Genomic DNA, 57,671 nt, shown 5'->3' on the forward strand with positions numbered 1-57,671 from the left:
GAACGTGTGGTTACCCTTGGCCAGGGTTCCACCGAGACTACTCTTGCACTCGGCGTGGTCCCGGTCGCCGTTGAATCCTATGAATGGGGTGCCGATGAGTCGGGCTACTTGCCATGGGTCAACGAAGAGCTCGAAGAAATGGGCGTCAAAGACGACGAGAAGCCAGAGCTGATTACAGGTGCCGAAGAACTTAGCGCGGAAGAGATTGCGGCGCTGGAACCTGACCTGATCTTGGCCCCTTGGTCTGGCCTTACGCAAGAGCAGTACGACCAGATCAGCGAGATTGCGCCAACCGTCGCGTACGAAGAAGAGCCATGGGTCATTACTTGGGAAGAACAGATCAATACTGTTGCTGAAGCCCTGGGTAAAGGCGACCAAGCGCAGGACTTGATCGACGGTATCAACCAGCAGTTTGACGATGCCAAGGAAGAATCTTACGGCGAGCACACCTTCAGCTTCATCTATAACTCTGGAGTGGGAAACTACGGCATCTTCCTGCCAACGGAACAGCGTGTTCAATTCGTGACCAAATTGGGCCTCCAGGTAGACCCTGCGGTTGAAGAGTTCCGGGATAGTGTCGTTGCGGGAACTGACTCTGCGACCGTCAGTGCAGAAAACCTGGATAAATTGAATGATTCAGATTTGATCTTCACCTTCTACTCTGACGAAGCCTCGCGTAAAGAACTGCACGCAGACCCTGCGTACTCCAGTATCGCTGCTATCGCACAGGGTGCTGAGGTTGCTCCGACCGACCAGTCCTTTGTTACGGGGTCATCGATGATTAACCCACTGACTGTTCCATGGACAATTGAACGGTACAAAGAGCAGATTGACGACGCGCTGGCAAAAGCCCAGCAATAGATTGACGCTGTTCTCTGAATCGTGTGAGCAATTTCGATTTCAGAGACGCTAAAAACCGCCGTGGGTGGCCAACGTACATGGCTTTCCATGGCGGTTAACTATTGGAAAAATCAGTGAAATCAGAGCCAGGCCGGCGTGCTGACGTCGGTGTGCGATCCCTGCACCACACTGGCCAGAAAAGCTCAAGGGCCTGGCCCCGATGTTTTATCGGAGTCAGGCCCTTTCGGCAGTACGACAAGCAGAACTAGCAGAACTAACTAGCAGAACTAGCCCGGCGAAGTGCTACTTCTTGTCAGCCGCGTCGGCGGAATCTTCTGCCTCAGCAACCGCATCTTCGTCCGGCTGCGCGTCGGCAAGATCTTCTACCTCGACACCCTCAACGTCGGATTTTTGGTGGTCTGGCTGCTCATCGAGCGGCTTCGCCTTTCCAGAAGTATCGGAATCCTCGGAACCGTCAGCCTCGTCAGCGTCGTCCTTTTCCTTCGGCACCAGGCCCAACATATCCAGCAAGTCGGCCTGAACTTCGCGGCGGCGCAGCTTACCGATCTGGTCAGTGGCGAGCTCTTCGAAGTGATAGAAGGTGCGCGGTACCTTGTAGGCAGTCAGACGCTCGCGGCAATAGTCCTTCAGGCCATCCGGATCCAGTGCAGCACCGGCACGCAGCACGACGCAGGCCACGACGTCTTCCGAGCCGTCCTTGCGCGGACGCCCCACGACGGCGCACTCTTCCACATCAGGGTGCTGACCCAAGCAGTCCTCGACCTCGCCAGGGTAGACGTTGAATCCACCGGTGATGATCATTTCCTTAATGCGGGACACGATGCGCACGAAGCCATCTTCTTCCATCACGGCCATATCACCGGTGCGGAACCAGCCATCATGGAAGGCGTTTTCCGTGGCTTCCTCATTGTGCAGGTAGCCCTTGAAAACCTGCGGGCCGCGGCCAAGCAGCTCGCCTTCCTCGCCATCCGGCATGGTCTCTTCCAAATTATCCGGGTTGGCGATGCGTACCTCAGTATCCGGGAATGGGATACCGATATAACCCGGGCGACGGTTTTCCGAGTGCGGGTTACAACACAACACCGGCGAGGTCTCGGTCAAGCCGTAGCCTTCCACCAGCAGGCCGCCGGTGCGCTGTTCCCACTTCTCGACGGTGGCCTCTGGCAACGGGGCGGCACCCGAAATGGAATTGGCGATGCCTTTCAGGTCGATGTCTTGTTTCTCGGCTGCCTCCATAACCTTGGAGTACAGCGTCGGCACGCCAGGCATCCAGGATGGCTTGCGGTTTTTGATGACGTCCATGAGCAACGGGATTTCCGGCTTCGGTACCAGCACCATCTCGCCACCCAGCGATACCGCAAGGCCGGCGATCAGCGTGAGGCCGTACACGTGGAACATTGGCAGGGCACCCAGCACGCGCTCGTCCGGGTTGCGGCCCAGGGTAGGGAAGAACGCCAAGATCTGGGCGATATTCGCGGAAATATTGCCCTGGGTGAGCTCTGCACCCTTTGGTGCGCCGGTAGTGCCCGAGGTGTAGAGGATCAGCGCGGTCGTGTCACTAGTGACACAATCAGGGGTACGGATTTCTCGCCCGTCGCCACCGAAAGCCTCACTGGCCAGGGACTCAAAAGAGATGGTGTTGGGTGCAAACTGGGATAGCTGCTTGCGTTTTTCGCGGATCGACGGCAGTGGCAGGTAGCGCAGGGCCAGCTGCTTGGTGCGCGGCATTGCGTTGATCATGTTGACCGAAATGATGGTCTCCAGTGGAGTCTTGCTGCGCACCTGCTCCAACATTGGGGCGGCTTTGTCCCAGCAAATCGCGATGCGTGCGCCGTGGTCCTGGAACAGACCTTCCAACTCGTGGGCGGTATAGAGCGGGTTGTGTTCGACGACAGTCGCACCAATTTTCTGGATGGCATAAAACGCAATAACGTGCTGTGGACAGTTCGGCAACAGCACTGCCACGCGGTCTCCCGGGCCTACGCCGAAGGCCTTCAGGCCGGCGGCGACAGCGCGTACGTTCTTGTCGAGTTCGCTATAAGTCATCGACTCGCCAAAAAAGTATGTCGCCTGCCGGTGGTGGTTATTGGTCAGGTTGTTGTCGTACAAGCTCAGCAGAGTCTTGTGCTCGTATTCCGGCTTTTCCGGAATATCGCCGTAGTGCTGTAGCCACGCCTTGGTATCCGAAGCGGTCATTGCTACCTCCTTGAGTAGGGGTGTTGTGCATCACACGATTTGAGATAACCCCACCCTACCAATTGGTGAGTAGTTTCACGTAACCAACGCGGATTTCGTGCGAAGCCGAGAATACTCCCAGCATACAGGGGTGTGTAATGCGAAAAGGGCGTGCCGACGCTTGCGGTGGTGCGTCGACACGCCTTATTTTGCGTCGTTTTTGCGAATCTCGATTCGCTAGTTTTCGGACTCTCCCAAGCGCTCCATTAGATCGGCTTGTACCTCACGTCGGCGGATTTTGCCCAGTTGGTCGCGGGCCAATTCTTCAAAGTGGTAGAAGGTGCGTGGAACTTTGTAACGGGTTAAGCGCTGACGGCAGAACTCGCGCAAACCTTCCGGATCTAACTCGGCGCCGTCGTTGAGAATCACACAGGCGACCACATCTTCCGAACCATCCTTGCGCGGGCGCCCCACCACGGCGACATCGGCGACGTCGCGGTGTGAACTCACGGTTTCTTCCACCTCCGCCGGGTGCACGTTGAAACCACCGGTGATGATGATTTCTTTCAGGCGCGAGACCAGCCGCAAAAAACCGTCTTTTTCCATGATTCCGACATCGCCGGTGCGGAACCAGCCATCGTGGAAAGCCTCCTCGGTGGCTTCCGGCTTATTCAAGTAGCCCTGGAACACCTGTGGCCCTTTGACTAGGACCTCGCCTTCTTCACCATTTGGCATGGTCTCGTCGAGGTTGTTCTGGTTGGCGATGCGGATCAAGGTATTGGGCATAGGGACGCCGATAAAGCCCGGACGGCGATTTTCGTTGACTGGATTAGCAACGATCACCGGTGAGGTTTCGGTCAGGCCGTAGCCTTCCACCAACAGGCCGCCGGACAGTTTTTCCCACTCGTTGACGGTGGCAGCAGGCACTGGGGCGGCACCGGCAAACGAGTACCGGATGCCCCGTAAGTCGAGGTCTTTGTTTTGCGCTTCCTCGGCGATCTTGTCGTAGAGCGTCGGCACGCCTGGCAGCCAGGTTGGCTTCCGCTTTTTGATGGCATCCAGCATCAACGGGATTTCCGGCTTCGGCAGCAGAATGATTTCGCCACCGATGTAGACAGAAAGCGCTCCGATAAGCGTGAGGCCATAAACGTGAAACATCGGCAGCGCGCCCATCAACGTTTCTGGCTTTTCGCCAATGCCCGGTAGCCAGTATTTGGCCATTTGCACATTGGAGCAGATATTACGGTGGCTGAGCATCGCGCCCTTCGGTGCGCCGGTGGTTCCCGAAGTGTAGAGGATGAATGCGATGTCATCCGGGGTAATCGTCGGCTCGGGTTCTAGGTGCTCGCCGGTGCCGCCGATCGCGCCGTCGAGAAGCATGCCGTAAGGAATCGCGTTGTCGGCTTGTGCTGTGAGCATGTCGCGTTTTTCGCGTACCGACGGCAGCGGTAGGTAGCGCAAGGCCAGCTGCTTGGTGCGCGGCATCGCCGCGACCATATTGACCGCGATCAGGTTTTGCAGCGCAGTGCTGTGGCGGAGTGGTTCCAGAGATTCGGCGATTTTGTCCCAGACGATCGCGGTGCGCGCCTCGTGGTCTTTGAACAGGCCTTCCAGCTCATACGGGGTGTACAGCGGGTTGTGCTCGACGACGGTGGCGCCCAGGCGGTGGATCGCGTGGATCGCAACGACGTGCTGCGGACAATTGGGAAGGATCACAGCTACTCGGTCACCCTTGCCGACGTCCAGTGATTTCAAACTCGCAGCTACCGCCCGGACCTGCTTGTCGATCTGCGCGAAGGTTGTGGTCTGGCCGAAAAACCAGGTTGCGTTGCGGTCCGGATGCTTTTTGAGGTTATCGATGTAGTTGTCGACGAGCGTGATTTCAGCGAGTTCGATTTCCGGTGGGCAGGCGTCGTTGTAGTGCTGGAGCCAGGCGCGGCTTTCGAATGCTGTGGCTGCGCCGGTGGCGTTGGACCCAACTGATGATGCACTCTCGGTGGTGTCCTTGAGGGCGTGCTTCGGTGAGGAGTTCTCGGAGTTCGAGGAGCTTTCGGCGTTCGGGGAGTTTTCAGTGTTTGAGGAGCTCTCAGTGCTTGAGGAGTCTTCAGATGGAGACATGGGAAACAATCCTCCTGTGGTTGTCCTGTGGCGTTGATGGCCACACCGGGGCATGTGCTGTGAACCACGTGCATACGAACTAACAACCGGTAGCTAACGACCGCTAGCATCCTGTGACGTAAGTATGTGATCTAGATTGCAGTTTTGGTTCTGTAACCACAGTAGGTGATAAAAGTCTGGCTGGCTAGTATTTTTGTTTTCACTCACGAAATAGGCAGGTTTTGCGTGTTTCTGCCTGTTTATGCGTGTGCGCCGCTGCGGGCTAGCTATCTAGCCTAGCTCTCATCCTCTAAGCGCTTTAGCAGGTCAGCCTGCACCTCGCGACGGCGGATTTTGCCCAGTTGGTCTTTCGCCAGATCCTCGAAGTGATAGAAGGTGCGCGGTACCTTGTATGGAGTCAGCCGTTCTTTGGCAAAAGCGCGCAGTCCCTCTGGGTTGAGCTCAGCACCGTCGCGAAGCACCACGCAGGCCACGACATCCTCGGCACCGTCGGAACGCGGACGCCCAACCACGGCGCACTCGACGACGTCGGCATGACTCAGCATGGTCTCTTCTACCTCGCCCGGATACACGTTGAATCCACCCGTGATGATGATTTCCTTGATGCGCGAAACCAGCCGGATAAAACCGTCTTTTTCCATGATTCCGACATCGCCGGTGCGGAACCAGCCATCATGAAACGCTGCCTCTGTGGCTTCCGGGTTGTCATAATAACCGTGGAAAACCTGTGGGCCGCGGGCAAGTAACTCGCCTTCCTGCCCGTCGGGAAGCGTCTCATCTAGGTTGTCCGGGTTGGCGATGCGCACCTGCGTGTCTGGAAACGGCACGCCAATATAACCCGGGCGGCGGTCCTTGCTCATCGGGTTGCCCACCAGAATGGGGGAGCATTCAGTGAGGCCGTAGCCTTCCACCAGCAATCCGGAGGTGGCGCGCTCCCAGTTTTCCACGGTGTGCACCGGCAGGGTTGAGGCCCCGGAAAAAGCATTGCGGATCTTGGACAGGTCGATGCCTTTGTCCTTGGCTGCCTCGATGATTTTCTCGTACAGCGGTGGCACGCCCGGGATCCATGTCGGCGGGTGTGTTTTCATGATGTCCATCAGCAGTGGAATCTGCGGCGACGGCAGCAGTACCATCTCCGCACCCAAAAAGGGGCCCAACGTGCCGAAGAATGTCAGACCATACGCGTGGAACATGGGCAGCGCGCCCAACAGGCGTTCGTGCTGGTCGCCCAGGCCGGGCACCCAGTGCTTGCCCTGCAGGATATTGGCATACAGATTGCCGTGGGTCAGCTGCGCGCCTTTCGGGCTACCAGTGGTGCCGGATGTGTACAGAAGCAGCGCTGGGGTGTTCTTGTCGACGCCGTCGGCTGGGGTGAAATCGTGTGCGGAACCGCCCATGGAGCCGTCGGCAAGCATGGAAAACGGCACGGTATTCGGAGCCGGGGCGGTCAACTGCTTACGGGTTTCGCGGATTTTCGGCAGCGGAATGCGCAGAGCCAGCTGCTTCAATTTCGGCATCGCTTCGATCATGTTCACTGAAACGATTGTTTCCAGCGCCAGGTCGCGATCCTGGCGTAGCTTCTCCACCGTTTCCGCGGCCTTATCCCAGACAATCGCCACACGGGCGCCATGGTTGACGAACGGATCGTGCAACTCGTGTGCCGTGTAGAGCGGGTTGTGCTCGACGACGATCGCTCCCAGCTTGAGCACAGCATAAAACGCAGCCACGTGCTGCGGGCAGTTCGGCAAAATGAGCGCGACACGATCGCCCGGCTCGACGCCAAGCGAGCGTAGGCCAGCGGCAATGCCGCGGACCTGCTCATCGAGCTCGCCGTAGGACATGCTGCGGCCGAAAAACCACGTCGCTGGCTTATTCCGGTTGATTGCCAAGTTGTTGTCATAAACGTCCAGCAAGGTCACGTTGCCGTAATCGAGCGTGTGTGGGGTGGATGGTGCGTAATGCTGCAGCCATGCCTGTGATTCAAAAGCCGACATAGAAACTACCGTGCTTCCTTCGTGCTGGGGGTCTACTGGGACTGGTTTTATAGAGCGGTTTGTTTTGTAGCGTGGTCTGTTTTGTAGTGCGGTCTGTTTTGTCCGGATTGGAGAACTCTTTCCAGTGTACTCCCGGCAACGTGGGGTGTTTCTGGGGGCTTGCGTGAATATTTATTTGAGAGTGTTCCGAATTATGAGATATATTCTCAATCCTTGGGACGATTGCCAACTTGTGGCTCGTTTAGTTGGCGGCCAGTTCACTGTGCCTGCTGGTTCGGTGTGCCTGCTGGTTCGGTGGCGGCCAGTTCGGTGCCGCCTGGTTTGGTTGCGACTGGTGCGCTGTGCTGTTTAGTCCACCGCACCGCCTAGTGAAAGCCACCTAGTGAAAGCCGCACCGCCTAGTGAAAATCGAAAACGGAGGAAACCAATGACCTCGGATACACCTATCAACTCCGAAGCATCGTCGAGATCGGCTAACCCGACCCAACCAGCGGCGAATAGTGAGTCAGGAACCAGTGGGGGACCAGCAACGACCGGCGGGCAAATTCCACGCGTCGTCGACAAGACCACCCGCCGTCGAATCATTGTGGCCTCCACGGTGGGTACCACCATTGAGTTCTACGATTTCTACGCTTATGCCACTGCCGCGGTCGCGGTATTTCCGTTCCTGTTCTTCCCAAAGAACGAAGACCCCACGGTCAGTCTGCTGGCGTCGTTTGCCACGTTCGGGCTGGCGTTTATCGCACGCCCACTCGGTTCCGTGCTATTCGGACACTTTGGAGATCGCGCCGGGCGAAAGGTGACACTCGTGGCATCCCTGCTGACGATGGGCATTGCCACCTTCATCATTGGTCTCTTGCCGACGTATGCCGCTATCGGTATTGCCGCACCTGCGCTGTTGGCGATCATGCGTTTCTGCCAGGGCCTCGGACTGGGTGGTGAATGGTCCGGCGCAGCTTTGTTGGCCACCGAAAATGCCGAACCGGGTGCGCGCGCTCGCGCAGCCATGTGGCCCCAATTAGGCGCACCACTCGGTTTTATCCTGGCCAATGGCCTTTTCCTGATCTTGGTGCTCACCATGGGGCACGAAAATGGTCAGACCGATGGAGCGTTTATGGAGTGGGGCTGGCGCATCCCATTCTTGCTTTCTGCGGTTATGGTGATCGTCGGGTTGTATGTGCGCATCAAACTAGAAGAAACCCCGGTATTCCAAGCTGCTGTCGACGGCGGTAAGAAAGCTAATTCGCCGCTGCGTGAGGCTTTCAAGACCGCATGGCGTCCAATGATCATGGGCACCGGTGTGATGCTGTCGACGTACACCTTGTTTTACCTGGTGACTACCTGGGTGTTGTCCTACGGCATTGCTGATCCCGAAAAATCCGCTGGTCTGGGGATCCCATATGTGACATTCCTGAAGATGCAGCTGCTTACCATCTTGTTCTTCGTCGTCGGTGTCCCTTTGGCCGGACGTTGGGCGGACCAAATCGGGCGCAAGCGGTTCCTCACCATTGTGTCTGTGTTGATGCTGCTGTTCGCTACGACGTTCGGTCTGCTGCTGACGCAAGGTACGGCGACGATTACCACCGTGACCTTGTGGTTGGCAGTGGGGATGTTCCTGATGGGCCTGATTTTTGGGCCCATGTCTGCAGTGTTGCCGGAGATGTTTCCGACGAATGTTCGCTACACCGGCTCTGGAATTTCCTACAACGTCAGCTCCATTTTGGGTGCTGCTATCGCGCCATTTATCGCGACCGCATTGGTCAATTCTTATGGTGTGGCCAGTGTTGGCATCTATCTCGCGGTGATTACCGGCATCACCCTGATCGCGGTGTCTTGCATGAAAGAAACCAGGGATATTGATATGCGCGAGGTCTAGCGGTCACGCTGGGGTAATAGTTCTAGGTCGCGACCTATACAAGCTCCGGTTCTGCTGTAGCACCCCAGTATCTTTAGGATGCAAGTATGCGCATCGCCATGATCTCTATGCACACCTCACCCATCGAGCAGCCGGGAATCGGCGATGCCGGGGGCATGAACGTCTACGTCTTAAATATTGCCCGCCAGCTCGCGAAACAGGGAATTGGCGTCGATATCTTCACCCGCGCCACCCGATCCTCCCAGCCGGAGGTCATGCAACTTGCCGAAAACCTCCGCGTTATCAACATCATCGCGGGCCCTTATGTCGGGTTAGAAAAAGAATCCTTGCCGACGCAGCTCGTTGCTTTCACCGGGGGCATCGTGCAGTTCGTCAACAAAGAATCCCAGTCGGCGCCCAAGCAGGAATCCCGTACGGGCTACGCCCCCTGCCACGCGCCGTACGATGCGATCCACTCCCATTATTGGCTCTCCGGCCAGGTCGGCTGGTTGCTGCGCGACCTGTGGGGCATCAGCCTCGTCCACACCGCCCACACGCTTGCGGCGGTGAAAAACGCTTACCGCTCGGCTGACGATACCGCCGAATCTGAGGCCCGGCGCATCTGCGAACAGCAACTCGTCGACAACGCCGATGCTCTCGTCGTCAACACCGACGAAGAAGCCCGCGACCTCATCGGACATTACGATGCCGAACCGTCCAAGATCGTGGTGGTCCCGCCAGGTGCCGACCTAGAACTGTTTACCCCGGGCACAGACCGCAACACCGAGCGCTCCCGACGCGAACTCGGCATCCCACTACACACGAAAGTGGTCGCTTTCGTCGGCCGACTACAGAAATTCAAAGGCCCTGAGGTGCTGATCCGCGCCACCGCCGAAATGTTCCGCCGCGAGCCGGACCGGTGCCTGCGAGTGGTGATCTGCGGTGGGCCGTCGGGAAGCGCAGCCAGCCCGGATTATTACCACAATCTTGCCTGCGAACTGGGCGTCGGCAAGTGTATCCGGTTTATCGATACCCGTCCGCCGGAGGAACTGGTGGCGGTGTATCAAGCTGCCGACCTGATTGCGGTGCCGAGTTACAACGAATCCTTTGGGCTCGTTCCCATGGAGGCGCAGGCTTGTGGCACCCCGGTGGTGGCCGCACGGGTCGGCGGCCTGCCGATTGCCGTTGCAGACGGACAGACGGGTGTGCTTGTCGACGGGCACGAGCCTGCTGATTGGGCCGATGCGCTGGCAGATTTGCTGGACGACGACGAACGCCGCGTCCAGATGGGGCAGGCAGCGGTCGGTCATGCTGCGCAGTTTTCGTGGGCGACGGCTGCCGACCGGCTAGTGGAGGTATTCCAGGATGCGATTGCAAGTGCTGACGGTGCAGCTAGGTTGCACAACCGGCAAGCCAGTGGGAATTAAAAGGGGCACTAACTGGTAACTAATGGGGAACTAAAGGGCTGAGGAGTCTGGTGAGCTCGCCGTGGCTCCGGCACTGATCCCGCCGACCGTGGCATGCTAGAAGCTATGACTGGACCTAATTCTGAAGTAAATTCTGCACCGAGTGCACCAAACGGAGTGAACGCGTCGGCACGCGGCAAGGACGCTGGCAAGAAGACCGACAACGCCAAGGGCAACAACTCTGCCTACGGCAAGCTTATCTTGCTGCGCCACGGCCAATCCACCTGGAACGAATCCAATCAGTTCACCGGCTGGGTGGATGTGGATCTGACTGCCCGCGGTGAAAACGAGGCGCGCCGGGCCGGTGAGTTGATTGCCACCGCCGGGCTGAAACCAGAAATCGTGTACACCTCGCTGCTTCGCCGCGCGATCCGTTCGGCAAATATCGCCCTGTCAGCGGCAAATCGCCACTGGATCCCGGTTGTGCGGAACTGGCGCATCAACGAACGCCACTACGGTGCCCTGCAGGGCTTGAACAAGGCGGAAACCCGCGACAAATACGGTGAGGACCAATTCATGTCGTGGCGTCGTTCCTACGACACCCCGCCACCGGAGCTTGCCGACGACTCCCAGTACTCCCAAGCTGGCGATCCGCGCTATGCGGATGTGGAAAACCCGCCCCGCACCGAGTGCTTGAAAGACGTCGTGGCCCGTGCCGTCCCGTACTTCGAATCGGAGATCCTGCCACGGCTGCGGGATGGTCAGACCGTGTTGTTGGCGGCGCACGGAAATTCGCTGCGCGCGTTGGTCAAGCACTTGGATCAGATTTCTGATGAAGATATCGCCGGGCTCAACATTCCGACCGGGATGCCACTGGTGTACGAATTTGCCGCCGACGGCAGCATCGTGAACCCGGGTGGCGATTATCTGGACCCAGAGGCCGCCCAGGCTGGTGCTGCTGCTGTGGCTAACCAGGGACAAGCACAAGCGGGCCAGGAACAGGCCAAGTAATCTCGCGTGACTACTGCGCACATTGTTCTGCTCACCGTCGCTGTGACGGTGCTAGTTATCGCCGTGATCCTGTTGCTTGGGGTTGCGGCTTTCTGGCGTGCACAAAAGTCCAACTACCTTGGTGCTCGCCTCGTCGAACGCGTGCAGCAGTACCTGCACCAGTACCATCAGCAGTCTTCCCAGGGGATGGACAACGTGGCTGCTACTGCGGCGGCTAGTGCGCATACGGAGACGGCGGCGCATGCGGATGTGACGGAGCATGCGGATGTGGCGAGTGCGGAGGCGACACAAGCGCCAATGCTGGAATCCAACCAGGTCGTGACCGTCGGCCAGATGCTGCATCTGGTGATCCAAAGTTCACCGACCGGCATTGTTGTCCTTGATCGTGATGGGGATGTCATGTTGTCGAACGCGCGGGCGCACGATATGGCGCTGGTGCATGCTCGGACCGTCGACAAGCAGGTCTGGCAGGTGGCTGCGAGCGTTTTTGACGACGAGGAAAAAGAAAACCGGTTGCTCGAGCTCGCGATACCGAAGCGTCGCACCGGCAATCGGATTTCGAACGTGCGCGCACTGGTCAAACCACTCACGCTTGTCGACGACAGGTTTGTGATCGTCTACGGCACGGATGAATCGGAAAACGTGCGTATGGAATCCGCGCGGCGAGATTTCGTCGCCAATGTCTCGCATGAACTGAAAACGCCGGTCGGTGGCATGGCGTTGTTGGCGGAGGCGTTGTTGGGATCGCCTGATGATCCAGAGCATGTGGAGTATTTTGGAAAACAATTGCAGCGCGAGGCCACGCGTATGGCCGATATGGTCAACGAGCTGATTTCTTTGTCCAAGCTGCAGGGGGCAGAAGCCCTGCCGGAGATCGAGCAGGTGTCTGTCGGCGACGTCATCAGTGCTGCGATCGTGCGTAACCAGATGGCCGCGGAGAATCACGGCATCGAATTGCACACCCCGGAGGGGGAAGCTTCTGCGGCCGGGGTTTTCGTCGCCGGAAATCGGAACTTGTTGGTCACGGCGGTATCCAATTTGGTCTCGAATGCCATTAACTATTCCCCAGATGCCACTCCAGTCACCATCAGCTGGGAGGAGGATTCCGAGGATGAAGTGTGCATTCACGTTTCTGACCAGGGTATTGGTATCGCGGCTGCGGATCAGGAACGCGTTTTTGAACGATTTTTCCGCGTAGACAAGGCGCGTTCGCGTCAGACCGGCGGCACTGGGCTGGGGTTGGCGATCGTGAAACACGTTATCGCGAACCACGGCGGCAAAATTAGTCTGCGCTCTGAGCTGGGTGAAGGCACCACATTTAGCTTGGCTTTGCCGAGGTATAAGGCTGAAACAGCAGAGACCGACCAGGATGTGGAGACCGGCCGTTCCACAAGTTCTGGACCTGATTAAGCCGTGATATAGGATGAGTAGTGTGACAAAAACCATTGTTTAAGTCACATCAGCCTGCGCAATCAGACATGACCATGCTTGTGGCTGCGTCGCTGTTTGGCTGCGTGACGGTGTGGCTGCACAATTCAGAGCGGACCAACAAGCTTAATCGACCCAAAGTACATAATCGACCCGAAGTACAAAAAGGACAAGGCCCCATGGCTACTGTTTTGATCGTTGAAGATGAAGAGTCGTTAGCCGACCCACTGGCATTTCTACTCCGCAAGGAAGGCTTTGAAACTCTGACGGCAGCTGATGGGCCGAGTGCCTTGTCGACGTTCCACTCCGAGCACGTTGACATCGTGTTGCTGGATCTGATGTTGCCGGGCATGTCGGGCACTGATGTGTGTAAGAAGATCCGGGCTACATCCCAGGTGCCGATCATCATGGTGACCGCGCGTGATTCCGAAATTGACAAGGTCCTGGGGCTGGAGCTTGGTGCCGACGATTACGTGACCAAACCGTATTCCGCCCGTGAATTAACCGCCCGCATTCGAGCGGTACTGCGCCGCGGGCCTGAAACTAGTACCAGCGAATCGGCAGCCGAGGGGGCGGTCGAAAATATCTTGGAAAGTGGATGCGTGCGCATGGATGTCGACCGCCACATCGTTTATGTTGACGGTGAAGCCGTGCCGATGCCACTGAAAGAATTCCACTTGTTGGAGTACTTGTTGGAAAACGCGGGCCGTGTGTTGACCCGCGGACAACTCATCGACCGTATCTGGGGCTCGGACTACATCGGGGACACCAAAACGATCGACGTGCATGTGAAACGTCTGCGCTCCAAGATTGAGCCGGAACCATCCCGCCCATCCCACCTGGTGACTGTGCGCGGGCTGGGCTACAAATTCGACGCCTAACTTTGTGAACCCCGATTATTCGCCGCCTCCCGGGTAGCCGGGTGCTGCGGCAGGTCCACACCTGCAGCGCGAGCCTCGTCCCGCAACTGACAATGGCTGGCCAAGATTTCGTAATTGCGCTGGCCCATCACTGCGACCAATTCCTCCCGGTGGGTTTTCCACAACGGATCCGTCGTCGTATGACACTGCGGCGCTGACGAACACCACCAATCAAACTCCTCGCCGCCATTGCCCCAGGCGCGCCGGTCGTATTCACTGATCACCGTGCGCAAAATTTCCACATCGTCGCTGCGGGTTTCATAGTCCTCATGTCGACGAATCGGCACCTGCCAGCACACCTCTGGCTTGACGACGGTCAACTCCTCACCCTCAGCTACCGCCCACTGGTGCAGCGCGCAACCTGCACCAGTTTCCCAGCCATGACGATTCGCGAAAATGCAGCCGCCGTCGACAGTGCGCGTTTTTAACGAAGGCTCCATCTCACCGTCGTCGTTTTCTTCCTCGTCCCACACCAGCCACGGCTCCAACTCGCCAGCTGGAGCTACTCCTGACAAGTGTTCCTCGGTATTGCTCGGGCGTAATTGCCAGTATTTCGCGGGCATCTCGCGGACGGCGTCGAAAAGCTGATCCTGGTCGGTCTCGTCGGCAAGAAACGCCCCATGAGTGCAACAGGCCACGTCGGTAATGCCTTCGCGGATGCCGAAACAATCCGAGGTGCCGAACTTACAGCTGTAGTGGGACTCCACCCAGGTCAGATCAATGGAAAAGACGTGCTCCGGATCGTCCGGGTTGGTGAATTCGAACCACTCCCGAGCGAAATCCGGGGCCACCTCCCGGCCAGCACGAATAGACTTGCCGGCCGGCGAGCTTGCAGGAAAACCAAGGAAAACGGAAGAAGACTGAGCGTGATTCACACTTAGACACCGTAGACCGTTTAGGCTAGACGTGTGCGATTAGGTGTAATTGACGTGGGCAGCAACACTGTCCACCTAGTAGCAGTAGATGTCCGCAATGGTGGCAGGCCCACTCCCATGAGTGATTGGAAGTCCTCCCTGAAGCTGGTGGAGCAGCTCGATGCTGACGGCAATATCCATGAACGTGGGCTGAAAAAGCTCATCTCGGCTGTCGGGGAAGCCAAAGAACTCGCCAACAAACTCGGCTGCGACGAGTTCATGCCCTTTGCGACGTCTGCGATCCGTTCCGCCACCAATTCCGCTTATGTCCTGGACGCCGTAGAAAAACACACCGGTGTGCGTTTGGAGATTTTGTCTGGTGAGGACGAAGGCAGGCTGACGTTCCTGGCGGTACGCCGGTGGTATGGCTGGTCAGCCGGGCGGATCACGAATATCGATATCGGTGGAGGCTCGCTGGAACTGTGTACGGGCACTGATGAACACCCAGATGTTGCCAGTTCGTTGGACTTGGGTGCTGGCCGGTTGACCTACAACTGGTTTGACACCGACCCGCCGGGCAAGAAAAAGATCAACACCCTGCGTGATTACATCGATGCTGAGCTCAAGGACGTCACCGCAGAGATTCGCGCGTACGGTGATCCCGGGATCGCAGTGGGAACCTCGAAGACAATCCGGTCATTGGCTCGGCTGACTGGTGCCGCGCCTTCGTCGGCAGGACCTTATGTACGGCGGAGCCTGACCGCACCGGGTCTGCGTCAGTTGATCGCTTTTATCTCCCGAATGACTGCTTCTGACCGCGCCGAACTCGAGGGCGTGAGCAGCGACCGTTCGCATCAAATTGTTGCCGGTGCTTTGGTTGCAGAGGCTAGTATGCGAGCATTAGGAATCGACGAACTCGAGATCTGCCCGTGGGCACTGCGCGAAGGCGTAATTCTGCGTCGCATTGATAAAGGACTGGAATAGGGAGAAACAGCATGTCTGACGACAAACAATTGACAGTCGCGGAATTGTTGGCTCGCGCCGGGAAAGAAGAAAGCGATGCCGACGGCACAAGCGGTGGCCGGACACGTTCTGGCAAAGAGGGCTCGGAAAAGCCCCGTCGACGTCGTCGCCGCAGTATGGAAGACGGTGGTGGTGTCTCTGTTGCGGAGCTGACCGGGTCATTCCCGAAGGTGACGGCTAAGCCCAAGGAATCGAAACATGGTTCGCCTATCGACGAGCCGGACGGGCAGGGTTCGCGGAAGGTTGAGAACGCGGCGAAGGTCGGAAACGCGGCGAAGGTCGGAAACGCGGAGAAGGCTGAGAATGCGCCGAAGGCTGAGTCGAAAGCTGCGCCGAAAACCCCGAACAAAGCCGCGGCGAATGCTCCACACAAAGCCGCTGAGCCAGCGCAAACAGCTGCCGGTCAACCGACAACAAAGCCCGGCACGCCTGGGCCGGCGTCGACATCAGCTCAAGGCAAACCAGCAACGAAGGCGACCCAGCAAGAACCAAGCGTCGACAAGAATGCTGCAACCAAGTTTGCAACTAAGCGGGTGGCACAGACCAGTCCCGCTGCAGACGAGACCGCTGAGATTTCCCGTGTCACCGATAAGAGCGACTCGAGCCAAGCGACAAGCAGTAAACAGCACGATGCTGAGTCCACAGGCGAGACTTCCAAAGTCACCGATTCACCATCGAATACGGCAAAACGAGGAGGAACGGCGTCTGCAAGCACACGTGAGCGTCGGCAAGCAGACGACGATACCTCGGAAATCCAGAGCGTTCCTGATGACGCCGTACACGATGCAGCAGCCCAACGCCATGATCAAGCCCCAGTTTATGCAGATGCTGCTGATCTCGACGACCACGATGAACCCGTCTCCGAGGGCGAAGGTATGAACCCCGTCGCGGTGATTTTGCTGGCATTGGCAGGGATTGTCGTCGGTGTGGTCGTTTTCAAGGGCTTCGAGATGCTCTGGGACGTACTCAACAATTACCTGGTTGCAGCGTTGGCTGTTGGGGTTACCGGTGTTATGGCGGGTATCGTTCATGCGCTTCGGACAGAACGAGATGGCTTGTCGATGACCCTGGCTGTCATCGTTGGCTTGTTGCTTACTTTTGGCCCGGCGGTGTTGGTACTCTAGCGCTTTTGTTAGTTCCTGCACGGGAGTTCGTGGAGAAGACGACCTCGAATAATCCGACCAGAGCGTTCGCGACGATGACCTTGAATAATGGTGAAATCCCTAGTCTGCCCCAGTGTGGTGGCTAGGGTTTTTGCTTTCTGGCATCGTAGATTGCATGACTAATATTGCAGTTTTAGGCGGAGGTCAGATCGGCGAAGCGCTAGTTTCCGGTCTTATTGCCTCTGATTACGACCCAAAATCCATTACCGTCACTAACCGTAGCGCGGATAAGTCCAAGTACTTCCAAGATAACTACGGTGTGAACACCACTTCGGACAATGATGCTGCTATCAAAGATGCAGATTATGCGTTTTTGTGCGTCAAGCCCTACCACATCATTGACCTTTTGGAAGATGTCTCTGAAACGTTGCAAGACCGGGGGGATAAGACTGTGGCAGTGTCCATGGCCGCGGGACTGACCCTCGAGGCAATGGAGAAGGCTGCTGGCAACGGCGTGCCCGTGGTGCGTGTCATGCCAAATACCCCGATGCTGGTGGGTAAAGGCACCAACGCTGCAGCACCGGGAACAAGCGTCTCCGACGAGCAGATGTCGGGTGTTTCGGAATTGCTCGAGGCAGTGGGGGAAGTTGTCATCGTCGAAGAATCCAACATGGACGCAGTTACGGCGATGTCGGGATCTTCACCAGCGTATTATTTCTTGGTTACTGAGGCACTCATTGATGCTGGTGTGCAGCTGGGGTTGAAGCGTGACGTCGCCGAGAAACTGGCTACCAATGCGGCGCACGGTGCAGGCAAGATGCTGACTGATTCAGGACGCGATCCAGCAACGCTTCGTCAGAACGTTTCATCCCCAGGTGGCACCACGGTGCATGCTCTCCGCGAACTAGAAGAATCCGGCTTGCGTGGGATGTTCTTCCGTGCTGCAGAAGCATGTGCAAACCGGTCGAAGGAACTCGGCTAATTTGGCTGAAAGTTTCACACACTAAGGCCGCAATCATTTAGGCAACGGCAAATTGGCTGCTGTGCTGTTCGTTGTAGACACAACGCCCTTGTAGACACAACGCCGTCGTACCTACCGTGCACCATAAATAACGTCGTGGTGGCGGTGTAGTACGACGGCTTTCTAATTTCTAAGAACGTAGGGGCAAGACGGGTAACGGGGCAACGGGGGAATAGACAAAAGGGGTGGGGCTAGGCCTGAATGCAGGGGCCGCGAACGACGCCAGGAGCACGCGCGGCATTAGGAATTCGAGCGAGATTCTCCACTCTATGCATTCTTGCAATCCGGTGGAATTCGCAAGGACCGGCTTTCACTTTTCAGCTAATAGTCGCAACCACTGAATCTCAGGTTTTGGCCAATAGTCGCAACCACTGGATCTCAGGTTTCAGCTGATATACGGGGGAGGTTAAGCGAAAGATGGGAATAATGTGCAGGGGTGAGTCGCAATAGTCACAAGTGACACGCTAGACTGGTTTGAGCACGTGCGTGTGAAGTCCTGCGGGAGGGGAAGCCTGCAGCGCACTACGAGCTGAAGGGTGAGATATATATGGCACATGAAGACAAGGGAACGTTTCTGACCATTGCCGAGGTCGCGGAGATGATGCGCGTCTCAAAGATGACTGTCTACCGCCTCGTGCACGCTGGTGATTTGCCGGCTGTTCGCGTGGGACGTTCTTTCCGTGTTCACGAAGAAGCCGTGAACGAGTACCTGAACTCTTCTATTTACGAGGTTGGGTAAGTTTTACACGGCTTTAGCGCGGTAGCGATTGGCGCTTTCCGCAACCGAATGTTTGGCTTTCGCGTAGTCATTTCTGATGATGACGCGGCTAGGACTCATTGGTTCGGAAAGTGCGTCGGATCTGTACGTCTGTACAGATTTGGGTAAGCTTCTTGACAATCGCTAAAGTGTTGAGCATTAGTGTCGGCAGTTTGTACACATATCAACTAAGAATTGAGGGTACTGACCATGGGTTCAGTCATTAAGAAGCGCCGTAAGCGCATGTCCAAGAAGAAGCACCGCAAGATGCTGCGTCGTACTCGCGTCCAGCGTCGTAAATTGGGTAAGTAAACTAGCCCGAATTATTCAGTTGGAGTCGGGTCGAAAACCCCTGGCTGCCAGCACGCACCCTGTGGAGCCGATGAGGATCTTGCATCTTTGTGAGATGGATGGATCCTAGTTGCCGGTTTGCCACAGGGATTTTGTGTACTTGTAGGTCTTTCTGGAGTTTAAGAGCTGAGGGAAAGCCTCGGGTCAGTAGACAAAACCTGGGTTAAACGCGAGTTAAGTAGACAAAACCTCGAGACAAGGCGCCTCAAGACAAGGCCTAGGTCTGCCTGTATCAGCTTTCGCAGCACCAATGCCATATGTGCACGCTAGCTGCGTGACATCTGCGCGTAATCTACGTCACACTTCACAAGCCTTACGAATGGCTACTAATGCCTACGCTGCTCTGTGAGAATGTGCGCCCTCCATAGGCACATTGTCTTGTGCAATTAGACGTCGAGCAGGGGCTTTACCTGCGGCAATAGTGCGGTTGATTTCGATGCTTCCCGTTTCGGGGTCGTATTTGCCGACGAGATGTCTGTCCTCTCGCCGTACCATGTGGCCCATATTCTTCTTGCCATCACGCTGGTCATTGTTCGCTCGGTGATGATAAGAGCATAGAAGCGTCAGGTTTTCGAAGTCTGTCTTTCCACCTTGGGCATAGGCAACGATATGGTGTCCTTCACAGTTCGCCGCGGGTTCTGAGCAATCTGGATGGCTACACACCAGTTGCATCGCAGTCAGAAAAGCTCGTTGGACCTGCGACATGTTTCGTACCGTCCCCGCATCGAGAAGCTGTGCCCGCCGGTTGTCTGTGATTCCGAGGTGACACTCAGAAATCCCCAGTTGCATTATTTCGGCAGGCGTCAGCGTAGCTCCTGTATCCGTATGAAATCGCGTTTTCGGGCTCATATTTAGGTAATCGTTGATAGTGCCGACGACTACTAATTGTGCAGAAACGCTTCCCGACGGCTGTGGCCGTGGTGTGGTTATAGCCGCTCCAGTGGATGAATTTGGTTGAGCATGTGGTTCTGAACTCGACTCAGGAGCCGGAATCCGGGAAGATGCGGGAGCGTGTGCCTCCGCAAGATTCGGAGTCGGACCGAAGATCGCGTCCATGAAATAATCATGGATGAACTGCGACTGAGTCCGCGTTTCGGTGATCGTGGCATCTGCCTGTCGTGCTTTCCAGACACGGGTTGCTTTTGCACGAATAGCATCAACACGAGCCGAATATGATGAATCGGTGGTAATACCGAAGTTCAACATCCCGTTGGGTAGCTCACGGGGTTGCGAGATATAGCGTTTGGAGCGTGCCGACGCACGCGAAGCGCGTTTTTTCGCTGGAGTAGAATGCGCATCTGGGTGATTATTAGCGTTTCGGATTCGTTCCCTGCACCACTGCGATAGGTCGGCGCAGTCGCGCCCTTTGAGAGCCTCCTGCATAGACTCCAGACGTACGCGATGTTTGCCCGGAACAGCCGTGTCATTCAGATGACGCAGTTCCCGATCGATGGCATCAACTTTATCCGTCGAAATTTTGCGCGTGAGCCGACGGGCCTCGGACTGCGCGTGTTTTTCCTGGCTCAACTTGTTTTTTGCCCGGCGCAGGCGTTTCGAACGTTGATTGCTCGTTTCTTGGTCGGCGGCGTCGTCGTCCGGATCGTATTCTGCGATGTGGATATGCCCATAGGCGGTCTTTGCGCGGGTTCTCATGGTATTGGCGTGAGATGTGGAATATCCCAGCTGCTTGGTATAAAAACCGCGCGAGGTTGTCGTTCCAACCAGCCTGCCTACTTCGCTACGTTCGGCGCACCAGGCGAGCGAGATCTCACTGGAACGGCGGGCGGAGACAGCTTCTGCGAGGTATTCGAGCGCCCGGGCAATCGTGGATTGATGGTCCAAATGCTTACTTTTGGACTGGGCTAGCTCGTCGGCTACATCTGCTAGCTCTGAGTCTAACTTCGCGAGGATAGATGCAATATCGGCAACTCGTCGCCAAGCATCCTCTCGTTTTTGGTTGCGCAGATGTGCGGGGCGGTTGTGTGAGTCTTGTTTTTTCGGCTTTGTTGATGTTCCAAGTAAATTTTGAAGTGGTGACATGGGAATCACGCTAACGGGGTTAAAGCGGTGCTCACAGCCACAAGCGGTAAGAATCCAAGAAAGCTGTGGATAAAATGAGTTATCCACAGCTTGGGGCAAAGCAGGGTTGCGCTAGGAGTAGTTGGCTAGGAGGAATCGGTTACGAGGATTTGGTTAGGAGGAATTAATTGGTGTGGCGCTACTTCTTCGTTGGGCCCCAGATTTTCCAACCGCCGTACGCACCATAAGAAAATAGGGCGGTGATCAGGGCAGGCAGGCCGAACGAGCGGACGGCTTTGCGCAGTGAGCGGTAGTCGTTGACTTGCCACCCACGGGATTCGGCTTCCTTGCGCAGATCGCGATCTGGATTAATAGCGACGGCTGTGCCCACCATCGTCAGCATGGGGATGTCATTAATCGAATCAGAATAGGCGGTGCAGCGCTCCAGATCGAGTTTTTCCATCGCCGCCAAAGCCGCAACCGCGTGTTTTTTACCCGGGCCGTGCAAAATATCGCCCACCAAGCGTCCGGTGAATTTGCCATCCTTCACCTCTGGAACAGTGCCCAGTGCACCCGTGAAACCGAATCGTTGGGCTAGAATCTGTGCCAGCAGCACCGGGGTTGCTGTCACGAGCCATACCTGTTGCCCAGCGGCCAGGTGCTTGTTCGCTAGCTCGCGAGTAGCCGGATAAGCCTTATCTGCCACTCGAGAGTCGACGATTTCTTGGCAAATGTCATTGAGTTCTTCAACCGTGCGGCCTCTGATAAATTCCAGCGCCAACTCACGCCCATCAGCCACGTCCGAAATGTTTTCTGAGCCGGTAACGCGGTACTTAATTTGCTTCCATGCGATGGGAACGATGTCTCGCAGGCGGAAAAACCTTTTCCGCGCTAACCCCATGGCTAAAACTACCAAAGAAGAGCCCTGGATCAGCGTGTTGTCAACATCGAAAAATGCCGCTGCGCCGGTGTCCTGTGGGATATCCGGATCCGGTTGTGTGAGCTTGAAGCTTCCTGCGGCTTCCACTGAACCCGAAACAGAAGCTACGCCCGAGTCGAATTCGGGGAGTTCAATGCCAAAGGTTTTATTGATTGCATTAGTAGCGGCCGCTTCGCCAGCTTCTTGCTGATGTGCCTCGTCCAACGGTGGCATTACCGTGTTTTCCAAAAAACGTCGTAGATTCCCGCGACTAGCAGACCATTCTGCGAGGAAATCTTCTGCCGAGTTCAGCCCGCCGCCGTCAGGATCAGACAAAAAATTCACGGTTTAAAGACTACCCGTTTATGCAAACCGTCCTACAAGAACTGCTCTACAAGAACCGCCCAACAAGAACTGCCCTACAATACGAGTAAGCCGCCATACGAGTAAGCCGCCACGGAATTGGTGGGGAAATCACTGTGAGCATTGGCCTTTGTGCGCATCGCTGCAGTGGTGGAGAAAACCAAGACACGCGAGGCGCACAATCTGGGACGATCGAAAGAGCGACGATCGAAAGACTAGAGAACCATTCACTATTAACCGAGGATTATTGACCGAGGAAGGTGGGTTGAAACATGGAATATCCCGTACGACGGACGGAGCCCGCGAATGCTGACACGAATTCAGGGACAAGGAAAGGCAGGGCAACTGAGTCTGTACCAAATTCTTCGTCAGATGCCGCCGAAGAAAGAACTTTCCGCCAGGTGTGCGATGAAGCCAATTCAGCGCATGCGGTAGAGCTTATGGTCCGTACGAATTGTGGGTCGTGTGTTCGCGTCCGTGAACAGATAGCACCAATTATTACTGCTGCTGGAGCCAGTTTAGTGGTGCGCAACGTTGACGAAGATGCTGAGCTGGCTATGGAATTCGGTGATCGTGTTCCAGTCGTAGTTCTCGACGGCGAGGAATTTTCGTGTTGGGAAGTTGATAATGAAGAATTACAGCAGGCCTTAGCTGAATAACCCGAGGGGCAGGGGTGGCCCAAAGCTTGCGGTTGATGGCTGTAGTTGATGATTACGGTTAATGACTGTGATTGATGCCCGCGGTTGATTGCAGAGACATAAAACGGCATAAAACGTCGATGAGTATCTCGCGTAATTCTTAAGCTGAGATAGAAGTAGCGAACAAAAGGGATGGGGCCGATAAAGCCGCAGTGATACATGATTCTGCTTTCGGTGGCCCCTGGGACTATCCTTTTGGTTGATATGATGGCCAGAATCGGTCGTGAAGTTCTTGAGTAGAAGCCTAATGCTGAAACCCTCAGTACAGCGTTACGCTAAACCAGGGGTGTAGCGGAACGGCAACAGCTGAATTACGAGATAGCGGAGGAAAATGTGAGCGTGCTCGTCGTGGGAATGTCCCATCGTTCGGCTCCGGTCGCTTTATTGGAGCGACTGAGCGTGGATGGCATGCAACGCGAGGAGACAGCTGCCGCGCTTGTAGCCACCCCATCGTTGACTGAGGCGATGATTATTTCGACCTGTAACCGCCTTGAGGTCTATTGCGTCACTAATTCATTCCACTCGGGCGTACAGGATGTGGTGGAGGTGCTGCATCGAGTTTCGGGGATTGATATCGATGAACTCCGCGGCTATCTCTACGTGCGATATGCGGATGCCGCCGCTGAGCACATGATGGTGGTCGCCGCGGGTCTGGATTCGATGGTGGTTGGTGAACAACAGATCATTGGCCAGGTGCGCCAGGCTTACCAACGGGCAGCAGCCGCAAACACCGCCGGGAAAACTCTTCATGCTCTTGCCCAATCTGCGTTACGCGCCGGTAAAAGGGTGCACACTGAGACCGATATCGACGAAGCCGGTGCGTCTATGGTGACGGTGGCGTTGAATGAAGCCCTGCAATACATGGACCTTTCTCCGGACAAAAAATTCGAAGTTACTACAAACCGATCCACCGCCAACCAATCCGCTGCGGCCCCTCGGACGATATCGAATGTGAATCGTGCTGACGAACCCCTGTTGATCGGCCGCACAGCTTTGGTATTAGGAGCCGGAGCCATGGCTTCGCTTGCTGCAACGCATTTGGGCCGATTGGGCGTTGACAAACTTATCGTTGCCAACCGGACACGCGAGCGTGCCGACAACCTTGTAGACCACGCGCATCAGGCCGGTGTCCGAGCAGAAGCCGTGGATTTTGCAGACCGCTATAGGGCGTACGGGGAGGTAGATATCATCGTCTCGGCAACCGGTGCCGATAATTACACCGTCGAGCGGGCATCCTTCCCTGACATACGACGCGACCACGTCGTTTTGATTGATCTGTCGTTGCCGCGGGATATCGCTGACGATACGGCAGATCTTCCAGGTGTAGACCTGGTAAATATTGAGCGGTTGCACCAGTCGTTGACGTCGCAAAGCGAAGAAGAAGACACCACAATCGGACATCAGGACGCTAAGCGGATCGTGCGCGAGGAGCTCCAGTCTTTTGCCTCAGAGCAGCGCGTGCGTGAAGTGGTGCCGGCAGTTTCGGCTCTGCGTAAACACGCCGCGGGAGTGGTTGAATGTGAAATGGCTCGGTTGCGGCAACGTCGCCCAAACATGTCAGACGATGACTTCGCGCAAGTGCAGATCGCGATTAGGCGGGCCGTCGACAAGCTGTTGCACGAGCCCACAGTACGAGCGAAAAAGCTGGCCGCGGAATCCGGCGCTGTCAGCCACGAAACTGCGCTACAAGAGATGTTTGGTCTGGAAATCGACGGTAGTCCTGTTTCGGTAGATGCAAATGAGTTGCCCTCGGTGCAGGAAGTCATCGCGATGGGCAGCAATAGCAGCAATTCAGAAGCTGAGACCTCGGCATCAACCAAATTTTCCACGTCTACCGGTTTTCACCGGCCGCCTCATCAGAGCTAGAGGGATAGACCTAGAGAGCTAGAAATAGAGAGCTAGAGCTCGAACTAGAACCAGAAAGCTAGCCTCGAACTAAAACTAGAGAGTTCTCGACACAGATAAGGAGTAGAACATGTTGCAGATCGGTACCCGTGGCTCGAAACTAGCCACCACACAGGCTGGGCATGTCCGAGACTGGATTATTGCGGCCGGTGCGCAGGCGGAGCTGAAGATTGTTAAGACTGAAGGCGATGTGAATATGGCGCCAGTCGAGCGGATTGGGGTCGGAGTCTTTACCCAAAAGCTGCGCGAGGCGTTGGCTGCCGGACAGTGTGACGTGGCAGTACACTCGTTTAAGGACTTGCCGACGGCTGCCGATGAACGATTCCACCTGGTTATCCCGAAACGCGCGGATAACCGAGAAGCACTCATTGCGCGTGATGGTATGAACCTAGATGAATTGCCAAAAGGCTCGCGTGTTGGTACCTCGGCACCTCGGAGGATTTCGCAGCTATTGGCATTGCGCCCGGATCTGGACATTCGGCCGTTGCGTGGCAATATCGAAACTCGCATGGGAAAGATCGATGATGGCGAACTCGATGCAGTGGTTTTGGCCTATGCAGGGTTAATTCGCAACGGTTACCAGGACAAAGCAACGCAGGTTTTTGCCGCGGATGAAATCATGCCGGCTCCGGCGCAGGGGGCCCTGGCTGTGGAAGTGCGTGCAGATGATGCAGAGGTAGTTGCAGTCGTCGACAAGCTCATTAGCGAGGTTGACCGGGATTGCGCATTAGCAGAACGGGTGGTTCTCAACCGTCTGGAAGCCGGGTGCACTGCGCCGGTGGCTGCCTATTCCACGTTTGCTGCAGAAACCGGGATTATTACGGCACACGGTGGGGTATTCGCATTGGATGGGAGCAAGCGATTGCGCGCCACTGCCAGTGGCACTGACCCGATTGCAATCGGTGAAGAAATTTCCCAGACGTTGCTTGCCGACGGAGCTGCGGAGCTGTTGGGTGAATCCTAAACAGCACCTGCTCGTGACCTGGACCTAACTGGTGCACGACCTATCTGGTACACGACCTAACCGGGGTACGCACGGACTGGGTTATGCCTGGACTGGGGTACGCACAGACTGGGACGTTACCGAATGAACGAACAACTCGGAGCCCGTTCGTGTTCTGCGTGAAGGCTCTCAGTCTACGTCTCGTTTGAGGTGTGGGCACAGGAATGATGTTTCGCGAGCTTGCGGCTTATTGGCAACACCCAGTGAACCCTGACTAATCCGTTTGTTTTTTAGTTTTACAGCGTCTACTTTAAGCTGGTACTACCACACGATATTGTGCTGTCATCGGTTTGGGTCCGGTTAAGGGCAAAACCACAGGTGATGGCGCCTCGTCGTGATTTATTTTTGTTTTCTGTCCGTGACCGCGCGTAGAAAAGGTCTATATGAGTAACGCCCCCTCCGTCGCACACCAAGGCAAAGTGGTGTTCGTCGGCGCCGGACCCGGCAACCCGGACCTTCTGACAGTTCGCGCTAGGGAAGTGCTCGCGTACAACGCCATTGCGGTCGCCGACTCGCAAGTGCTTGCCGGAGTACGTGAAGTTGTCGGCTCGGCACTGCCCGTGCCGCAGGAGAAACTGGATGCCGCAGAGCAAGAATATGCTCGCCTGTGTGCTGAAGCGAAAGCCCAGGGTGCGCGCAGGAAACCACCGCGTCCAGCGGCTCCCACGGCTGCAGATATTCGGGAATTTGCCGGCTCTGAACAAGTTGTAGAGCAAATGCGTTCTGCATTAACAGACGCCGACGGCAGTGACATCATCCGATTGGTCTCGGGAAATCCATTGAACCGAGAAACGATTCTGGCAGAAATTTCTGCAGTTAGTGCTGCGGGCATGGAATTCCAAGTCGTGCCCGGTATGTCACTGCCATCCACCGTGCCGTCGTTCGCGGGTTTGGCATTGGGTTCAACCTACACTGAAGCTGACATGACTGACGGCGACGTCGACTGGGATCAACTATCTGTGGCAACCCAGCCCATCGTGCTGCAAACCTTTGCCTCGGAACTCCCGACGATCGCCGAGGAACTCACAGCTCGTGGGATGAGTGTTGATACCCCCGCGTTTGTGACGGTTAACGGAACCACCCGGCTGCAACGCACTTACGAGGCCACCCTGGAAACGTTGGGCAAGTTGAATGCTGAACTTGACGGGACCTTGGTGGTGACGTTGGGGCGCAGCTTCGATGACCGGTCCAAGTATTCGTGGTGGGAAAATCGTCCGTTGTATGGGTGGCGTGTACTTGTGCCACGCACGAAGGAACAAGCAGGCCCTATGTCAGCACAGCTGGCATCCTATGGCGCTATTCCACAATTAGTGCCGACGATTTCCGTGGAACCGCCGCGAAATCCAGCCCAGATGGACCGCGCGATCAAAGGCATCGTGGAAGGCCGTTATAAGTGGGTCGTGTTCACCAGTGTGAATGCGGTCAAGGTTGTGTGGGACAAAATTGCTGACTTGGGTTTGGATGCCCGCGATTTTGCAGGTGTGCACCTGGCCGCTGTGGGAGGAAAAACCGCGGAGGCGATCCGCGAAAAAGGCATGGTGCCCGAGGCCCTGCCGAAAGCCGATTCGCAAAATGCCCATGGTCTGGTGGAATCGTTCCCACCTTATGTGGAAGATATCGACGCCGTGGGCCGTGTGCTCCTGCCACGTGCTGATATCGCTGGCGACGCTTTGGTGGAAGGCCTGGAGGCGCTGGGCTGGGAAGTCGATGACGTGGTGGCCTACCGGACTGTGCGCGCAGCCCCGCCGTCGGCGGAAACCCGCGACATGATCAAAACTGGTGGTTTCGATGCGGTGGCGTTCACGTCCGGATCAACAGTGCGCAACCTCGTAGGAATCGCTGGTAAACCACATCAGCGTACGATCATCGCTTGTATTGGGCCGATGGCGAAAGCGGCGGCAGAAGAGGTGGGGTTGCGTGTCGACGTGGTCCCTGAAGTTGCCGATGTTCCGCATCTTATCGACGCTTTGGCGGATCACGTTGCGCACTTGCGCGCGACCGGTAACTTGCCGGCTCCGAGGAAAAAACGCCGTACGCGGCGGAAGGCTGCTTCGTCGACAAGCCTGAGCTAAGGCTCGGTATTAACATTTAGCCTAGAGCCTGCCCTGTCCCATACCGATCGTGCCCTAACGTCGATTCTGCTCTAGCGCCAATTTTGACCTAGCGCTAAGCCAGCACCCCAATATGGAAATTAAGGAAGGTCCCCGAAGTGGATTACCCTCTATCCCGACGACCTCGTCGCCTACGCACCACCCCAGCACTGCGCGAGCTTACTGCGGAAACGCACCTGCGCCCTGCTGATTTCATTCTCCCGATCTTCATCGCTGATGGGTTGGAGGAACCGAACGCGATCTCGGCGATGCCTGGTGTCTACCAGCACACTTTTGATTCCCTGACCCGCGCGGCAGAACAAACCCTAGAGCAGGGGGTGCGTTGCGTTGATTTGTTTGGCGTTCCGCTCGCCGAAGACAAAGACGAGAATGGTTCCCAGGCCTGGGCAGAAAACGGCATCCTCAACCGAGCTATTGCGCACCTGCGGAAAGAATTCGGCAACGACTTATTAATCATGGCCGATACCTGTCTGGATGAATTCACCAGCCATGGACATTGTGGGCTTCTCGACGCCGACGGAGGGGTGCTCAACGACGCGACGGTCGACTGCTATGTCGATATGGCAGTAAGCCAGGCATCTGCTGGCGCACACTTGGTGTCGCCATCCGGAATGATGGATGGGCAGGTTGCAGCTATCCGCGAAGGGCTGGACGCTGCAGGCTTTAAGGACGTTGCGATTATGGCTTACTCCGCGAAATATGCCTCGGCGTATTTTGGACCGTTCCGTGAGGCAGTTGGTTCGTCCTTACAAGGCGATCGTCGTACTTATCAGCAGGATCCTGCTAACCGCCGGGAGTCCTTGCTGGAGGCACAGCTGGATATCGATGAAGGCGCGGACTTTGTCATGGTGAAGCCTGCTTTGGCGTATCTGGATATTATCAGCGAGATTGCTGAATTTTCACCGGCTCCGGTCTCCGCCTACCAGGTTTCTGGTGAGTATTCGATGATCCAGGCTGCTGGCCTCAATGGCTGGGTTGATCGCGACGCTGCCATGATGGAATCGTTGTTGAGCATTAAGCGTGCAGGGGCGAATCAAATCCTGACGTATTTCGCCACCGATGCTGCGCGGATGTTGAACCAGCAGTAACCCAGCAGTAGCTGTTAGTAGCCGGTAGTAATTGGTAGTAACCGGTAATTGTCAGCAGTAACCAGTAGCAATTAGTAGTTGCTACCAGTAGCGAGTGGCAGCTAGAAGCAGCCAATGATTGCCAGTGATTGCCAACAGTAGCGAGCAGCCGAGCAAGCTGTAGCTTGCCACCGGGTGGGTGAGCTCTGCCTGCGGTCGTGCACAAAAATCACGCAGTGTATAAGGTGCACCCTATGGTGAATATGCAGTCCCAATCTCCCGTGATCGGCCCAACGGCAAAGGATGCAGTGAGCATGCATAATGCTGGAAACACAAAGAATGTCGTAAGCACAAACGTTGATGCATCGGGGGCAGCGCGGCCGAAAGGGCACGGGCGCCAGGGGCAGGGGGTGAAAGAACACGCCCCGAAGCGCAGCTCGCAGAAATCTGATCGCCCGGACCAGCCGGATTCCGTTCGGCTGTATGTCCGGCTGTGGGCGGGCATTTTACTCGTGGAGCTTATCCATCAAATCCTGAACGTAGCTTTGGCGTTGTGGGATCCATCCGAGCTGCAGGCGCAGGCTGCCAGCAGCATTGAAGAAAGTGGCCAAACCATCAGCGAGAATCTGCTGAACTTTGGTGTCTACGGCTCGATTGTTTTGATGGGGCTTATCTCGGTGCTGTTGTTGGGGCTGCTGGCAACGATGCTGTATTTGGTTAATACACAGCATAAACGGGCCGGATTGGGGCGGCGGATGCTGTTTTTCTTTGCCCTGTATTTTACGTTTCGGCTGGTTTTGATTTTCGGATCTTCGGGCAACCCTTTGTCGGATATTCCGGAAGCGTTCTACATCATTGACGGTAATTTGCAGGTGCTGGTTGGTGTCGCTGCTGTTCTCACACTCATCTTTGGCGGACGTAATGAGACGCTTGATTATACGGGCGAATTAGAACGCATGCGGCAGATGGAACAAGAGCTTCGTGCCGAACAGGAACGTCGCCTGCAGAAGAAAAAAGAAAAGCAAGCCAAAAAGCAGTCGGAGAAGAAACTGAAAGGCGCCAATAAGGCGCCGGAGACTAAGAAACCTGAGAAACCTGAGAAACCGGGGAGTACACAAGACGCCCGGTCTAGTGAAATATCTCTGAGCCGCTGAACACCAGCATTGTCCTGACTACTCATTGTCCTGACTACTCATTGTCCTGACTGCCTCCAAGGCCCCGATTACGTCCAGGGCCCTGAACTCCATTAATTGCCCTGAATCCTATGAAGCCTTGGATTCCGGTTTCGTTCTAGGTCGCGACCTCATGGATAATGGGGGCTATGACGCGTCGGAATTTGAATAATTCGCCTTTTCTTGCTGCTGCTCACGGCCGCACCCCGAGCCGCACCCCTGTGTGGTTTATGCGCCAGGCTGGCCGGAGCCTTCCCGAGTATCGCGAGCTACGTGAAGGAACCGGCATGCTGGATGCATGTTTTAAGCCCGACATGCTTGCGGAAATTACCATGCAGCCAGTCCGCCGCCACGATGTCGATGCCGCAATTTTGTTTTCTGACATTGTCATCCCTTTGAAAGCAGCGGGCATTGACGTCGAAATTGTTCCGGGGCGCGGTCCTGTGATGGCACATGCCGTGCGCACCCCACAGGATGTGCGCAACCTGCCGGTGCTCGACGATGACATCGCGGAGGTAGCAGAGGGCATTGGACTTATTCTCGATGAGCTTACGGATTCCCAGGCGCTCATTGGTTTCGTTGGAGCTCCGTTTACTTTGGCTAGCTACCTCGTGGAAGGGGGGCCGTCGAAAAACCATGAGCGCACGAAATCGCTGATGCAATCAGACCCGGATACCTGGCATTTGCTGATGGAAAAGATCACCCCGACGGTAACCTGTTTTTTACAGACCCAGATTGCCGCGGGCATCGATGCCATGCAGTTGTTTGATTCCTGGGCTGGATATCTCACAGAACGCGATTATCGAGAATTCGTGCTGCCCTATTCGCAGCGCATCCTTGAGACTGTGGATGGTGAGATCCCGCGTATCCACTTTGGCGTCGGCACGGGAGAATTACTTGGCGCGATGAGCGAGGCTGGTTCAGAAGTTATGGGTGTGGATTGGCGTGTTCCGATGGACAGTGCGGCTGAGCGTATTCACAGTGCTGTGGGGCCGCGGGTGTTGCAGGGTAACTTGGATCCTGCGATTTTGTTCAGCGGTGAGCAGGCAATGGCACGCGAGATTACCCGTATTAAAGGCGAAGCTGCTGACGCGATTGCTGTTGGTCACGCGACTGGCCACATTTTTAACCTCGGGCATGGCGTGTTACCTAATACTGTGCCGGAAGATATTACGAAGGCCGTCGAGCTTATTCATAGTGTCGAGACCGGGGCGGTTGCTGCCCCGGAAAAGCATGAAAAATAAAAAGCCTGAACAAAATCCTGAACAAAGCCTGAAAGCACCAGTAAAGCCCACCTTGACGACTGTGCCTCCAGACATGATCGCGCTGCAAACCATGGCCTCCGGTAACAGCCGCGAACTGTCGCAGCCTTCCTCCACCTATGATGCCCATGCTCTGGCCAAACTGAGATTTGACCCATATCAACCTATATTTGACCTACTCGGAGTGATTTTCCCATGACCCGCTGTGCCATTATTGGAGCCGGACTCGCCGGCCTGACTGCTGCTTATCAGCTGCGCCAGGAACTGCCCTCGGCTCAGATTGATGTTTGGGAAGGTTCGGAGCGTATTGGTGGAAAGCTGCACACCGTGCCTTTCGATGGTGGTCCTGTTGACATGGGGGCAGAGGCGTTTTTGGCTCGGCGGGATGACGCCCATGAGTTTTTCGCGGAATTGGGCCTTGCCGACGAGATTGTTTATCCCTCGGGGCTGCGTCCGGTGTTGTATGCCCAGGGCGCACACCATGTGCTGCCTGCCGGTGGTGTGATGGGGATTCCGGCGTCGGGAGAGTCTGTGGCCGGTGTGGTTAGCCCGGAAACGGTCACGGCTATTGATGCGGAAGCTCAACGCGAGCCGATTGGTTGGGAGGTTGGCGGAGATCAAAGCCTCGGCTTGTTGGTGCGCGATCGTTACAGTGATGAGGTTGTGGACCGCTGCGTTTCGGCTTTGTTGGGCGGGGTGTATTCCTGTGGTGCGGATGATTTGGGTATTCGTGCCACTGTTCCTGCTCTGGCCAATGCCCTGGATGCTTTGGCTCGCGCGGGTGAGCCGGTGACGCTGAGTGCCGCTGTCGCGCGGGTGGTTTCTTCTGGGAACAAGGCTGGCTCTTTGTCGTATGATTCTTCGGTTACCCAGGAGCCGAATAGTCCAGCCCAGGCGCTCAATAAGTCCGACCGCGAGGTGAAACCTGAAGCAAAATCAACCCCGGAGTCGAAACCAGCCCCGGTTTTTGGCACGTTCCGCAATGGCTACGCCAGCTTGTATGAGCGTTTGGCGGAAGCCTCGGATGCTGAGATTTACCTGGAGACTTTTGTCACTGGGATCGCTGCGGTTTCTGAGTCAACAGATATGGCTCGCCCGCAGTACCGTCTGGTGGGCATGGGCGTGGATGAGACTCTTTACGACGCCGTCCTCGTTGCAACGCCGGCTCCGATGGCTTCGCGCATCTTGAAATCTCTACCTGGCGCTACTGTGAAGGCTGCGGAGGCCATGAGTTCTATCAAATTGGCTAGTTCTGCTGTCGTGGGTCTGCGTTTTGCTTCGGATGTGGACCCAGAAGGAAACGCGCTTCCAGAAAATTCTGGGATCCTCGTTGCTGCGGATCAACCGGGTGTGACAGCGAAGGCGTTCACCTTGTCGTCGCGGAAGTGGCCGCATTTGGCGCAGCGGGGAACGATTGTGCGTGCTAGCTTCGGCCGTTTCGGTGAGGATGCGATTACGCGGGCGCAGGAAGATGAGCTGGTTGATCATGCGCTCGATGATCTCGTTGCGATTACCGGGTTTGATGGTCGTGCCGCTGGGGTTGAAGAGATCTACACGCAGCGGTGGTTCGGAGGATTACCGCGCTATGATCACACGCACACAGAAACTGTGCGTCGTGCGGAAGCCGAGCTTGCCGAGGCCGACCGCATCGCTGCTACTGGTGCGTGGGCTGGTGGGGTCGGTGTGCCGGCAGTGATTGCGCATGCGCGTAAGACGGCACGGGAGCTAGCCCGACAGCTGTAGAAGGACACCACCTCTGGCAAGTTCCACCTCCGGCAGCTCGCAACCTCGGAGAGGTCACAAGTGCTGGCAGGCCGCAACCTCCGGGAGGTTGCAACCTCGGGGAGGTCCCAAGTCCTGACAGGTTCCACCTCTGGCAGGTCGCAAACGCTGGGAGGTCGCCCGTTCCGACAAGGCTCAAACTTTGATAGGTCGTGCTCTGATAGCTCGTACTATGAGAGCTCGTAAGTTTTGGCAGAAAGATGCGCAGAGACTGCGAACCTCGTCAGTGACCTTGTCAGTCACCCCGTCAGTGATCTCGTGAGTGTAGGAACCCCGTAGACTAGGGTGCATGACTCAGAACAATTCAGATGCTGCTGGTACCGGATTACCTTCTGCTCGTTCAGAGGAGTGGTTCCGCCGCGCGGTGGAGATAACCCCAGGTGGGGTGAACTCTCCAGCCCGCACATTCGACGCGGTCGGCGGTACCGCCCGGTTTATTCATCACGGCACAGGCTCCCGCTTATTCGACGTGGATGGAATTGAGTACGTCGATTTGCTGTGTTCTTACGGCCCAGGAATCCATGGCAATGCTCATCCAGAGATCGTTGCGGCTGTCACCCGGGCCGCCGAAAAAGGACTTGGTTTCGGCACCCCAACCACCGGTGAGGTGGAACTGGCAGAGCTGATTGCTCAGCGTACCGCCGTCGACAAGGTTCGCCTGGTTAATTCGGGTACCGAAGCGACGATGACCGCCGTGCGCTTGGCGCGCGGATATACCGGCAAGAGCAAGATCATCAAGTTCCAGGGCTGCTACCACGGTCATGTTGATGCCCTGCTGGCTTCTGCTGGTTCGGGCGTGCTGACGTCGTCAAGTCCGGATTCTCCAGGCGTAACCAAGGCGCAGGCGTCGGAAACCATCGTCGTCCCGTACAACGATGTGGATGCTGTGCGCCAGGCATTTGCCGAAAACCCGGGGGAGATTGCGGCGGTGATCGCCGAGGCCGCGGCCGGAAACATGGGAACCGTCGCCCCGGATGAAGGGTTTAACCAGGCGCTGAAGGAACTCGCCCACGACAATGATGCGCTGTTGATCCTCGATGAGGTTATGACTGGGTTCCGTACCTCGTACCAGGGGTGGTACGGCATTGATGGCGTGGCTGGTGACCTGGTCACTTTCGGCAAAGTTATTTCTGGTGGGTTGCCTGCCGCTGCTTTTGGTGGTCGTGCTGACATCATGGCGCACCTGGCGCCGGAAGGCCCCGTCTACCAGGCCGGAACCCTGTCGGGTAATCCGGTCGCCGTTGCGGCGGGAACGAAGTCGCTCCAGCTTGCCGACGAATCCCTGTACCAGCGTATTGGTGGGCATGCGGACAAACTCGGTGAGATGATTTCGCGTGCATTGCAGGCGGAAGGCGTTGCCCACAATATTCAGCGTGCCGGCACCATGTTGTCCGTGCGTTTCGCCGAAGGCCAGGGGCGCAACTTTGCTGATATGCAGGCTGCCGATACGTTCCGGTTTGGGCCGTTCTTCCACGCATTGCTGGATAACGGGGTGGTAGTGCCGCCTTCGGCCTTCGAGACCTGGTTCGTTCATGACGCGTTGGGTGATGCAGACTTCGAGATATTGGAAAAGGCACTGGCCCCGGCCGCGAAGGCTGCCGCTGCCGCACAGCCGGTTGACTAATACCGTTGGAGTACCGCGTGGTTGATGGTCGGATTGTCACGCGGCCCGCAAGACCAGGACCCATAAAACCCGGAATAGGAGAATTGCCCCATGTCGAACACCTCACCCAGCGATCACCGTGCAGCCCACGAAGCTAAGCAAACCGGTGGTACGGGTTCGGAGATTCCAGTGACGATCGTCCACCTGGTGCGTCACGGGGAGGTCTTTAATCCCGGCAAGATTCTGTATGGGTGTATCCCGGGCTACCATCTGTCCTCGCGTGGTCACTCCATGGCGGCACGTACCGCGAAATCGTTCGAAGGCCATGATGTGGCATATCTGGCGGCGTCGCCGTTGCTGCGTGCGCAACAAACCGCCCAACCAATCTCTCAAGTGACCGGGCTTGATATCGAGGAATGTCCCCAGGTGATTGAGTCTGGAAACGATTTTGAAGGCCTGCGCACGAAGGGGTGGCGTTCGCAGTTGTGGAACCCAAAGCGGTGGCCGCAGATGTATAACCCTCTGGAACCATCCTGGGGTGAGCCGTTCGTGGACATCGCCGATCGCATGATGGCGGCTGTGCACGATATCCGTGACAAGGCCGAAGGCCACGAGGGGATTGTGGTATCTCACCAATTGCCGATTGTTATGGTGCAACGCACGGTGCGCGGCCAGGCGTTGGCACATGCCCCATGGAATCGAGAGTGTGCCCTGGCGTCGGTGACCAGCTTGGTATTTAGCGGAAAAGACATTATTGATATCCGCTATTCCACCCCGGCCCGGGAGATTTAACACACACAGCTCAAGCCTTCAGATGCTGGCCCTAGTTCCCAACTTGGTTCAACTGCCATGTTGGGTGATACTAGGGGTACTATGATTACGACTTTTGGACCATTCCGACGTTCCCGTGCCGCAGCGTCGCTTGTCGTGGCGGGGGCGTTGTCGTTGACTTTGGTTGCGTGTGCGTCGGAAGAAGCCAATAAGAATGCGGTTTCTGATGTGGGCGGAACGTTCGAGTTTCATACCCCGGGCGGGCAAACGGAAATCTTCTATGAAGAATCCGAGCGGCAGCCGATCGCTAACTTGCGTGGCCCGTCGTTGATGGATGAGGGTGACGCCGTGGCGTTGGATGATTTCGCGGGCGAAGTCGTCGTCCTGAACTCGTGGGGCCAGTGGTGCGCGCCGTGTCGTGCGGAGGTAGATGATCTGCAACGCGCCCACGAGAAGCTGAGTGAATCCGGTGGCACCGTTTTGGGCATTAACGTCCGAGACTACAATCAAACGATCTCGCAGGATTTCGTTAAAGATAACGGCGTGGAGTACCCGTCGATTTATGATCCGCCGTTCCGTTCCGCGGCTGCGTTGGGTGGTATTCCGACTTCTGTGGTGCCAACGACGATCGTCTTGGATAAACAACACCGCCCTGCCGCGGTTTTCCTGCGGGAAGTTACCGATCAGGACATTCTTGATGCAGCATTGCCGCTTCTCGACGAAAGCTAGCCGACGGTCGTGTCTATAGCTTCTAGGGAGTTTGTAAACCTGCTGAACCTCGAAAACCTGTATCCAGTGATTACCGAACAAGCCGTTAACGCCAGCTTTCACGCCAGTGCCAGTGCTAGTGTGTCTGCGTCGTCGTTTGCGGATGCCGCCGCCAGTGGCCCGCTGATTCTGGGCTTTCTTGCCGCCGCGCTGGCCGGGCTCGTGTCTTTTGCTTCGCCATGCGTCGTCCCGCTGGTCCCTGGCTACATTTCCTACCTTGCGGGGGTCGCGGGTGGCTCGGTGGAGTTGGATGACCGTTATGGTGTTCGCGTCGCCAAGCGCCGCCAGTGGGCCGTGGTTGGTGCATCGCTGCTATTCATCGCTGGGTTCACCACGGTTTTTTTGTTGGCGACGGTTTCTGTTTTCGGTGCTTTAAGTGCTATTAATGCCAATGCGGAAACCTTGCAGCGGGTCGGCGGCGTCGTCACGATCCTGATGGGGGTCGTGTTTTTGGGTGGCGTGAAATTTCTGCAGCGTGATACTCGTGCTGAACCGAAAAAATGGAGCACCTGGGCGGGGGCGCCCCTGTTAGGAGGCGTGTTTGCTTTGGGCTGGACGCCGTGCCTGGGCCCGACTCTTGCGGCGATCATTTCGATTTCCGCTGGTACCGAAGGCAGCACCGCGGCCCGGGGTGTGATCATGATCATCGGTTATTGCCTAGGCCTGGGGCTGCCGTTTGTACTGTTCGCACTGGGCTCGGCCAAAGCGATGCGCTCTATCGATTGGTTGCGCAAGAATTCCCGCACCATTCAGACCATCGGTGGCGTGCTGATGATCCTCGTCGGTCTCGCGCTGGCGACGGGCTTGTGGGCGGAGTTCATTAGCTATATTCAGCAGTGGACTTTTGATTATGGAACGACTCTGATTTAGCCTGCCTCCCCTGTCCCATCACCCTAGCCACTCAACCCTAGCCAGCCAACCCGCTGACTATTCCCGCGATTTTCCTTAAGGAGCTCACCGTGGACACTACCGCGCGCAAATCCTGGTTGCCCTGGCGATTGTGGAAACGAGCCTGGAACTGGCTGACCAGCATGCGTACGGCGCTGGTGTTGTTGTTCCTATTGGCCATAGCCGCGGTGCCGGGCGCATTGTTGCCGCAGCGTTCGTTGAATGAGGACAACGTCAACGAGTACATCGCGAATAACGGCAAGCTCGCCGAGGTCTACGATTCGTTGCAGCTTTTCGACGTCTTCCAATCCTCGTGGTTTATCGCGATTTTCACGTTGCTGGCGGCCTCGCTGGTCGGCTGTATTATCCCGCGTAGTTGGGATCACTATAAGGCGTGGCGCGCGCGTCCGACTCGAGCCCCGCGTTTCTTGCACCGGATGCCGCATCACCACACGGGCACCTTGGACAAGTCGCTTGCCGACGCCCGCACTGAGACGTTAAGGCTGCTGCGCCGCTGGCGTATCTCGGAATTTAGTGCCGATGAGGACCGCGCCGGGAGACCGTCTATTTCTGCAGAGCGCGGTTATGGGCGTGAGCTGGCGAATTTGTTATTCCACATCGCGTTGGTTGCCATTTTGGTGACGGTGGCTGCAGGGCGCATGGTCTACTACGAGGGGCAGGTCATTATTGTTACTGAATCTGGTAGCTACGATGGTGCGGTCGAGCTGGACCAGTCCACTGAATTCTGTAATACTTCCGTCTCAAGCTATGACTCTTTCCGCGCTGGGCCGCTTTTCGACGGCACGGGCCTGAACCCGTTCTGTTTCATTGCCCATAATTTCCGCGCTGATTATCTGCCTAATGGGCAGGCGGAGATGTTCAGTTCTGATATTTCCTATGCGCAGGGCGACGAGATTTTCTCCGACCCGGAAACATGGGACGACTACCAGTTGCGGGTGAATGATCCGTTGCGTATTGACGGCGACCGTGTTTATTTGCAGGGCCATGGGTTTGCGCCGACGTTTACCGTGAAGTGGCCTAATGGGGAAACCCGGACCCAGACTTGGCAGTTCCGACCGGATGATTTGGTGAACTTCTTGTCTTCCGGTGCGATGCGTTTCGATCCTCCTGCCGGCATGTACCCAGATCTGTATGAGCGCCGGCAGAACCAGATCGCACTGCAGGGGTTGTTCGCGCCGACGGCTGATTGGCAGGGAGAGAATGGCGAGCTGCTGACTTCGGCTTTCCCAGAGATGCGTGACCCGGCGGTGGCGATTGATGTTTACCGGGGTGATGCCGGATTGGATACGGGTATCGCGCAGTCAATTTTTGACCTGGACCAGACCCTGATTCACAGTGGCCAGTTGCAGAAGTTGGAGCGTGTGAACCTGGAAGTAGGCGAGTCCATCACCCTGGACGATGGTACTGAGCTGACTTTCGACGGTGCTTCGGAGTTTGCGAACTACCAGGTCGCGAACGATCCCTTCCAGCGCTGGGTGTTGCTGTCGACGATCGTGATGTTGTTGTCGTTGGTAGGTTCGCTGGTGATTAAGCGTCGCCGTATTTGGGTGCGGTTTACTGATAATGGCGATGGCACCACCGGTATCGAGATGGCTGGACTGGCTCGTACTGACCGCGCTGGTTGGGGAGAAGAGCTGGATAGGATCTACCGGGAGCTTTTTGATCTTCCGGACCCGGATGATGTGGAAGAAGACGAATTGTATTCCCGGGACTAGCGCAAGCGTTGTCAGCCTTAGTTGGGCCCAATGGCCGGTGAATCGGCAAAATTGGGGATGCGGACATTTTTAGAGTTTGCTGTTTTGCGGCTACGCGTTCATCATCCGAAAGGATTATGTCGAACCTATCGTTAGTTGAGGTTCACGGCTGGTCTGCGGTAGCTTGAAATGCAAATGTTTCCTGCGGCATCCGCGGATGTTGGTCCGGAAACGTCGTGATCACGATAGGAAAGTGTGAATTAATGCTTGCTGATCAAACGCTGTCCAACTTCTCGGACCTGATGTTCCGGACGACGTTCGTTATTTATGCGATTGCCCTGGTTGTTGCCCTGGTGTTTTACGTCAAGGTGAAAAGCGTGATCGACGCACACCGGCAACGCGAACTCGTTGGGGCCGACGGTCGCGCTGCCGACGATAACCGCGCTGTCGATGGTCGCGCTGCCGACGATAACCGCGATGCTGATGCAGGGGCCGGTGGCAAAACAGTCGACGAACTGGAAGCTGGTGCCCGCAAGTGGTCAGGTATGGCGCAGACTCTGATCTGGCTGGGAATTATTGTTCAGTCCGGTGCTGTGCTTACTCGTGGCTTGGCGACCAGCCGGTTCCCGTTCGGCAACATGTATGAGTATTCGCTCATGCTGACTTTGCTCACCATGGTTGTGGCGGCTGTGGTTATTGGCCAGCGCCAAGAATGGCGTGTGCTGTGGCCCTGGCTGCTGCTTCCCGTCATCATCTTGATGTTCGTTGGCGGTTCACACCTATATGCAGAATCTGCCCCATTGGTTCCAGCGCTGCGTTCGTTCTGGTTGCCGATCCACGTGGGCATTGCCGTCTTAGGTGGTTCCATCGGCATGCTTTCGGGTGTCGCTTCGTTGTTGTATTTATTGCGACGTTGGCAGCCACAAGGCGAGGAGAGTAACGGCATTGTCGGCGCGATTGTGAAGCCTTTGCCGAGTGCGAAAAAGCTTGACGGGCTGGCCTATAAGTCTGCGATTGTGACCTTGCCGGTGCTTGGCCTGGGGCTCTTGCTGGGTGCGATTTGGGCAGAAGCCGCGTGGGGTAGGCCGTGGAACTGGGACCCGAAAGAAACCGTTTCTCTAATTTCCTGGATCTTATACGCGGCGTATCTGCATGCCCGTGCCACAGCCGGGTGGCGTGCCATGCGTGCCGCGTGGATCAATATTGTTGCCCTGGCCACCACGATCTTTAACTTCTTCTTTATCAACATGGTGGTGTCGGGCTTGCATTCCTACTCCGGGCTGAACTAGGAACTAGGCCGCAGCCGCTAAGTTCGTTCTACCGATCGTCGGTTTTCTCGTCGTCGCGTGGGGCGCCTAAATCCTTCGGCTGGTTGGAGTCTGATGAGCTGTCCTGGGAGGGTGTATTGCGGGAATGCTGCGCGCCGTGTGCGTTCGGATCCGCCTGATCGCCCGCGTCGGATCGTCGGTCTGACGCGCTCTGGTCTCGGCCTTGGTACTGCTGATCCTCGGCGCGCTGTCGATGCTCGTTGCGTTGTTGCCCGTCGTGGCGCTGTTGACCCTCTTGCCGCTGTTGCTCGTCGCGGCGTTGCTGTTGTTCTTGTTCTTGACGACGACGTTCTTTAAATCGGTTCTTTTCGATATTCCACAGGAACTCTTCATCATCGTCCGGCCCCTTGATTGATGGACGATCAGCAGAATTTGCCTGGCGGTTTTGATTCCACGATGCAGGGCCGAAGGCTTTCCACACCAAGACTGCGGCCAAGACTATTAGTGCTAACAAGATCAGCTTTCCCATGGGGGTTATTTTACGGCACGATCGGTGCGACTTAGGATGAATCTCGTGACTAATCAACCAGACAGCAATGGTGGGCACACCGGTATCCCGGCTCGGTCAGACGCACAAGGTGCAGAAGGCTCGGGTCTGTCCAGCAATAGCCAGCGTGCCACCGAAAGTGCTAACCCAGCTTTGCGGGATGAATCCCAGCACAGTTTTGCACCTGCTGAAGAACCCCAACTCGACCCACAAACCCGCAAACACGCAACCCGTTCGATGCTGAAATACGGGGCTGCCCGCTTGGGGCTGTTTTTGGGGCTGACCATCGTGATCCAGGCATTGGCGCTTCTCATCGGAGCTCAGGTTCCACCGGTGGTGTCTGCGCTTCTGGCACTGTTGGTGGCGCTGCCGCTGTCGATGCTGATCTTCAAAAAACTCCGCATCGAAACCACAGAGGCCGTCGCCAAGCTGGCGCAGCAGCGCAAAGCTCGCAAAGAATGGGTCAACCGGGAACTCGCTGGCCGTTAGATAGGCAGTAACCGGAAAGCGCAACCTGCAATAATTCGGCCTCAGCGTGCTACTGGCTACTATCCGGCCCCACCGGGCCACTAACCAGCGGGTCTAGGTCTTTTAACTACCGAAAATCCCGGCCACTATGGCCATGACCGGCAGGGAAGCAAACGTCGTCAAGAAAACGGTATCGCGGGTAACAGCGAGGCCTTTTTGGTAGGTGGCGGCGTAGTTGTACACGTTTTGCGCCGTCGGCAAGCAGGCCAAGATCACGGCGACGTAGAGGTGGTCGCTGCTTAGCCCCAGTGCCAGGCTGGCCAACCACGCGAATACTGGCATGAGCACGAGTTTCATGGCGGTGGCGGTGATGACGGCGGGGCGATCTGCTGGATCGTCGAGGATGTGGATTGAGGTCAGGGAAGCGCCAAAACTGATCAGAATCATCGGGATGGATGCGCCACCAATAATCGACATCGGCTCCATCGCAACCTCCGGGATTTCCCAGCCAGCCACCGCAACAATCATGCCCGCAATTCCCGCGAGCACCAGCGGCGACAAAAACCCGGAACGGATGCCATCAACAATCTTCGCGCCACGGGTGCGCCCATGTCCGTCGTTCAGCGCAGCCAGAATAAACGGTGTGAAAAACACCATCTGCAGCATCAAGATCGAAATCACCCAGGTGGCTTCGCCTACCACGTAGATGCTCACCGGCAGCCCAATGTTCACGGAGTTGAAATAAAACGATGAGGCCGCGCCCATTGTGGTCGTCGGCAAGTCTTTCGGAAAAAACAGCCGGGAGGCGATGATATAGCTTGCGCCCGTGAGCAGGCTGGAGACAACGACGGCGGCAAGTACCGGGGAAAAGAGCGTGCCCGGATTAGATTTCGCGAGCGAGGTAAACAGCAGGCAGGGCGTGGCGGCGTAAAAGGCGGTTTTGTTCAGGACCAGCCGTTGGGAATCGTTGCCGATGATGCCGTATTTGGATAGCGCAAAGCCCACGGCGATGATCGACAAGATGATGGTAAAAGCGGTGATCACACCTGCCATATACGCCCTCCTATGGGCTTGTTGGGCTTCTTGGGCTTTTTAGGCTTTACGACGGACTACTGGCTCCGGTGCCGGTCAAGACCAGAACTAATCCTGACTTACGCTCAACCTACGCCAAAGCAACGTAGACCAACACAACCTAGGCCAACGCCAGGGCGATAAACATGAGCCCGGACCACAACGCCATCGCGCGCCCGGTCAGCGCCAACACGGTGACCAGTTGTCCACCGCGTGCCCCCGAATTTACTCGGTGCAGGGCCTTCAGTGTCCAGTAACCGGAAATAAACGCGATCCAGGTCGCCGGAAATGCCAGGATTCCGACCACGAACGTCACGATATACGGGATGATCAGCAGCACGGTATATAGCTTGCGGGAGGCTGAATCGCCCAGGATGACCGCCAGGGTGCGTTTGCCTGCTGGCTTGTCGGTGGCGATATCCCGGATATTGTTGGTCAGGTTCACCGCCGAGGACATCGCGCCGACGGAAATAGCCAAACCAATACCGACTTCAGAGATGGCACCGGCTTGGGTGAACTCGGTACCCAACACGGCGATGAGGCCAAAGAAAATGAAGATCGCGACCTCGCCCAGGCCCTTATAGCCATACGGGTTCTTCCCCCCGGTATAAAACCAGGCCCCGGCCAAGCACACCGCGCCCACCAGGATCAGCCACCAGGCAGAAAGTAGCGCCAGGATCAGTCCTGCCACACCTGCGACACCGAACGAGATGAAAGCCGCCTTCTTCACGGCTGCAGGCCGGGCGAGTTTGCTGGCGGTGAGCCGGGTGGGGCCGGTGCGTTCGTCGTCGGTGCCGCGGATGCCGTCCGAATAATCGTTCGCGTAATTGACCCCGATGACCAAAGCCCAGGAGACGATCAGGGCCAATAAGAACGGGACAAATTTGCCGGAATTTTGGTACAGCGCTGCGCCTGTTCCGGCCAAAACCGGAGCGAACGCATTCGGCCACGTATGCGGTCGTGCCGCCTGGATCCAATCACGGGTAGTGGCCGAATATGTTGTAGCGCTCATGCATTCATTGTGCGCTACATTGCATGTCATTAACAAACACCAAATGACATCAGCGGGATTCAGTGCTGGGGCGGCAGCAGCGGAAACGTGATGGTCAGTAACTGGAGCCGTCGTGCTCTCCAGTTGGGGAATTGCCGCGGGTCTGGTGCGCGCAAATTCCCAAGATTTACGTGGAACAGACTAGTGCTAGATCGCGACCTAGAGTGGAAGCATGAGCGATAAACCCAACCATCACACCGACACCACAACCAGCCAGACAGAAACACAGTCTGGGCTTGGGCAGTCCGAGACCCCACAGTCTGGGCTTGGGCAGTCCGAGACCCCACAGGCTGGGCGTCTGCAGTCCGAGACCCCACAGGCTGGCCCAAAACAGTCCGGGCCCCTTGATTTATTCCCGATTGGGCTGGGGTGTACCGGCATGACCCTGCATTCCTATTCGGACTCACCCCGCCGCCAGGAAATGATCCAGGTGTTGCGCACCGCTGCCGAGCTTGGCGTGGAATTCTTCGATACTTCTGAGATTCAGGGTCCATACACCGGCGAGGAGTTGCTTGGCGACGCCTTCGCCCGCGCCCACACGCCACCTGCGGTTCCTGCTGGTTCTTCGGTGCAGACCCCAACGATTGCCACCAAGTTCGGTTGGAATATCGACAACGGCGAACCCACCGGCGAGCTGAATTCCCGCCCGGAAACCATCCGCCGTGTCGCTCAGGAATCGGCCCGTCGTTTGGGCGTCGAGCGCCTAGATTTGTTCATGCAGCACCGCGTGGACCCTGATGTGCCCATCGAAGAGGTTGCAGGCACCGTTGGTGAGCTTGTCGACGAAGGCCTCGTCGCCCACTTTGGTTTGTGTGAGGCTTCGGCCACCACCATCGCCCGCGCCCACCGTGAATTCCCGGTTGCGGCGGTCGAAAGTGAATATTCCTTGTGGTCGCGAGGAGTAGAAGAATCCGTGTTGCCAACTTGCGCGGAGCTTGGAATCGGATTTATCGCCTACAGCCCGCTGGCCAAGGGAATGCTTACTGCCCAACTCACCGAGCCGAATGCGGATTCCAACAGCCCGCGCCTGCACCCGGACAATTTCGCGCAAAACCAGCGCAACGCAGCCCGGGTCGCGGAAATTGCAAAGCATTACGATGCTACCGCCGCCCAGATTGCCTTGGCGTGGTTGTTGGATCGCGGTGCGCAGCATCCGGGCGGCATGTTGGTGCTGCCGGGCAGCATTAACCCGGCGCGCATCCAGGAGAACGTGGCGGCAGCCAACGTGACGCTTGCCGACGACGACCGTGCCGCGCTCGACAACCTCTTGGACACCCATCCTTTGGCGGGCGAGCGTTACGTCGACAAGCATCTGCGGTTTATCGACCGCGACTAGTTGGTGACTGGCCGCTGACTAGTCGGCGGCCAGTTGGCGACCAACTAGAGCTCGCGACTAGCTAGCCCCGTGGCTGGAATAGTTCGGCCACACCAGCCCGGTGGATTTTGCCCAGCGACGTCCGCGGCAGTTCGTCGACACGCAGCAGCTCTTTCGGTAGCTGCCAGCGGGGGAGCTCGTAGAGAGCGTCGAAAATCTCGCCAACTTGTGCGGTTCCTTCGTAGGCCGCCATGATGGCCTGCCCGAAACGGCGATCATCCACCCCGACGACGCAGGCGCCGCTGACCCCGGGCACGGCCAAGAGCTCTTTTTCGATGATTTCCGGGTGCACCTTCAAACCACCGGTGGTGATTACCGCGTCGAGGCGCCCGCTGACCTCCAACCGGCCGTCGACAATGCGCCCGCCGTCGGAGGTGGCGAACCAGCCCGGCCAGTCCGGGTGAGCGAAGGCTTCGTGGCCCGGCATATTGCGGTATCCGGAGGCGATGGTGGCGCCACCGAGCATGATGCGGCCGGATTCCACGGCGACGGAGCTGCACGGCAAGGGGTGGCCGTCGTAGATGCAGCCCCCGGCGGTTTCGGCGCTGCCGTAGGTGGTCACGAGGCGGATGCCCAGCTTGCGAGCCGATTCCGCCAATTGTGGGTTTAGTGCTGCCCCGCCGATCAAGATGGCATCGAAGCGTCGTAAAGCAGTAATACCCTCTAGGGTTTCTATGGCTTTGTCCAGCTGCATCGGGGTTAATGCGGTGTACATGGGTTCGCGGGCAGCTGGGGTGTTCCCGTCCCGGGCGTGGTCTAAATATTCCGCAGCGGCGGCAAACGCGGGAATGTGGAAACCGTGGGAAAGATCCAGGCATACTGGATCCACCCCGGCGACTAGGCTGCGCACCAAAACCTGGATTCCGGCGATGTGATACGCGGGTAGCGCCAACAGCCAATGCCCGGGCCCGCCGAGGACCTGGTGGGTGGCATCAGCCGAAGCCACCAGATTGGAAGCAGTTAATTGCGCCCCTTTGGGCGTGCCAGTGGAACCCGAGGTCGGCACCACTAGGGCAATAGCATCGTCGATGGGCTGGCCGACGCGTTGCGAGGAATACAGCAACTCAGTACGCGCCCGGTCGCCAGCGGGTACCGGAAGATAATGTGCTTGGCCTGCGATGGCGGCTTCCAGGTCGTCGAGGATTGCTGCGGGATCATCAAGCCGGACAGGAAGCGCGGTCAGCACCCGGGCATGGGCGGGGGCAGGAGCGGGCACGGGGCTCGGGCTCGGTTGTTCTGCTGACTCGGCCGTGCTGGGGCCCTTATCGCTGAGGTCCTTAGTAGTAATAAGGAAACTCCTCCCAATTCGGGTCGCGCTTTTCCAAAAACGCTTCCTTACCTTCCACGGCCTCGTCGGTCATGTACGCCAAGCGCGTGGCCTCGCCGGCGAAGACTTGCTGGCCGGCCAGCCCGTCGTCGGCAAGATTGAAGGCGAACTTCAGCATGCGCTGTGCTGTCGGCGATTTCGAGTTGATCTCGCGGGCGGCCTGGATGGCTTCGGCCTCAAGCTCGGCGTGCTCGGCCACGATATTGACCGCGCCCATCTTCATCATGTGGGTGGCATCGTAGGACCGGCCCAAAAAGAAGATCTCGCGCGCGTTTTTCTGCCCCACCATTTGCGCCAGGTAGGCCGATCCATAACCGGCATCGAAGCTTCCGACGTCGGCGTCGGTCTGTTTAAAACGGGCGTGTTGGCGCGAAGCGATCGTCAGGTCGCACACCACATGCAGCGAGTGCCCACCACCTGCGGCCCAACCATTGACCACCGCGATGACCACCTTCGGCATCGTGCGGATCAGCCGTTGCACCTCCAGGATGTGCAAACGCCCACCTTCGACTTTCTCGCGGGCGGTATCCACGCCGGATTCGTCGGCACTGGTGACATCCGAGTCGTGGCTTGTGGCGTATCGGTACCCGGAACGCCCGCGGATGCGCTGGTCGCCACCGGAGCAAAACGCCCAGCCGCCATCTTTCGGCGAGGGTCCATTACCGGTCAACAACACGGTGCCCACATCGGGTGTGCGGCGGGCGTGGTCGAGAGCGCGGTACAGCTCGTCGACGGTGTGCGGGCGGAAGGCGTTGCGCACCTCTGGCCGGTCGAAGGCGATGCGCACGATTCCGTCGCGCCGGGTGTTGCCTACGTGACGGTGGTAGGTGATATCGGTCAAGTCTTCGAAGCCTGCGACGGTGCGCCATTGGGTGGGATCGAAGGGGCTGTCGTCGGGGCTGACATCGGGGTTGACGTCGGGATTAGCCTTGCGTTCGGCCTTGGGGGCTGTATTGGGGTTGGCCTCGGTTTTGTGCTCAGGAGTGCTAGTCATGGCCTTTAGTCTAGCTAGGCTTGGGGCATGAATTTTCCGAATCACGACGCCCGGCCACCGCAGCCGCCGCAGGCGCCTCAACCACCCCTGCCCCCTCTCGCAGACATCCTTGAGCGCGCCCACGTTGTTTCTTTGCCCATGGCGGTGAAATTCCGTGGTCTGCACCACCGGGAAGTGGTGCTTATCGACGGCGCGGCTGGGTGGGGAGAATTCGCCCCGTTCGCTGATTACTCCGCCCGCGAGACCGCCCCCTGGCTGCGCTCTGGGTTGGAAGCTGCGTACCAGGGTTTTCCGGCCGCCCACCGCGACTATATTGAGGTCAATGCCACGGTTCCGGCGGTGGAGCCAGCCCAGGTTCCGGAGGTGCTTTCCCGCATGCCCGGCGCCCGTTGCGTCAAAGTGAAAGTAGCCGAGCCTGGTAAGGATTTCCGGGATGCGCTTGCCGACGACATCGCCCGGGTGTCCGCGGTTCGCGAGGAACTTTCCGGGATTCCGGGCACCCGCATCCGTGTGGATGCCAATGGCGCGTGGAGCGTGGAGCAGGCCGTGGAGGCGGTATCCGCGTTGGCCCCGCTGGATTATGTGGAGCAGCCATGTGCCACGCCGGAGGAGCTGGCTGAGGTTCGCACCCAGCTGATGCGCCGCGGGATCTTTGTTCGCGTCGCCGCCGATGAGAGCATCCGTCGGGTGGAGGATCCGTACCGGGTGGCGGATTTGCAGGCGGCGGATGTAGCCGTCGTCAAGGTGGCCCCGCTGGGTGGGGTACGTCGGGTGTTGCAGCTGAGTGCGGATCTGCGTGCGCGCCATATGGATGTCACGATTGCCTCGGCTTTGGACAGTGCGGTGGGTATTAATGCCGGTCTGGCGGCGGTGGCGAGTTTGCCGAAGTTCAACGACGACGAGGACATCGATGTGGCCCCGGCACCGGCGGGCTTGGCGACGGGTTCGCTGTTTTTGGAAGATGTGGCCGCGCCGCGTTCGCTTGTCGACGGCATGCTGGCGACTGCCCCGGTGGTACCCGATGCTGATCGGTTGGCTGCTTTGGCCGCGGACGGTGCGACGCGCGACTGGTGGTTGGACCGGTTGCGTGCGGCGTACACGGAATTGGAAGCCCACCGTGCCCGAGAAAATGGTGAAAGTTGGGCGCCGCGGTAAAGATCCGCCCCCGGCTAGACTGGAGGTTATGCCTTCTTCGGACTTTTCGAACCCGTCACAAACCGACGCCTCTGACCAGCAGCAACCCATGCAGGTCCCGACCTGCGTGAGCATCCATGATGCCAATCTGCACAATTTGCGCCACATTGACGTGACCATCCCGCACGGTCAGCTGGTGGCGTTTACCGGTATTAGTGGTTCGGGTAAATCCTCGTTGGCGTTCGGCACGATCCATGGGGAAGGCCAGCGTAGTTACCTGGAATCGGTGGCTCCGTTTGCGCGCCGCTTGATCAGCCAGGCGACCGATCCGCAGGTCGGTTCCATTGAGGGGCTATCGCCGACGGTGGCGCTTCAGCAGCAGACCACGGCGCCTGGGGCGCGCTCGACGGTGGGCACGATTAGTTCCACATCGAATATTGTTCGTCTGTTGTATTCCCGGTGTGGTGATTACAGCGCACTGTCTGACGGTGCACTGTCTGGCGCTGCAACGTCTGGGAGTACACCGTCTGACGGCGCCCCGTCCGAAACCCCAATCACCCGCCTGGCTTCGGATGCCTTCAGCCCGAATACGGCCGATGGCATGTGCCCGGAGTGTCGTGGAACGGGCACGAAGTTCGTCGCCACGGAAGCGTCCATGGTGCACGAACCGGAGTTGTCGATCCGCGACGGTGCGATCACCGCGTGGCCGGGCGCTTGGGCGGGCAAGAACTTCCGCGACATCCTGGAGGCGCTGGACTATGACCTTGACCGCCCGTGGCAGGAACTTTCCGAGTCCGACCGCGACTGGATCTTGTTTACCCGCGAGCGCCCCGTCGTCGAGATTGTTCCGCACCGCGGCGCCGACCAGATCCAACGCACCTACCAGGGCACTTGGCGCAGTGTGGCGGAATATTTGTATAAGACGCTGCGGGAAACGGAATCGGATTCGCTGCGGCGTCGTACGGAGTCTTTCCTGGAATCGCATACCTGCAGCAATTGCGGTGACGCGGGGCTGCGACCGCAGGCGCTGCACGTGCGCTATTTGGGTGTTCCGATTAATGAGTTGAATGCGTGGTCTTTGGACTTTCTGCACCAGGAATTGGTACACCGCCAGCAGGAACTCGGCCAGCATGCCGGCGGCAGCAACGTCGCCCGTGATGGCCAGCCCGACACTGCTGCGGCCCCGGCCAGCCGTACTGCGCAGGATGATGCCGAGGCCTTGTTGTTAACCCAGATCATCCCTCCGCTGGCTGCCGCACTGGAACTTGGCCTGGGCCATTTGAGCCTGGATCGGGCCGCAACCACCCTGTCGGCTGGTGAGCTGCAACGTCTACGCCTGGCTTCCCAGTTGCACAGTTCCTTGTTTGGCGTGACCTATATTCTCGACGAACCCACCGCGGGTCTGCATCCGCAGGAACGCACGGCGGTCCTGACAGTGATCCGGCGCCTGCTGGCCGCGGGAAATAACGTGTTCGTCGTTGAGCATGACATGGATTTCGTTGCCCAGGCTGATTACCTCATCGATATCGGACCCTATGCCGGTGATGGGGGAGGCACCGTTGTGTTCGCGGGCAAGCCCGGTGAGCTTGTCGACGCCAACGGGCAGCTAGCCGAATACCCCACAGCCCGCGCCCTGGCGAACCGACGTCTCAAGCTTGCCGACGCCCCGCGCGAGGCTAACGGCCACCTGGTGCTGCAGGGAATCAACCACCGGAACCTGCGCGAGCTTGACCTGGAGCTCGGCTTGGGCCAGTTCACCGCGGTGGCTGGGGTGTCTGGTTCGGGTAAGTCGACGTTGGTGACAGATGTCGTCGGCAAGCGCGCAACGGAGCACCCGGATATTAGCCGGGTTGTCACGATCACGCAGAAACCCATCGGCCGTACTCCGCGTTCCACCTTGGCGACGTATACCGGAATGTTTGACCGCGTCCGCAGCATTTTCGCTGCCCAGGCGCGCCGGGATGGCAAGGATGCGAAGAAGTGGAATGCCTCGAAGTTTTCCTATAACACGAAAAAGGGGCAGTGTCCGGAGTGTTCGGGGGCTGGCCATATTGAGGTCGAGTTGGTGTTCCTGCCCGGGACCTATACGTTGTGCCCGCGGTGTCAGGGCGGCCGGTTTAACGACGAGGCACTGGAGGTGCGCTGGTACGGGCGCACCGTGGCTGATGTGCTGCAGTTGCGCGTTACCGAAGCGTTGGAGGTTTTCCGTGACCTTGCCGACGGCGGTAATAGCAGCGGTAGCGGCACCGGCAGTGACGGCGGCACAAAGGATCCGGACCATTCCCAGATCACCCAGGTGGTGCGGGCTTTAGAGGTGTTGGATGAACTTGGCCTGGGTTACCTCCGCTTGGGGCAGGGTGCGCCGGAGTTGTCTGGTGGCGAGGCGCAGCGCATTAAGTTGGCGACGGAGCTGCAGCGGACGCAGAAGAAATCCAGTGTGTATCTGCTCGACGAGCCAACCATGGGGCTGCACCCGCACGATAGCGCGAAGTTGCTGGACAAGTTGGAAGCGCTTGCCGACGCCGGCGCCACCGTCGTCATGGTGGAGCACAACTTGGAGGCGCTGGCTCGTGTGGATCGCGTGATTGAGCTTGGCCCTGGGGCGGGAGCTGCTGGAGGTCGCATCCTAGCGCAGGCGAGCCCTAAGAAGCTGGCGGAAGAAGATACCGCTACGGGTCGGGAATTGGCCCGGCGGGTGGGGCCGTAAAATGTCTAGACTGGGCCCAAGCCTTGAGGAGGATTAATGACACCTAATTCTGGCAATTCCGGTCATTCTGGCAATTCCGGCCGTTCTGGAGCGAACCATGGTGGAGCAAACCATGGTGGCTCAAACCAGGGTGGCCGCCCGGGTCGCGATGATCGTACCGAGTTTTTCCGTGGTGATGACCGCACGGAATATCTTGGCTCGAATGAGCGCACACAGTATTTTGGTTCGAACGAGCAGACACAATACATAGACTGTCCGCAGCAGTATTTCCCGGACCAGGATCAGTACCAGGGGGCCCAGGGCCAGCAAGGTCAGCCGCAAACCCAGCAATACCAGGGCCAGTACGGTCAGCAGTATGGCCAGAATCAATACGGCCCACACCACTATGGACAGCCATATAACTCCGGCTATGCCCCTGCGGCGCAGCAGGCCTCGGTGCACAATGCGCACCAGCCGCAGCAAGCAGCACAGGCATCGGGTGGCTCGAGTTCTTGGCAAATGTTGCTTGGCATCATTTCGGGTCTGGCGTTACTGCTGGCCGTGGTGTTTTTCTTCTTGTGGCGTTCCGCTGATAATGAGCAGGCTACGCTGCCGACACCAACTACAGTGACCTCCACGCAGACAGAAGAGGTTAATGTCACGGTGACAGAACCAACCACCGTTATCGAAGAACCAGCAGAGCCGGGCGACGGTGGAAGTTGGCGAGACCAGATCCCAACTGAGGTGCCAGAGGAACTGTTGCCGCCAGAAGGTGAAGAGTTCGATCTGCGCAGCTGGTTGAGTAATATTTTCGGCTAGTTCTTAACTTGAATAGGGACCTTATTAGGCCTGTGATTAGGCTTGACTAGTTTAGGCCTGACTAGTCATGACCTGGCCGTATCACCGCGCACCCGATCGTAAATATTGAGCTCATAAATACTGAAACTGTAAATCCTGAGTAGGAGACCATGCCCGAATCCCCACAGCCAGAAAGCTCGCAACCGGACAACCCACAGTCCGAATCCCCACAGCCTGAAAACCAGGTGCAACCGGAGGCCGTCCAGTTGGCCCAACAGGTAGCTGCCCGGCTCGCAGAATTCGCCACCGATGTCGTGCTGTGTCCGGGTTCGCGTAATGCCCCGCTTTCGTTGGCGCTCATTGCGCACCCAGGACTGCGGGTGCATGTGCGCCTGGATGAGCGCAGCGCAGCCTTTTTGGCTTTGGGGTTGGCGCGCGTGCAGCAGCGGCATGTTGCGGTGGTAATGACTTCGGGCTCGGCGGTGTCGAATTGTTTGCCTGCCGTCGTTGAGGCTGCTCATTCTCATACGCCGTTGCTGGTGTTGAGCGCGGATCGGCCGCAGCGACTCGTCGGCACGGGGGCTTCGCAGACGATCCAGCAGCAGGGCATTTTCTCCACGTTTACCCAGACCACGCAGATCAACACCGTGGATGACCTCCCCGCGTTTTCTGAGCGCCTTAGCGCTGACCGCCTGGCACACATCAATGTGGCTTTTGATGTGCCACTGGTGGGAAGCGAACTGGCCGAGCCTGGTACAGATGGTCTTGCCGACGCCCAGCTAGGCGGAGCCCATCTTGCCGGCGCCCACCCTGCTGATGCCAACCATGCTGATGCCGATCTCGACGACGCCCACTTTGCCGACGCCCCCGCAATTGCACCGGCGGACCCCGCGCACCCTGCCCGCCGCAGGCTGCCTACCTGGTCTGATCACGGAGAGGTTGCCGTTGACCTGAGTAAACCAACCTTGGTGATTGCCGGGGATGAAGCCTGGCGTGTCGACGGGCTCGAGGACGTTCCCACGATTGCCGAGCCGAGCGCCCCAGCTCCGTATGTTCCGGTGCACCCGGGGGCTGCCGCGATTTTCACCAAACATGACGCCCAGGTTGGCGAGTACTACGTGCGCACCAAACCTGCCCAGGTGATTGTGGTCGGCCATCCGACGTTGCATCGCCGGGTGCTCTCGCTGATCACGGATCCGGATATCGAGGTTATCGTGCTGTCCCGCACCGATGATTTCTTGAGTCTGCGGGAGGGCAACGCTCAAGAAACCCGCGGCACCCGTGTGAAAACCACTGGTGAGACCACCCGGGAGTGGTTGCAAGTGTGCCAGGCCGCCTCCGATCTGGCCGCCGGCGCAGTCCGCGAGGCACTGGAAGATGAATCGCACGGATTTACTGGTCTCCACGTTGCTGCCGCTGTCACGGACACGTTGGCGGTCGGAGATACCGTGTTCGTCGGCCCGTCGAACCCGGTCCGTGATGTTGCTCTGACTGGCCTGCCGTTTGATGGCGTCGACACGTATTCCCCGCGGGGAGCTGCCGGAATTGACGGCAATATTTCCCAAGCCATGGGCGTGGCGATCGGCGCGCAGTCTTTGCGTGCCGACGAAATCCGCGCCCCGCGCACCGTTGCCCTGCTCGGCGATATCACCTTTTTGCACGATGTCGGTGGACTGCTGCGTGGAGTGGATCAGCCGGAGCCGGAAAACCTCACGATCGTGGTCGCCAACGACGACGGCGGCGGAATTTTCGAGTCCCTCGAAGTGGGCCAATCCGGCTTGCGGCGTGATTTTGAGCAGGCCTTCGGCACCCCACATGGGGTGGACATTGCCGCGATCTGTGAAGGCTACGGCCTGTCCTACCAGCGCGTGAAGAGCCCGCAGGAGCTTCTCGACGCCTTGGCCGCCCAAACTGAATTTCCGGAACCGATCCTGGTCATTGAGGCGACGACCACCCGCGCGACACGTCGGCAATTGCACCAGGCGATCGATACTGTTCTTGGGGGATAAGTCTGGTTCCCTATGACAGATTCCGTAGATCCCCAAGCCACGAGTGCGCACGAAGCAAGCCCGGATAAAACTGCACCTACCGCCGCACAGTCTTATGATCCGCACCGGCGGCGTCGGCAGTGGCGGCGCCGTTTACACCAGTTGGTCGCAACCTTGTGCATAGCCGGATTACTGGGCTCGGTTGCCATGATTGGTGGGGCAGCGGCGAATGATCACAGGATTGAATCTGACCCTGGTCGCGCCTTAGCGACGGTCACGGGTACCTCCTTGTTGCGCACCACCGTGGAATTCCGGGACGGCGAAGGTTTGTATCGGGCGCCGTCGACAGGCGTGTTGTATCCCACCGGGCTTGCCGAGGGCCAGCAGGTTTGGGTGCAGTATTCGCGCGCGGATCCGGACCTGGTGAAAGTCGCAGGTCGCGGTTGGACGTTGGCGATCATCCCGGGGCTGAGTGTCGCTGTGCTGGTTGTCGTCGTCACGCTGGTGCTGTGGCAGTTGATTAGCTTCGCGACGCGTCCTAAAGCGCATCCTCACAGGACGTCGACGAGCACACCAAGAACTCCCAAGACAAGTAATCGCGGGTGATGCCAGTTGTCGTCAGCACCTTCGGTTCGATCGCGGCTGCGGGTGGCCATCGTCGCCGAGTCTTTTTTGCCGCACGTGAACGGGGTCAGCAACTCGGTCCTCCGTATTCTGGAATATCTGAGCGCGCAAGGCCACGACGCCATCGTTATCGCGCCCGGGCCGCACGGCAGGGCCCCGGACCATCCAGAAATCTCCCACTACGCGGGTTTCCGGGTCGTGCGCGTGCCGACGATCCGCCTGCCTTTCGTTGATTCTCTGCCCATCGGCGTGCCGACGCCGACCGTCTACCGCACGCTCGCCGAATTCCACCCGGATATCGTGCACCTGGCCAGTCCCTTCGCGCTGGGGCGCGGTGGTGGTTGGGCTGCTCGGCGCTTAGGTATTCCCAGGGTGGCGGTGTTCCAGACTGATATTGCAGGTTTCGCCGGGCTGTACCAGTTGGGGGTGTTACAGCGCGCTACCTGGCGTTGGATCAGGCGGATGCATAACCATTGCCAGCTGACGTTGGCGCCGTCGACGGAAACCATTCAGCAGCTGGAATCGCACGGGGTGCGCAATCTTGCGCATTGGGGGCGCGGGGTGGATACGCAGTTGTTTCATCCGGAGAAACGTTCGGATGCGTTGCGTCGGAAGTGGTGTGCAGGCCGGCCCAAACAATCACCGCCAATCATCGTCGGTTATGTGGGACGCCTGGCCAACGAGAAGGGCGTGCACCGGCTGGCTGGATTGTCGCGCCGGGCTGATGTGCAGCTCGTCATCGTTGGCGATGGCCCGTGCCGTTCTGAGCTGGAAACCGCGATGCCGGATGCGGTGTTTTGCGGAGCACTCAGCGGCAGCGACCTGGCGGCCGCCTATGCCAGTTTCGATGTTTTCGTCCACCCCGGGGAACTGGAGACTTTTTGCCAAACCATTCAGGAAGCGCAAGCTAGCGGCGTGCCGACGATCGCCCCGCGGGTAGGCGGCCCAGTCGACCTGATCCGGGATGACAGCACCGGGAACCTTCGTGATGGCACCGGGAATCCTGCTGCCTGCAATGGGCTGCTACTGGATCCTGATAATTTCGAAGCCGAGCTTGCCGACGCAGTCAGCTGGCTGGCAGCCCCGAGCCGTCGGCAAGAATTATCCGCTGCAGCTCGCAAGCACGTGGAGGATAAGACCTGGCCGAAGATCTGTGCTCAGTTGGTGGACTATTACCGCCAGGTGCTGGCAGAGGTGAACCCAGCTGCGTGGGAATCTCCGGGTGCCAACCATTAAGCTGGTGGGGTGGACTCTTCGAATAAGGCTGAGCAAGACAAGCTGGACAAGCAAGCGCCGAAACTCACTCGTGCGACGCTGGATAAGGCGCCGGTGGATGTGGCGTCGATGTTTGATACGGTCAGCAAGAATTATGACCTGACCAATACCGTGCTCTCGCTCGGTATCGATAATTATTGGCGCAAGCGCACCCGTGAGCGTTTGGATCTGCAGCCGGGGGATAAGGTGCTGGACTTAGCGGCCGGAACCGCCGTGTCTACCGTGCAGTTGGCGCGCTCCGGAGCCTGGTGCGTGGCCTGCGATTTTTCTACCGGCATGTTGGCCGCCGGTGCCCACCGTGATGTTCCCAAGGTTGCTGGCGACGGTATGCATCTGCCGTTTGCGGACGAAAGTTTCGACGCTGTCACGATCTCGTATGGGCTCCGTAATATCCACGATTTCCGCGCCGGGCTGCGGGAAATGGCGCGGGTGACCAAACCAGGTGGCAAGCTCACAGTGGCTGAATTTTCTACCCCTGTGGTGCCAGTATTTAGCACGGTGTACAAGGAGTATTTGATGCGCGCGCTGCCGGCGATCGCGCGGGTGATTTCGTCGAATGCGCAAGCGTACGAGTACCTGGCGGAGTCGATCCGTATGTGGCCGGATCAGGAGACCTTAGCCGCTGAGATCAACGCTAATGGGTGGACTGAGTGCGGTTGGCAGAATCTGACAGGTGGGATTGTGGCGCTACATTCGGCTGTGAAGGCTTAATTGGTCTGGGCTGCCCCCGATTTTCGCGATCTCACCCAAGGTCAGGAAAAATTTACGATGCCGTTGTGGCATTTTACTGGAACTATATTCGCCGTCCGTAAGCTCAGTTCAACCATATTCGCCGTCCGTAAGCTCAGTTGGTAGCCCATAATGATAGTACTGTCTATTTTGATAATCGCGATAGCCGTAGCGGGCTTATCTGCCATCTATGAAGTTAAACATGGCAATCGGCCACGAGCCAGGATAGTGGGCTGGGCTGGAGTTCTCTTAGCATTACCCGCTGCATGGATTCTTTACCGCGCTACTGCCGGAGGCCTCCAGGAAATGCCTCTACGTGAAGTCATCGCAATTGCTGTTTATATTTTCGTGCTTCTGGTGCTTGTAGAAACAAAACTCGTGCTGTCGGAGCGTAAGAACACAGGAGTCACGAGTGGCGGAAACACTACAAAGCCCAGATAACCAGATAATCTGGCCAGATTTCTCAAAATCGGCTGTGGCTTTGTGTGGCTTTGTTTGGCCTTGTTTAGTTATGTCTCGCCATTGGCTTTGGCATCGCAGGTTCCCCATATTCCCTAAACCGTTGCATCCCACAGTGGTGTGTCGGCTCGCGCCGTCGCCGCATATTTTCCGGCCTTCTTCCACAACCGGGAAATCAGGTCCCGGTCTTCGTCGGTAACTAAGTTGCCCATTAACCGAGCAGCCGCTGGCATTAAATAGCGCGCCGCCGGGCCCCGCAACCCTAACGGGCCGAATACCGGCAAAAACTGCGGATAGGTCAAAAGCCGGGCCGCGGTGCGTGCCCACATGAACGCTTCGCCGAAATGCGCCCGCAACACTTCGGGCCACACCAAGGTGAGGTCGACACTGCTGCCCAATAGTCCCATGGCTAGCTCGGCGGTTTCCAGACCATAGTCGATGCCCTCACCGTTTAACGGATTCACGCATGCCGCCGCGTCACCGATCAGCATCCAGTTCGCCCCGGCTACGTTCGATACGGCCCCACCCATGGGCAACAACGCCGAGGCCACATCGCGCGGATCCCCTAAGCCCCAGGCTTCGCGCTGTTGGCTGGCATAAAATTCCAACAGTTTCTTGGTATTGATCGCTGCCGGACGTTTATCCGTCGACAATGCGCCGCATCCCAGGTTCACTGTGCCGTCGCCAAGCGGGAAAATCCATCCGTAACCAGGCTGGACGGTGTCGTTCTCGTCGGTCAGTTCCACGTGCGAGTGCATCCATGGTTCATCCGAGTATGGCGAGCTGCAATACGACCGCGCGGCGATCCCATAGACTTCGCTGCGGTGCCAGGTACGCCCCAGTTTTTTGCCGAACGTCGAGCGCACCCCGTCGGCCACGATCGTCCACCGCGGCCGCAGCGTCATCTCGCTTGCCGACGGCTGCTGGTCATTTGTTGGCTGTTGGCTGCCCGAG

The 57,671-nt window shown here is 57.7% G+C and carries 47 protein-coding genes (2 of these 47 running past the window's edge); 35 read left to right on the forward strand and 12 right to left on the reverse strand.

All coding sequences use genetic code 11. From position 1 onward, the window contains the following. Window positions 1–861, forward strand: partial view of an iron-siderophore ABC transporter substrate-binding protein gene (locus QP888_RS02740; protein WP_284812018.1) — the 3' portion only. Its footprint begins 213 nt before the window's first position; only the last 861 of its 1,074 coding nucleotides appear in the window; its start codon lies off the left edge, out of view; the stop codon is at window positions 859–861. A 282-nt stretch (window positions 862–1,143) separates the two neighbouring features. Here QP888_RS02740 and QP888_RS02745 read toward each other — a convergent pair whose 3' ends face one another. The 3 genes from QP888_RS02745 to QP888_RS02755 all read right to left on the reverse strand — a co-directional run bounded on the left by QP888_RS02745 (window position 1,144) and on the right by QP888_RS02755 (window position 7,148). Next, window positions 1,144–3,057 carry a long-chain-fatty-acid--CoA ligase gene (locus tag QP888_RS02745; protein ID WP_284812019.1) on the reverse strand — a complete coding sequence of 638 codons (1,914 nt, stop codon included), beginning with the start codon at window positions 3,055–3,057 and terminating at the stop codon, window positions 1,144–1,146. A gap of 216 nt (window positions 3,058–3,273) precedes the next feature. Beyond that, the gene (locus QP888_RS02750) at window positions 3,274–5,154 is read right to left on the reverse strand and encodes a long-chain-fatty-acid--CoA ligase (protein WP_284812020.1); all 1,881 of its coding nucleotides are present in this window, start codon (window positions 5,152–5,154) and stop codon (window positions 3,274–3,276) included. Between the two features lie 275 nt (window positions 5,155–5,429). Further along, on the reverse strand, window positions 5,430–7,148 hold the full coding sequence (locus QP888_RS02755) for a long-chain-fatty-acid--CoA ligase (RefSeq protein ID WP_284812021.1): 1,719 nt from the start codon (window positions 7,146–7,148) through the stop codon (window positions 5,430–5,432). A gap of 427 nt (window positions 7,149–7,575) precedes the next feature. Between QP888_RS02755 and QP888_RS02760 the strand changes: the two genes are divergently transcribed. The 5 genes from QP888_RS02760 (at window position 7,576) to QP888_RS02780 (ending at window position 13,729) form a co-directional block, all read left to right on the forward strand. Beyond that, window positions 7,576–9,024, forward strand: coding sequence for an MFS transporter (locus QP888_RS02760; RefSeq protein WP_284812022.1), 1,449 nt, complete (start codon window positions 7,576–7,578; stop codon window positions 9,022–9,024). Between the two features lie 86 nt (window positions 9,025–9,110). Continuing rightward, a complete protein-coding gene (mshA, locus tag QP888_RS02765; RefSeq protein ID WP_284812023.1) occupies window positions 9,111–10,430 on the forward strand; it encodes a D-inositol-3-phosphate glycosyltransferase in 1,320 nt (439 codons plus the stop codon). A gap of 105 nt (window positions 10,431–10,535) precedes the next feature. Continuing rightward, window positions 10,536–11,420, forward strand: coding sequence for a phosphoglyceromutase (locus QP888_RS02770; RefSeq protein WP_284812024.1), 885 nt, complete (start codon window positions 10,536–10,538; stop codon window positions 11,418–11,420). A gap of 6 nt (window positions 11,421–11,426) precedes the next feature. After that, a complete protein-coding gene (locus QP888_RS02775; protein WP_284812025.1) occupies window positions 11,427–12,830 on the forward strand; it encodes a sensor histidine kinase in 1,404 nt (467 codons plus the stop codon). A 197-nt stretch (window positions 12,831–13,027) separates the two neighbouring features. Further along, window positions 13,028–13,729 carry a response regulator gene (locus QP888_RS02780; protein ID WP_284812026.1) on the forward strand — a complete coding sequence of 234 codons (702 nt, stop codon included), beginning with the start codon at window positions 13,028–13,030 and terminating at the stop codon, window positions 13,727–13,729. Here QP888_RS02780 and QP888_RS02785 read toward each other — a convergent pair. Further along, window positions 13,726–14,643 carry a DUF3109 family protein gene (locus QP888_RS02785; protein ID WP_284812027.1) on the reverse strand — a complete coding sequence of 306 codons (918 nt, stop codon included), beginning with the start codon at window positions 14,641–14,643 and terminating at the stop codon, window positions 13,726–13,728. The genes QP888_RS02780 and QP888_RS02785 overlap by 4 nt on opposite strands. A gap of 33 nt (window positions 14,644–14,676) precedes the next feature. Between QP888_RS02785 and QP888_RS02790 the strand changes: the two genes are divergently transcribed. The 5 genes from QP888_RS02790 (at window position 14,677) to QP888_RS02810 (ending at window position 18,838) form a co-directional block, all read left to right on the forward strand. Continuing rightward, window positions 14,677–15,606: a Ppx/GppA family phosphatase gene (locus tag QP888_RS02790; protein WP_284812028.1), complete on the forward strand. Its 930-nt coding sequence runs from the start codon at window positions 14,677–14,679 to the stop codon at window positions 15,604–15,606. An 11-nt stretch (window positions 15,607–15,617) separates the two neighbouring features. After that, window positions 15,618–16,769: an Rv0497 family membrane protein gene (locus QP888_RS02795; protein WP_284812029.1), complete on the forward strand. Its 1,152-nt coding sequence runs from the start codon at window positions 15,618–15,620 to the stop codon at window positions 16,767–16,769. A gap of 154 nt (window positions 16,770–16,923) precedes the next feature. Beyond that, window positions 16,924–17,730, forward strand: a complete 807-nt coding sequence (gene proC / locus QP888_RS02800; protein ID WP_284812030.1) for a pyrroline-5-carboxylate reductase — start codon at window positions 16,924–16,926, stop codon at window positions 17,728–17,730. Window positions 17,731–18,316: 586 nt separating this feature from the next. Continuing rightward, complete coding sequence (locus tag QP888_RS02805; RefSeq protein ID WP_018121373.1) at window positions 18,317–18,508, forward strand: helix-turn-helix domain-containing protein; 192 nt, start codon at window positions 18,317–18,319, stop codon at window positions 18,506–18,508. A 228-nt stretch (window positions 18,509–18,736) separates the two neighbouring features. Next, a complete protein-coding gene (locus tag QP888_RS02810; RefSeq protein WP_003855542.1) occupies window positions 18,737–18,838 on the forward strand; it encodes a 30S ribosomal protein bS22 in 102 nt (33 codons plus the stop codon). Between the two features lie 372 nt (window positions 18,839–19,210). Here QP888_RS02810 and QP888_RS02815 read toward each other — a convergent pair whose 3' ends face one another. Together QP888_RS02815 and QP888_RS02820 are read right to left on the reverse strand one after the other, a co-directional pair. Beyond that, window positions 19,211–20,917, reverse strand: a complete 1,707-nt coding sequence (locus tag QP888_RS02815) for an HNH endonuclease signature motif containing protein (protein ID WP_284812031.1) — start codon at window positions 20,915–20,917, stop codon at window positions 19,211–19,213. A gap of 178 nt (window positions 20,918–21,095) precedes the next feature. Beyond that, window positions 21,096–22,049: an HAD-IB family hydrolase gene (locus tag QP888_RS02820; protein WP_502869103.1), complete on the reverse strand. Its 954-nt coding sequence runs from the start codon at window positions 22,047–22,049 to the stop codon at window positions 21,096–21,098. Between the two features lie 569 nt (window positions 22,050–22,618). Here QP888_RS02820 and QP888_RS02825 point away from each other — a divergent pair. The 15 genes from QP888_RS02825 (at window position 22,619) to ccsB (ending at window position 40,212) form a co-directional block, all read left to right on the forward strand. Continuing rightward, window positions 22,619–22,837 (forward strand): glutaredoxin family protein, encoded by a 219-nt coding sequence (locus QP888_RS02825; RefSeq protein WP_284812159.1) that lies wholly within the window; start codon window positions 22,619–22,621, stop codon window positions 22,835–22,837. A 372-nt stretch (window positions 22,838–23,209) separates the two neighbouring features. Further along, the gene (locus QP888_RS02830; protein ID WP_502869090.1) at window positions 23,210–24,742 is read left to right on the forward strand and encodes a glutamyl-tRNA reductase; all 1,533 of its coding nucleotides are present in this window, start codon (window positions 23,210–23,212) and stop codon (window positions 24,740–24,742) included. A gap of 109 nt (window positions 24,743–24,851) precedes the next feature. After that, complete coding sequence (hemC, locus tag QP888_RS02835; protein ID WP_284812033.1) at window positions 24,852–25,745, forward strand: hydroxymethylbilane synthase; 894 nt, start codon at window positions 24,852–24,854, stop codon at window positions 25,743–25,745. 422 nt (window positions 25,746–26,167) lie between these two features. Beyond that, a complete protein-coding gene (locus QP888_RS02840) occupies window positions 26,168–27,856 on the forward strand; it encodes a uroporphyrinogen-III synthase (protein ID WP_284812034.1) in 1,689 nt (562 codons plus the stop codon). A gap of 137 nt (window positions 27,857–27,993) precedes the next feature. Next, the gene (gene hemB / locus QP888_RS02845; RefSeq protein WP_284812035.1) at window positions 27,994–28,983 is read left to right on the forward strand and encodes a porphobilinogen synthase; all 990 of its coding nucleotides are present in this window, start codon (window positions 27,994–27,996) and stop codon (window positions 28,981–28,983) included. A 287-nt stretch (window positions 28,984–29,270) separates the two neighbouring features. Continuing rightward, window positions 29,271–30,116, forward strand: coding sequence for a hypothetical protein (locus QP888_RS02850; protein WP_284812036.1), 846 nt, complete (start codon window positions 29,271–29,273; stop codon window positions 30,114–30,116). Window positions 30,117–30,274: 158 nt separating this feature from the next. Next, window positions 30,275–31,378, forward strand: a complete 1,104-nt coding sequence (gene hemE / locus QP888_RS02855; RefSeq protein WP_284812037.1) for a uroporphyrinogen decarboxylase — start codon at window positions 30,275–30,277, stop codon at window positions 31,376–31,378. After that, on the forward strand, window positions 31,368–31,595 hold the full coding sequence (locus QP888_RS02860; protein WP_284812038.1) for a hypothetical protein: 228 nt from the start codon (window positions 31,368–31,370) through the stop codon (window positions 31,593–31,595). The genes hemE and QP888_RS02860 overlap by 11 nt, the downstream gene beginning before the upstream one ends. Next, window positions 31,592–33,139: a protoporphyrinogen oxidase gene (locus QP888_RS02865; RefSeq protein ID WP_284812039.1), complete on the forward strand. Its 1,548-nt coding sequence runs from the start codon at window positions 31,592–31,594 to the stop codon at window positions 33,137–33,139. Before QP888_RS02860 ends, QP888_RS02865 begins: the two co-directional genes overlap by 4 nt. Before the next feature lie 328 nt (window positions 33,140–33,467). Further along, the gene (gene hemL / locus QP888_RS02870) at window positions 33,468–34,802 is read left to right on the forward strand and encodes a glutamate-1-semialdehyde 2,1-aminomutase (RefSeq protein WP_284812040.1); all 1,335 of its coding nucleotides are present in this window, start codon (window positions 33,468–33,470) and stop codon (window positions 34,800–34,802) included. A 162-nt stretch (window positions 34,803–34,964) separates the two neighbouring features. Continuing rightward, the gene (locus QP888_RS02875; RefSeq protein ID WP_284812161.1) at window positions 34,965–35,573 is read left to right on the forward strand and encodes a histidine phosphatase family protein; all 609 of its coding nucleotides are present in this window, start codon (window positions 34,965–34,967) and stop codon (window positions 35,571–35,573) included. Window positions 35,574–35,654: 81 nt separating this feature from the next. Then, a complete protein-coding gene (locus tag QP888_RS02880) occupies window positions 35,655–36,281 on the forward strand; it encodes a TlpA family protein disulfide reductase (protein ID WP_284812041.1) in 627 nt (208 codons plus the stop codon). A 120-nt stretch (window positions 36,282–36,401) separates the two neighbouring features. Further along, window positions 36,402–37,190: a cytochrome c biogenesis CcdA family protein gene (locus QP888_RS02885; protein ID WP_284812162.1), complete on the forward strand. Its 789-nt coding sequence runs from the start codon at window positions 36,402–36,404 to the stop codon at window positions 37,188–37,190. Between the two features lie 161 nt (window positions 37,191–37,351). Continuing rightward, window positions 37,352–38,944: a cytochrome c biogenesis protein ResB gene (locus QP888_RS02890; protein WP_284812163.1), complete on the forward strand. Its 1,593-nt coding sequence runs from the start codon at window positions 37,352–37,354 to the stop codon at window positions 38,942–38,944. 242 nt (window positions 38,945–39,186) lie between these two features. Then, window positions 39,187–40,212, forward strand: coding sequence for a c-type cytochrome biogenesis protein CcsB (gene ccsB / locus QP888_RS02895; RefSeq protein ID WP_284812042.1), 1,026 nt, complete (start codon window positions 39,187–39,189; stop codon window positions 40,210–40,212). 28 nt (window positions 40,213–40,240) lie between these two features. On the opposite strand, the gene QP888_RS11060 is transcribed toward ccsB, so the two are convergent. Beyond that, the gene (locus QP888_RS11060; RefSeq protein WP_350338216.1) at window positions 40,241–40,720 is read right to left on the reverse strand and encodes a hypothetical protein; all 480 of its coding nucleotides are present in this window, start codon (window positions 40,718–40,720) and stop codon (window positions 40,241–40,243) included. A gap of 45 nt (window positions 40,721–40,765) precedes the next feature. On the opposite strand from QP888_RS11060, the gene QP888_RS11065 reads away from it, so the two are divergent. Further along, window positions 40,766–41,227, forward strand: a complete 462-nt coding sequence (locus QP888_RS11065; protein WP_350338217.1) for a DUF4229 domain-containing protein — start codon at window positions 40,766–40,768, stop codon at window positions 41,225–41,227. A 102-nt stretch (window positions 41,228–41,329) separates the two neighbouring features. On the opposite strand, the gene QP888_RS02910 is transcribed toward QP888_RS11065, so the two are convergent. Together QP888_RS02910 and QP888_RS02915 are read right to left on the reverse strand one after the other, a co-directional pair. Then, window positions 41,330–42,259, reverse strand: a complete 930-nt coding sequence (locus QP888_RS02910) for an AEC family transporter (RefSeq protein ID WP_284812043.1) — start codon at window positions 42,257–42,259, stop codon at window positions 41,330–41,332. A 139-nt stretch (window positions 42,260–42,398) separates the two neighbouring features. Then, a complete protein-coding gene (locus QP888_RS02915) occupies window positions 42,399–43,289 on the reverse strand; it encodes a 1,4-dihydroxy-2-naphthoate polyprenyltransferase (protein WP_284812044.1) in 891 nt (296 codons plus the stop codon). A 211-nt stretch (window positions 43,290–43,500) separates the two neighbouring features. On the opposite strand from QP888_RS02915, the gene QP888_RS02920 reads away from it, so the two are divergent. Next, complete coding sequence (locus QP888_RS02920) at window positions 43,501–44,664, forward strand: aldo/keto reductase (protein ID WP_284812045.1); 1,164 nt, start codon at window positions 43,501–43,503, stop codon at window positions 44,662–44,664. A gap of 61 nt (window positions 44,665–44,725) precedes the next feature. On the opposite strand, the gene menE is transcribed toward QP888_RS02920, so the two are convergent. Together menE and QP888_RS02930 are read right to left on the reverse strand one after the other, a co-directional pair. Further along, window positions 44,726–45,919, reverse strand: a complete 1,194-nt coding sequence (gene menE / locus QP888_RS02925) for an o-succinylbenzoate--CoA ligase (RefSeq protein WP_284812046.1) — start codon at window positions 45,917–45,919, stop codon at window positions 44,726–44,728. A 61-nt stretch (window positions 45,920–45,980) separates the two neighbouring features. After that, window positions 45,981–47,024 (reverse strand): 1,4-dihydroxy-2-naphthoyl-CoA synthase, encoded by a 1,044-nt coding sequence (locus QP888_RS02930; RefSeq protein ID WP_284812047.1) that lies wholly within the window; start codon window positions 47,022–47,024, stop codon window positions 45,981–45,983. Window positions 47,025–47,051: 27 nt separating this feature from the next. Here QP888_RS02930 and QP888_RS02935 point away from each other — a divergent pair, with 27 nt between their 5' ends. From QP888_RS02935 to QP888_RS02965, 7 genes are all read left to right on the forward strand, one after another. Next, window positions 47,052–48,179 (forward strand): o-succinylbenzoate synthase, encoded by a 1,128-nt coding sequence (locus tag QP888_RS02935; protein WP_284812048.1) that lies wholly within the window; start codon window positions 47,052–47,054, stop codon window positions 48,177–48,179. 28 nt (window positions 48,180–48,207) lie between these two features. Beyond that, window positions 48,208–50,865 (forward strand): excinuclease ABC subunit UvrA, encoded by a 2,658-nt coding sequence (locus QP888_RS02940; RefSeq protein ID WP_502869091.1) that lies wholly within the window; start codon window positions 48,208–48,210, stop codon window positions 50,863–50,865. A gap of 36 nt (window positions 50,866–50,901) precedes the next feature. Next, on the forward strand, window positions 50,902–51,663 hold the full coding sequence (locus QP888_RS02945; protein WP_284812049.1) for a hypothetical protein: 762 nt from the start codon (window positions 50,902–50,904) through the stop codon (window positions 51,661–51,663). A gap of 149 nt (window positions 51,664–51,812) precedes the next feature. Continuing rightward, window positions 51,813–53,651 carry a 2-succinyl-5-enolpyruvyl-6-hydroxy-3-cyclohexene-1-carboxylic-acid synthase gene (gene menD, locus QP888_RS02950; RefSeq protein WP_284812050.1) on the forward strand — a complete coding sequence of 613 codons (1,839 nt, stop codon included), beginning with the start codon at window positions 51,813–51,815 and terminating at the stop codon, window positions 53,649–53,651. A gap of 12 nt (window positions 53,652–53,663) precedes the next feature. Next, entirely contained in the window at window positions 53,664–54,236 is a 573-nt protein-coding gene (locus tag QP888_RS02955; protein ID WP_350338218.1) for a DUF3592 domain-containing protein, read from the forward strand. 36 nt (window positions 54,237–54,272) lie between these two features. After that, on the forward strand, window positions 54,273–55,490 hold the full coding sequence (locus QP888_RS02960; RefSeq protein ID WP_284812167.1) for a glycosyltransferase family 4 protein: 1,218 nt from the start codon (window positions 54,273–54,275) through the stop codon (window positions 55,488–55,490). 42 nt (window positions 55,491–55,532) lie between these two features. Then, window positions 55,533–56,240, forward strand: coding sequence for a demethylmenaquinone methyltransferase (locus QP888_RS02965; protein ID WP_284812168.1), 708 nt, complete (start codon window positions 55,533–55,535; stop codon window positions 56,238–56,240). Window positions 56,241–56,812: 572 nt separating this feature from the next. On the opposite strand, the gene QP888_RS02970 is transcribed toward QP888_RS02965, so the two are convergent. Continuing rightward, a protein-coding gene (locus QP888_RS02970; protein ID WP_284812051.1) for a geranylgeranyl reductase family protein crosses the window boundary here: on the reverse strand, window positions 56,813–57,671 show its 3' portion. It continues 581 nt past the right edge of the window; only the last 859 of its 1,440 coding nucleotides appear in the window; its start codon lies off the right edge, out of view — the gene reads right to left on this strand; its stop codon occupies window positions 56,813–56,815.

Source organism: Corynebacterium sp. MSK297 (genome assembly GCF_030232885.1).
Taxonomy (GTDB): domain Bacteria; phylum Actinomycetota; class Actinomycetes; order Mycobacteriales; family Mycobacteriaceae; genus Corynebacterium.

What these genes read in the sequence shown, in the direction of transcription:
- QP888_RS02890 (WP_284812163.1), top strand. Translation starts at nt 37,352, where the DNA reads ATGCGTACGGCGCTGGTGTTGTTGTTCCTATTGGCCATAGCCGCGGTG.
- QP888_RS02860 (WP_284812038.1), top strand. Translation starts at nt 31,368, where the DNA reads ATGAAAAATAAAAAGCCTGAACAAAATCCTGAACAAAGCCTGAAAGCA.
- QP888_RS02880 (WP_284812041.1), top strand. Translation starts at nt 35,655, where the DNA reads ATGATTACGACTTTTGGACCATTCCGACGTTCCCGTGCCGCAGCGTCG.
- QP888_RS02920 (WP_284812045.1), top strand. Translation starts at nt 43,501, where the DNA reads ATGAGCGATAAACCCAACCATCACACCGACACCACAACCAGCCAGACA.
- hemE (WP_284812037.1), top strand. Translation starts at nt 30,275, where the DNA reads ATGGGGGCTATGACGCGTCGGAATTTGAATAATTCGCCTTTTCTTGCT.
- QP888_RS02750 (WP_284812020.1), bottom strand. Translation starts at nt 5,154, where the DNA reads ATGTCTCCATCTGAAGACTCCTCAAGCACTGAGAGCTCCTCAAACACT.
- QP888_RS02930 (WP_284812047.1), bottom strand. Translation starts at nt 47,024, where the DNA reads ATGACTAGCACTCCTGAGCACAAAACCGAGGCCAACCCCAATACAGCC.
- QP888_RS02935 (WP_284812048.1), top strand. Translation starts at nt 47,052, where the DNA reads ATGAATTTTCCGAATCACGACGCCCGGCCACCGCAGCCGCCGCAGGCG.
- QP888_RS02915 (WP_284812044.1), bottom strand. Translation starts at nt 43,289, where the DNA reads ATGAGCGCTACAACATATTCGGCCACTACCCGTGATTGGATCCAGGCG.
- hemL (WP_284812040.1), top strand. Translation starts at nt 33,468, where the DNA reads ATGACTCAGAACAATTCAGATGCTGCTGGTACCGGATTACCTTCTGCT.
- QP888_RS02755 (WP_284812021.1), bottom strand. Translation starts at nt 7,148, where the DNA reads ATGTCGGCTTTTGAATCACAGGCATGGCTGCAGCATTACGCACCATCC.
- mshA (WP_284812023.1), top strand. Translation starts at nt 9,111, where the DNA reads ATGCGCATCGCCATGATCTCTATGCACACCTCACCCATCGAGCAGCCG.
- QP888_RS02815 (WP_284812031.1), bottom strand. Translation starts at nt 20,917, where the DNA reads ATGTCACCACTTCAAAATTTACTTGGAACATCAACAAAGCCGAAAAAA.
- QP888_RS02865 (WP_284812039.1), top strand. Translation starts at nt 31,592, where the DNA reads ATGACCCGCTGTGCCATTATTGGAGCCGGACTCGCCGGCCTGACTGCT.
- QP888_RS02780 (WP_284812026.1), top strand. Translation starts at nt 13,028, where the DNA reads ATGGCTACTGTTTTGATCGTTGAAGATGAAGAGTCGTTAGCCGACCCA.
- QP888_RS02840 (WP_284812034.1), top strand. Translation starts at nt 26,168, where the DNA reads ATGAGTAACGCCCCCTCCGTCGCACACCAAGGCAAAGTGGTGTTCGTC.
- QP888_RS02805 (WP_018121373.1), top strand. Translation starts at nt 18,317, where the DNA reads ATGGCACATGAAGACAAGGGAACGTTTCTGACCATTGCCGAGGTCGCG.
- QP888_RS02795 (WP_284812029.1), top strand. Translation starts at nt 15,618, where the DNA reads ATGTCTGACGACAAACAATTGACAGTCGCGGAATTGTTGGCTCGCGCC.
- QP888_RS02940 (WP_502869091.1), top strand. Translation starts at nt 48,208, where the DNA reads ATGCCTTCTTCGGACTTTTCGAACCCGTCACAAACCGACGCCTCTGAC.
- QP888_RS02745 (WP_284812019.1), bottom strand. Translation starts at nt 3,057, where the DNA reads ATGACCGCTTCGGATACCAAGGCGTGGCTACAGCACTACGGCGATATT.
- QP888_RS02945 (WP_284812049.1), top strand. Translation starts at nt 50,902, where the DNA reads ATGACACCTAATTCTGGCAATTCCGGTCATTCTGGCAATTCCGGCCGT.
- proC (WP_284812030.1), top strand. Translation starts at nt 16,924, where the DNA reads ATGACTAATATTGCAGTTTTAGGCGGAGGTCAGATCGGCGAAGCGCTA.
- hemC (WP_284812033.1), top strand. Translation starts at nt 24,852, where the DNA reads ATGTTGCAGATCGGTACCCGTGGCTCGAAACTAGCCACCACACAGGCT.
- menD (WP_284812050.1), top strand. Translation starts at nt 51,813, where the DNA reads ATGCCCGAATCCCCACAGCCAGAAAGCTCGCAACCGGACAACCCACAG.
- QP888_RS02770 (WP_284812024.1), top strand. Translation starts at nt 10,536, where the DNA reads ATGACTGGACCTAATTCTGAAGTAAATTCTGCACCGAGTGCACCAAAC.
- QP888_RS02810 (WP_003855542.1), top strand. Translation starts at nt 18,737, where the DNA reads ATGGGTTCAGTCATTAAGAAGCGCCGTAAGCGCATGTCCAAGAAGAAG.
- QP888_RS02820 (WP_502869103.1), bottom strand. Translation starts at nt 22,049, where the DNA reads ATGCCACCGTTGGACGAGGCACATCAGCAAGAAGCTGGCGAAGCGGCC.
- QP888_RS02825 (WP_284812159.1), top strand. Translation starts at nt 22,619, where the DNA reads ATGGTCCGTACGAATTGTGGGTCGTGTGTTCGCGTCCGTGAACAGATA.
- QP888_RS02760 (WP_284812022.1), top strand. Translation starts at nt 7,576, where the DNA reads ATGACCTCGGATACACCTATCAACTCCGAAGCATCGTCGAGATCGGCT.
- QP888_RS02910 (WP_284812043.1), bottom strand. Translation starts at nt 42,259, where the DNA reads ATGGCAGGTGTGATCACCGCTTTTACCATCATCTTGTCGATCATCGCC.
- QP888_RS11060 (WP_350338216.1), bottom strand. Translation starts at nt 40,720, where the DNA reads ATGGGAAAGCTGATCTTGTTAGCACTAATAGTCTTGGCCGCAGTCTTG.
- ccsB (WP_284812042.1), top strand. Translation starts at nt 39,187, where the DNA reads ATGCTTGCTGATCAAACGCTGTCCAACTTCTCGGACCTGATGTTCCGG.
- QP888_RS02955 (WP_350338218.1), top strand. Translation starts at nt 53,664, where the DNA reads ATGACAGATTCCGTAGATCCCCAAGCCACGAGTGCGCACGAAGCAAGC.